Origin of the sequence: Psychrobacter immobilis (assembly GCF_904846175.1) — a bacterium.
Taxonomy (GTDB): Bacteria; Pseudomonadota; Gammaproteobacteria; order Pseudomonadales; family Moraxellaceae; genus Psychrobacter; species Psychrobacter immobilis_E.
Genome location: NZ_CAJGZM010000011.1, coordinates 1 through 57671 on the forward strand (window position 1 = coordinate 1; position 57671 = coordinate 57671).

Annotated in this window: 45 protein-coding genes and 2 tRNA genes (1 of these 47 running past the window's edge); 28 read left to right on the forward strand and 19 right to left on the reverse strand. The window is 42.9% G+C overall.

Features of this window, described 5'->3' with window-relative positions; translation table 11 throughout:
• Positions 1-610 precede the first annotated feature (610 nt).
• Together nrdG and nrdD are read left to right on the forward strand one after the other, a co-directional pair.
• Entirely contained in the window at positions 611-1069 is a 459-nt protein-coding gene (gene nrdG, locus JMW39_RS11565) for an anaerobic ribonucleoside-triphosphate reductase activating protein (RefSeq protein WP_201546615.1), read from the forward strand.
• Positions 1062-2855 (forward strand): anaerobic ribonucleoside-triphosphate reductase, encoded by a 1794-nt coding sequence (gene nrdD, locus JMW39_RS11570; RefSeq protein WP_201546616.1) that lies wholly within the window; start codon positions 1062-1064, stop codon positions 2853-2855. The genes nrdG and nrdD overlap by 8 nt, the downstream gene beginning before the upstream one ends.
• Positions 2856-3049: 194 nt before the next feature.
• Here the strand turns inward: nrdD and JMW39_RS11575 are convergent, their stop codons facing one another.
• Positions 3050-3310 carry a DUF1289 domain-containing protein gene (locus tag JMW39_RS11575; RefSeq protein WP_201546617.1) on the reverse strand — a complete coding sequence of 87 codons (261 nt, stop codon included), beginning with the start codon at positions 3308-3310 and terminating at the stop codon, positions 3050-3052.
• 199 nt (positions 3311-3509) lie between these two features.
• Between JMW39_RS11575 and JMW39_RS11580 the strand changes: the two genes are divergently transcribed.
• From JMW39_RS11580 to JMW39_RS11590, 3 genes are all read left to right on the forward strand, one after another.
• Positions 3510-4169, forward strand: coding sequence for a YqiA/YcfP family alpha/beta fold hydrolase (locus tag JMW39_RS11580; RefSeq protein WP_201546618.1), 660 nt, complete (start codon positions 3510-3512; stop codon positions 4167-4169).
• A gap of 110 nt (positions 4170-4279) precedes the next feature.
• A complete protein-coding gene (gene parE, locus JMW39_RS11585) occupies positions 4280-6166 on the forward strand; it encodes a DNA topoisomerase IV subunit B (protein ID WP_201546619.1) in 1887 nt (628 codons plus the stop codon).
• 148 nt (positions 6167-6314) lie between these two features.
• The gene (locus JMW39_RS11590) at positions 6315-7010 is read left to right on the forward strand and encodes a lysophospholipid acyltransferase family protein (protein WP_227679505.1); all 696 of its coding nucleotides are present in this window, start codon (positions 6315-6317) and stop codon (positions 7008-7010) included.
• Between the two features lie 118 nt (positions 7011-7128).
• On the opposite strand, the gene JMW39_RS11595 is transcribed toward JMW39_RS11590, so the two are convergent.
• Positions 7129-7911, reverse strand: a complete 783-nt coding sequence (locus JMW39_RS11595) for an SDR family NAD(P)-dependent oxidoreductase (protein ID WP_201546620.1) — start codon at positions 7909-7911, stop codon at positions 7129-7131.
• A 306-nt stretch (positions 7912-8217) separates the two neighbouring features.
• On the opposite strand from JMW39_RS11595, the gene JMW39_RS11600 reads away from it, so the two are divergent.
• Positions 8218-9588, forward strand: a complete 1371-nt coding sequence (locus JMW39_RS11600; RefSeq protein ID WP_201546621.1) for a hypothetical protein — start codon at positions 8218-8220, stop codon at positions 9586-9588.
• A 126-nt stretch (positions 9589-9714) separates the two neighbouring features.
• On the opposite strand, the gene JMW39_RS11605 is transcribed toward JMW39_RS11600, so the two are convergent.
• Positions 9715-11466: a mechanosensitive ion channel gene (locus tag JMW39_RS11605; RefSeq protein ID WP_201546622.1), complete on the reverse strand. Its 1752-nt coding sequence runs from the start codon at positions 11464-11466 to the stop codon at positions 9715-9717.
• Positions 11467-11882: 416 nt separating this feature from the next.
• Between JMW39_RS11605 and JMW39_RS11610 the strand changes: the two genes are divergently transcribed.
• Positions 11883-12614, forward strand: a complete 732-nt coding sequence (locus JMW39_RS11610; protein ID WP_201546623.1) for an FKBP-type peptidyl-prolyl cis-trans isomerase — start codon at positions 11883-11885, stop codon at positions 12612-12614.
• Between the two features lie 205 nt (positions 12615-12819).
• On the opposite strand, the gene argA is transcribed toward JMW39_RS11610, so the two are convergent.
• Positions 12820-14142 (reverse strand): amino-acid N-acetyltransferase, encoded by a 1323-nt coding sequence (gene argA / locus JMW39_RS11615; RefSeq protein WP_201546624.1) that lies wholly within the window; start codon positions 14140-14142, stop codon positions 12820-12822.
• Between the two features lie 455 nt (positions 14143-14597).
• Between argA and JMW39_RS11620 the strand changes: the two genes are divergently transcribed.
• The gene (locus tag JMW39_RS11620) at positions 14598-15185 is read left to right on the forward strand and encodes a hypothetical protein (protein WP_201546625.1); all 588 of its coding nucleotides are present in this window, start codon (positions 14598-14600) and stop codon (positions 15183-15185) included.
• A 163-nt stretch (positions 15186-15348) separates the two neighbouring features.
• Here the strand turns inward: JMW39_RS11620 and JMW39_RS11625 are convergent, their stop codons facing one another.
• Complete coding sequence (locus JMW39_RS11625; RefSeq protein ID WP_227679506.1) at positions 15349-16305, reverse strand: patatin-like phospholipase family protein; 957 nt, start codon at positions 16303-16305, stop codon at positions 15349-15351.
• Between the two features lie 327 nt (positions 16306-16632).
• Here JMW39_RS11625 and recG point away from each other — a divergent pair, with 327 nt between their 5' ends.
• From recG to JMW39_RS11680, 11 genes are all read left to right on the forward strand, one after another.
• Positions 16633-18954, forward strand: coding sequence for an ATP-dependent DNA helicase RecG (recG, locus tag JMW39_RS11630; protein ID WP_227679507.1), 2322 nt, complete (start codon positions 16633-16635; stop codon positions 18952-18954).
• A gap of 389 nt (positions 18955-19343) precedes the next feature.
• Positions 19344-20678 (forward strand): efflux RND transporter periplasmic adaptor subunit, encoded by a 1335-nt coding sequence (locus JMW39_RS11635; protein ID WP_201546627.1) that lies wholly within the window; start codon positions 19344-19346, stop codon positions 20676-20678.
• A complete protein-coding gene (locus JMW39_RS11640; RefSeq protein ID WP_201546628.1) occupies positions 20675-23773 on the forward strand; it encodes an efflux RND transporter permease subunit in 3099 nt (1032 codons plus the stop codon). Before JMW39_RS11635 ends, JMW39_RS11640 begins: the two co-directional genes overlap by 4 nt.
• Positions 23774-24325: 552 nt before the next feature.
• Positions 24326-25909 (forward strand): transferrin-binding protein-like solute binding protein, encoded by a 1584-nt coding sequence (locus tag JMW39_RS11645; protein WP_201546629.1) that lies wholly within the window; start codon positions 24326-24328, stop codon positions 25907-25909.
• Between the two features lie 95 nt (positions 25910-26004).
• The gene (locus JMW39_RS11650; protein ID WP_201546630.1) at positions 26005-27507 is read left to right on the forward strand and encodes a surface lipoprotein assembly modifier; all 1503 of its coding nucleotides are present in this window, start codon (positions 26005-26007) and stop codon (positions 27505-27507) included.
• A gap of 34 nt (positions 27508-27541) precedes the next feature.
• A complete protein-coding gene (locus JMW39_RS11655; RefSeq protein ID WP_201546631.1) occupies positions 27542-28816 on the forward strand; it encodes a lipoprotein-releasing ABC transporter permease subunit in 1275 nt (424 codons plus the stop codon).
• 403 nt (positions 28817-29219) lie between these two features.
• The gene (locus tag JMW39_RS11660; RefSeq protein ID WP_201546632.1) at positions 29220-30257 is read left to right on the forward strand and encodes a DUF1852 domain-containing protein; all 1038 of its coding nucleotides are present in this window, start codon (positions 29220-29222) and stop codon (positions 30255-30257) included.
• A gap of 68 nt (positions 30258-30325) precedes the next feature.
• Positions 30326-31372 carry a methionine synthase gene (locus tag JMW39_RS11665; protein WP_201546633.1) on the forward strand — a complete coding sequence of 349 codons (1047 nt, stop codon included), beginning with the start codon at positions 30326-30328 and terminating at the stop codon, positions 31370-31372.
• 87 nt (positions 31373-31459) lie between these two features.
• Complete coding sequence (locus tag JMW39_RS11670) at positions 31460-31960, forward strand: flavin reductase (protein WP_201546634.1); 501 nt, start codon at positions 31460-31462, stop codon at positions 31958-31960.
• A gap of 95 nt (positions 31961-32055) precedes the next feature.
• On the forward strand, positions 32056-32880 hold the full coding sequence (locus tag JMW39_RS11675) for a sulfite exporter TauE/SafE family protein (protein WP_201546636.1): 825 nt from the start codon (positions 32056-32058) through the stop codon (positions 32878-32880).
• A gap of 75 nt (positions 32881-32955) precedes the next feature.
• A complete protein-coding gene (locus tag JMW39_RS11680) occupies positions 32956-33432 on the forward strand; it encodes a hypothetical protein (protein ID WP_201546638.1) in 477 nt (158 codons plus the stop codon).
• Positions 33433-33625: 193 nt separating this feature from the next.
• Here the strand turns inward: JMW39_RS11680 and glmS are convergent, their stop codons facing one another.
• From glmS to hisF, 7 genes are all read right to left on the reverse strand, one after another.
• Positions 33626-35470, reverse strand: a complete 1845-nt coding sequence (glmS, locus tag JMW39_RS11685) for a glutamine--fructose-6-phosphate transaminase (isomerizing) (protein ID WP_201546640.1) — start codon at positions 35468-35470, stop codon at positions 33626-33628.
• A 225-nt stretch (positions 35471-35695) separates the two neighbouring features.
• Positions 35696-37078 (reverse strand): bifunctional UDP-N-acetylglucosamine diphosphorylase/glucosamine-1-phosphate N-acetyltransferase GlmU, encoded by a 1383-nt coding sequence (gene glmU, locus JMW39_RS11690; protein WP_201546642.1) that lies wholly within the window; start codon positions 37076-37078, stop codon positions 35696-35698.
• 221 nt (positions 37079-37299) lie between these two features.
• Positions 37300-37890, reverse strand: coding sequence for a phosphatidylglycerophosphatase A (locus JMW39_RS11695; protein ID WP_201546644.1), 591 nt, complete (start codon positions 37888-37890; stop codon positions 37300-37302).
• A gap of 3 nt (positions 37891-37893) precedes the next feature.
• Positions 37894-38934 (reverse strand): thiamine-phosphate kinase, encoded by a 1041-nt coding sequence (gene thiL / locus JMW39_RS11700; protein ID WP_201546646.1) that lies wholly within the window; start codon positions 38932-38934, stop codon positions 37894-37896.
• A 2-nt stretch (positions 38935-38936) separates the two neighbouring features.
• A complete protein-coding gene (gene nusB, locus JMW39_RS11705; protein WP_201546648.1) occupies positions 38937-40082 on the reverse strand; it encodes a transcription antitermination factor NusB in 1146 nt (381 codons plus the stop codon).
• A 286-nt stretch (positions 40083-40368) separates the two neighbouring features.
• Positions 40369-40899 carry a 6,7-dimethyl-8-ribityllumazine synthase gene (gene ribE, locus JMW39_RS11710; RefSeq protein ID WP_201546650.1) on the reverse strand — a complete coding sequence of 177 codons (531 nt, stop codon included), beginning with the start codon at positions 40897-40899 and terminating at the stop codon, positions 40369-40371.
• Positions 40900-41088: 189 nt separating this feature from the next.
• The gene (gene hisF / locus JMW39_RS11715; RefSeq protein WP_201546652.1) at positions 41089-41871 is read right to left on the reverse strand and encodes an imidazole glycerol phosphate synthase subunit HisF; all 783 of its coding nucleotides are present in this window, start codon (positions 41869-41871) and stop codon (positions 41089-41091) included.
• A gap of 181 nt (positions 41872-42052) precedes the next feature.
• Here hisF and JMW39_RS11720 point away from each other — a divergent pair, with 181 nt between their 5' ends.
• From JMW39_RS11720 to JMW39_RS11730, 3 genes are read left to right on the forward strand one after another with little or no spacing between them, the layout of a single operon-like run.
• Positions 42053-43228 carry a homoserine kinase gene (locus JMW39_RS11720; protein ID WP_201546654.1) on the forward strand — a complete coding sequence of 392 codons (1176 nt, stop codon included), beginning with the start codon at positions 42053-42055 and terminating at the stop codon, positions 43226-43228.
• A 49-nt stretch (positions 43229-43277) separates the two neighbouring features.
• Complete coding sequence (locus JMW39_RS11725; RefSeq protein WP_227679508.1) at positions 43278-43589, forward strand: putative signal transducing protein; 312 nt, start codon at positions 43278-43280, stop codon at positions 43587-43589.
• Positions 43590-44486, forward strand: a complete 897-nt coding sequence (locus JMW39_RS11730) for a class II glutamine amidotransferase (protein WP_201546656.1) — start codon at positions 43590-43592, stop codon at positions 44484-44486.
• 34 nt (positions 44487-44520) lie between these two features.
• On the opposite strand, the gene JMW39_RS11735 is transcribed toward JMW39_RS11730, so the two are convergent.
• Positions 44521-45084 (reverse strand): YchJ family protein, encoded by a 564-nt coding sequence (locus tag JMW39_RS11735; RefSeq protein WP_201546658.1) that lies wholly within the window; start codon positions 45082-45084, stop codon positions 44521-44523.
• A gap of 44 nt (positions 45085-45128) precedes the next feature.
• Complete coding sequence (locus tag JMW39_RS11740; protein WP_201546660.1) at positions 45129-45845, reverse strand: metal-dependent hydrolase; 717 nt, start codon at positions 45843-45845, stop codon at positions 45129-45131.
• Positions 45846-45959: 114 nt separating this feature from the next.
• Here JMW39_RS11740 and JMW39_RS11745 point away from each other — a divergent pair, with 114 nt between their 5' ends.
• Together JMW39_RS11745 and acnA are read left to right on the forward strand one after the other, a co-directional pair.
• Positions 45960-46973: a DUF3025 domain-containing protein gene (locus tag JMW39_RS11745; RefSeq protein ID WP_201546662.1), complete on the forward strand. Its 1014-nt coding sequence runs from the start codon at positions 45960-45962 to the stop codon at positions 46971-46973.
• A 355-nt stretch (positions 46974-47328) separates the two neighbouring features.
• On the forward strand, positions 47329-50148 hold the full coding sequence (acnA, locus tag JMW39_RS11750; protein ID WP_201546664.1) for an aconitate hydratase AcnA: 2820 nt from the start codon (positions 47329-47331) through the stop codon (positions 50146-50148).
• 113 nt (positions 50149-50261) lie between these two features.
• Here the strand turns inward: acnA and JMW39_RS11755 are convergent, their stop codons facing one another.
• Entirely contained in the window at positions 50262-50720 is a 459-nt protein-coding gene (locus JMW39_RS11755; RefSeq protein ID WP_149490755.1) for a hypothetical protein, read from the reverse strand.
• A gap of 322 nt (positions 50721-51042) precedes the next feature.
• Here JMW39_RS11755 and JMW39_RS11760 point away from each other — a divergent pair, with 322 nt between their 5' ends.
• Complete coding sequence (locus JMW39_RS11760; RefSeq protein WP_201546666.1) at positions 51043-51342, forward strand: hypothetical protein; 300 nt, start codon at positions 51043-51045, stop codon at positions 51340-51342.
• A 217-nt stretch (positions 51343-51559) separates the two neighbouring features.
• Here the strand turns inward: JMW39_RS11760 and JMW39_RS11765 are convergent.
• The 4 genes from JMW39_RS11765 to gltX form a co-directional block, all read right to left on the reverse strand.
• Positions 51560-51635, reverse strand: a tRNA-Glu gene (locus JMW39_RS11765).
• A 155-nt stretch (positions 51636-51790) separates the two neighbouring features.
• Positions 51791-51866, reverse strand: a tRNA-Ala gene (locus JMW39_RS11770).
• Positions 51867-51988: 122 nt separating this feature from the next.
• Positions 51989-52354 (reverse strand): hypothetical protein, encoded by a 366-nt coding sequence (locus JMW39_RS11775; RefSeq protein ID WP_201546668.1) that lies wholly within the window; start codon positions 52352-52354, stop codon positions 51989-51991.
• Between the two features lie 135 nt (positions 52355-52489).
• Positions 52490-54019 (reverse strand): glutamate--tRNA ligase, encoded by a 1530-nt coding sequence (gltX, locus tag JMW39_RS11780; protein WP_201546670.1) that lies wholly within the window; start codon positions 54017-54019, stop codon positions 52490-52492.
• Between the two features lie 321 nt (positions 54020-54340).
• Here gltX and rsmH point away from each other — a divergent pair, with 321 nt between their 5' ends.
• The 3 genes from rsmH to JMW39_RS11795 form a co-directional block, all read left to right on the forward strand.
• Positions 54341-55522, forward strand: coding sequence for a 16S rRNA (cytosine(1402)-N(4))-methyltransferase RsmH (gene rsmH / locus JMW39_RS11785; RefSeq protein ID WP_227679509.1), 1182 nt, complete (start codon positions 54341-54343; stop codon positions 55520-55522).
• 238 nt (positions 55523-55760) lie between these two features.
• A complete protein-coding gene (locus JMW39_RS11790; RefSeq protein ID WP_201546673.1) occupies positions 55761-56231 on the forward strand; it encodes a cell division protein FtsL in 471 nt (156 codons plus the stop codon).
• Positions 56228-57671: the 5' portion of a peptidoglycan D,D-transpeptidase FtsI family protein gene (locus JMW39_RS11795; protein ID WP_201546675.1), read on the forward strand. 680 nt of this gene lie beyond the right edge of the window; only the first 1444 of its 2124 coding nucleotides appear in the window; it begins with the start codon at positions 56228-56230; its stop codon lies beyond the right edge, outside the window. Before JMW39_RS11790 ends, JMW39_RS11795 begins: the two co-directional genes overlap by 4 nt.

The following is a 57671-nucleotide window of genomic DNA, read 5'->3' on the forward strand; positions in this document are numbered from 1 at the left end:
CTTCCCGAACTCAGAAGTGAAACATCATCGCGCCAATGGTAGTGTGGCTCCGGCCATGTGAGAGTAGGTCATCGTCAGCTCTCTATTCCTGAAAACCCCCTCTGCGAAAGCAGAGGGGGTTTTCTTTGTTCGGGGTTTTATTCCTTGAAATGAATATGGTAAATCCTTTTCAAAAGATTTTATATTGCTCTCTAAAAATAATCCTTAATTTTATAATTTCGTAGATTATATTCAGTTGTTCATGCTAATTAGCCCTGTCATATATCGCTATGATGGGGCTTTTTTTATTGGGTTATTTTAAAAAACAATAAATTATATTGTTTTTTTCTATCTAAAAAAGTTTCAAGCTCGTTACCAGTCTTTTTTACCTCTATAGAATTAGGTTTTCTCAAGCCTACCTTTAAAAATTATTTTATTCTAAGTAATTTTTCAAATTCCCCCAATCTATATTCCTTAAATCTTAGATTTTTAGTGTGTCTTTTATATCTAAATCGTTGATTTAAATGTGGTTACTAATCAGTATTTAAATTAAATATACTACATGTTGTGTTAATTATGATTTATAGATACTATATGTAGGTCTTTACGATTTGGTTTAGAGAGTGCAGTTATGTTGAATATTGTTGAATATGACATTGTTTTTCAAGAAGTACCGACAGAGGTTAGCTTAGCGTTGACCATTGCTGGCTGTCCTCTCATGTGCCGAGGTTGTATTCGTGCTGACACTTGGAAGAAAGAAAGGGGTACTCCTTTAACTGATGACTTTTTAGCCAAGCTATTGGAATGCTACAAAGGTCTCGTCAGCTGTGTGCTGTTTATGGGTGGTGAATGGCAACCGTCCGCCTTGTTGTCTGCTCTCAAGCAGGTTCGACACTCCGGATTGAAAACAGCACTGTACACAGGCTTGGATGCCATACCGTCCAGTTTGCAAACAGAGCTAACTTATCTAAAAACAGGACCATGGATTATGGAGCTTGGAGGCTTAGATACTCCAACCACTAATCAAAGGTTTATCGATTGTACTAACGGTGAAGTATTAAATCATTTGTTTTGGAGGGATTATGAGTAAGTTGAATTCAGAGCAGTTGGGCGATAAATTGTCTTTTATCAAAGATTACATGCAAGCCAATAATGCGGCAGATGGCTCCCATGTGGATGCCAATGCCAACGTGACGGTTAAGAATATCGCCACGTTAGAGAGCGAAATCATGAAAGATTACTTTATTCAGATTAATCGCAGTCAAGTACAGCAACAGATTCGCGCTTGTTTTGATAGTGATTTGGCAGATGAGTATTTGCGCCAAATTGAATCACATGAAATTTATGTGCATGACGAAACCAGCCTAAAACCTTACTGCGTCTCGGTATCGTTATATCCATTTTTGCTGGATGGACTAAAGAAATTGGGTGGCGAAGCAAGCCCGCCGCAGCACTTAGCATCGTTTTGTGGCTCATTCATTAACTTGATATTTGCCATTAGCTCGCAGTTTGCGGGAGCAGTGGCTACGGTTGAGTTTCTTGCCTATTTCGATTACTTCGCTCGTAAAGACCATGGCATTGATTATTTAACCACTCATAAATCATTTATTGAAAACTGTTTCCAGCAAGTAGTTTATTCCATTAACCAACCTGCTGCTGCTCGCGGTTATCAGAGCGTGTTTTGGAATATCTCTTTATATGATGAGCATTATTTTGATGCCATGTTTGCCAATTTTGTTTTTCCTGATGGGGATAGACCGTGCTGGGAGACGATTAAACAGCTACAGGCGTATTTCTTAACTTGGTTCAATGAAGAGCGTAAGCGTGCAATTTTAACCTTCCCAGTCGTTACCTGCGCCATGCTAACCGAAAATGGTAAATGTAAGGATGAAGAATATGCCGATATGCTGGCGACCGAACTGGCAGAAAAAAACAGTTTCTTTATCTATCAAAGTGATAATCCAGACTCTTTAGCATCTTGTTGTCGCCTACGCAATGAAATCACTGATCACAGTTTTTCTTATACTTTAGGTGCAGGCGGTGTGGCTACCGGCTCAATCAATGTCATTACTCTTAATCTAAATCGTATGATTCAAAATGGACAAGATTTGGCTGAAGAGGTACAAAAAATTCATAAGTATCAGGTCAGTTATCGTAAGCTGATGGAAGAATATCAGGCATCTGGCATGTTACCCGTCTATGATGCAGGTTTTATTCAATTGGATAAGCAGTTCTTGACGCTCGGTATTAATGGTATGGCAGAAGCCGCGGAGAGTCAGGGAATAATAGTTGGTAATAATCAGCAATATCACACTTTCGTCAATGATCTCCTAAAAACTATTTATGATGAAAATCGTAAAGCCAGCATACAGTATGGTTTGAAGTTTAATACTGAATTTGTACCGGCGGAAAACTTAGGCGTTAAAAATGCCAAATGGGACAAACGAGATGGCTATGAGGTGCAGCGTGATTGCTATAACTCCTATCTGTATCTGGTAGAGGATGAAAAAACCAATACCTTGGATAAATTTATGCTGCATGGGCGTAAGCTCACTCAGTGGCTTGATGGCGGCTCTGCATTGCATCTGAATTTGGATGAAACTCTCGATAAGCAGCAGTATCGTAAATTACTAGATATTGCCGCAACTACAGGGTGCCAATATTTTTGTATCAACGTGCGCATTACCATTTGCAATGAGTGTCAGCATATTGATAAGCGCACTCTTTATCACTGTGGGGCTTGCGGTTCAAACGATGTCGATCATGCTACGCGTATCATTGGTTATTTAAAGCGCATATCTGCTTTTAGTGAGGGTCGACGCCTAGAGCATCAATTGCGCTACTATCGCCGTGAACGCCACGTTGAAGTGGCTTAAGTTTATGAGTGAATCATTATAGGTAAGAAGCTAACAATCTAACTAAGGGCGAGATATACGCTCTTAGTTAGATCATAGTTAGATCATAGTTAGGCTTTGGCTAAGCAAACATTCTAACTATTTACAAAGTTTTGGATAAAAATCAGGCGCTTTAAGTTAAATACTTTTTAATCAAAAGTATTTAACTTAATCATTTAGAATAAAGATTCACTTTCCGCTACCTCATCAAAATCAAATCCTAATTGCTCGCCCTTACGCTGTCTCATCTGCTCGATACGCAGCTTACGTCCAGAGATTAGCCGTAATACTTCACGACGCTGTTCAGTGGTCATTTCATGCCATAATTGCCGCTCAGTGCGACTACGCAAGCAGCCAAAGCAATAGCCTTTTTTATTGCTTCGACAAACACCAATGCATGGATTGGCAATCTCGAATAGCTCAAACTGCTGATTCATGGCGACTCCATTGCTATTTTCGTTATTCCTTTAACTTATCTAATTTCTTGTTTAACGCCACTGTAAAATACTATTATGTCGCAAATAGTGAATAATAATGTGCGGTTTTATTGTTATTGTTTTTACTAAGTGGGTGCTATGCTGAGTTTTGATTATTCATATATAGCAATCATAACAAAATTAATAAGTGAGATTATACGTGAACGTTATTTATATTCATGGGTTAGATAGTGATGCCAATTCTACTAAAGGTAGATTGTTAGAGGATTATTGCCGCCAGTATCATCCTGATATCACTGTATTACGACCTGATTTGAATAAGACGCCTGATAAAGTTTTTAGTCAGATATTGTCATTAATCAAAAGTTTAGACAATAAAAATACTGAAGATAGTGAGCTTGAATCGTCAAATACGGTATTGGTCGGTAGCTCATTAGGCGGTTATTTTTCTACCTTGATTAGTAACCATATAGGTTGCCCAGCGCTGCTATTGAATCCAAGTACACAGCCGCATATTACTTTACAGCGCTTTGCTGATAATTTGGCTCTGAAAGATGATGTTAAAAAGGAGAGTTTGAGCAGTCAGATTTTTCATTCGACAGCCGGTGGTTGGGATATTACTGATACAGATTTGCAATGGTTTGCAGCGCATCAATTATCGACGATTAATTACCCTGATAAAATTTCTGTATTGATAAAACAAGGCGATGAGCTACTAAACCCTGAGCTATCTAAACAGTTTTATAAAAAGCGGGGAGTAACGGTAACTGTGCAGGCTGGCGGCGATCACAGGTTTAGTGATTTTGCTGAGCAATTACCTATAGTGATTGATCTGCTACAGAAGCTAGTACAGATTTAAATAGACGACATTATCTGACGTGAGCGACTGACTATTACCGTTACCGTCGCTATTTTTCGTTATAATGGCTTAATAGAATTAATCGCACATGAATAGTTAAGGATGCATTTGTGAGTCAATATAATGCGCAATCGTTAGAAGTTTTAGAAGGTCTTGAGCCCGTCCGTCGTCGCCCAGGTATGTACACCGACACCACGCGCCCCAACCATTTGGCGCAAGAAGTCATCGATAACTCAGTCGATGAAGCATTGGCGGGTTATGCCAAAATTATCAAGGTTCAGTTGCATAGTGATGGCTCGTTATCAGTTGAAGATGACGGCCGCGGTATGCCAACCGATGTCCATCCTGAGTTCAATCAAACTGGTATTGAGCTGATTTTAACGCGTCTGCATGCAGGTGGTAAATTTTCGACTTCGAATTATGAAGTGTCGGGCGGTTTGCATGGCGTGGGTATCTCTGTCGTCAACGCGCTATCGACGCGAGTCGAGGTAACCGTGTGGCGTGATAGTACACAGTTCGAGATGGCGTTTGAGAATGGCGCTGCAGTCACCCCTTTAACCGAAACCATCAGCTCCAATAAGCGTAAGCGTGGTACTAAAGTACACTTTTGGGCCGATAGTAGCTTTTTTGATACGCCGAAATTTAACGTTAAACAACTTAAGCACAATCTAAAAGCCAAAGCAGTGTTGGCCGCTGGTCTAACGATTGAGTTTGTCGATGATATTAATAATGAAAAAATCGTTTGGCAGTTTACCGATGGAGTGGTTGAATATCTAAATGAGCAGCTAGATGGTTTGGAGACCTTACCTGAAGTACCATTTTATTATAATCACGACGCCAAAGTGGGCGAACGTGCTGGTATTACCTTTGCACTTTCTTGGTTGCCTGATGGTGGTACGCCTGTGCAAGAAAGCTATGTCAATCTTATCCCAACGGCGCAAGGCGGTACGCACGTTAACGGCTTACGTACCGGTATTTTAGAAGCACTACGCGAGTTTTGTGATATTCATAATTTACTGCCACGTAGCGTCAAGCTGACTGCAGAAGATGTATGGGATGGCGTTAACTATATCCTATCGCTGAAGTTTTCTGAGCCGCAGTTCTCAGGTCAAACCAAAGAGCGCTTATCGAGTCGTGAAGCGGCGGGCGCAGTGCAAACGTTGGCAAAAGATGCCTTTAGCTTGTGGTTAAATCAGCATGCCGATATGGGTGCGCAGATTGCAGAGTTGGCGATTAATAAAGCAGGTCGTCGCCTAAAATCTGCCAAAAAAGTCGCGCGTAAAAAAATTACCCAAGGACCAGCGCTACCGGGTAAGTTAGCGGATTGTCGTGGGGATTTACGTGATGGCGCAGAGCTATTCTTGGTAGAAGGCGATTCCGCGGGTGGTAGTGCTAAGCAAGCGCGTGACCGTCATTATCAGGCGATATTGCCCCTACGTGGTAAGATTCTCAATACATGGGAAGTGTCGTCAGATACAGTACTGTCGAGCCAAGAGATTCATGATATTGCCATTGCTATCGGTGTCGATCCTGCATCTGACGATTTGTCTGAGCTGCGCTATGATAAGGTATGTATTTTGGCGGATGCCGACTCTGACGGTCTGCATATCGCGACACTAATCTGTGCGTTGTTCGTCAAGCATTTTCCAGCCTTAGTTGATGCCGGTCACTTGTTTGTAGCGATGCCGCCTTTATACCGTGTCGATGTTGGTAAAGAAGTGCATTATGCACTTGATGAGCCTGAGCTTCAGCATATTTTAGCCAATGTACCGGGGAATAAAAAAGCACAAATAACCCGCTTTAAAGGCTTGGGTGAGATGAGCGCAGAGCAGCTGCGAGAGACAACCATGAACCGTGATACGCGGCGTTTGGTGCAACTAGATATGGATGATATGGTGCTAACCAATAGTGTGATGGATATGCTGCTCGCTAAAAAACGCTCGGCTGATCGTAAGTCATGGCTTGAAAATAAAGGCAATTTGGCTGATATATCTTAATAAGCTAATAGAGCCGCCCGTTTACGTACATTCATTTATATAACTTTATAAACGAGTAAGCTCGTATATGATAAAAGCCTATAAAATTCAGGCTACTAGCATACGCTTAATGATATTATACGAGTATCTTTTATTATATGGTGCCGTCATGACATCAAAGTTTTTTCAGCGCTCTAAAACTGCTCATTCTGATTCTATACGCTCAAAGATACTACCGGATTTGAGTAAAAAACAACTGGGCAACTTGGTTCCGAAACGCGGAAATAAGTTTGCCCCAGTGATTGCATCCGCTATGCTAAAAGCGGCGGGTTGGCGCACGGTTGGAGAAATTCCAAATATTCCGCAGGCGGTGGTTTTGGCGCTGCCGCATACATCCAACGTTGATGGTATTTATGCGATACCAAGTTTATTTGCCCTCGATTTAAAAATCAGTATCATGGGTAAACATACACTGTTTAAAGTGCCGGTATTTGCACAGCTATTAAATTGGATAGGGGTTATTCCTATCGATCGCAGTAACAAAGGCTCGGTACTACAGGCGAGTATTGATAAATTCAAAACTGGCAAGCCGTTATTTTTGGGTTTAGCGCCAGAAGGTACGCGCCAATATACTAAAGATTGGAAATCAGGTTTTTATTATTTGGCAGTGGGTGCAGGCGTGCCGATTTTGCCAGTAGCGATGGATTATAAAACCAAAGAGATACGCTTTATGTCGCTTGTCTATCCGACGGGGAATATCGAAGCCGATTTACCAAAAATTTATGCGCAGTATCAAGGGGTGGTGCCAAGACATCCTGAGCGTTTATCTCAGCCTTTACAGGATATCAATGATTCAATTGATTGAATGTTTTAGTGTTTTTATAAAACCTTGATAAATAAAAAAGCCCCTGATAATAGAGTATCAGGGGCTTTTTTAAATCTTAAATAGAAAATATTCAGATTAGGCTACATTTTATTGTTGCTTAGAAATGTGGCTGACCGTTTGATGCGCTGACACCGCCATCAACGGGTAAATTTACCCCAGTAATCATCGAGGCATCATCACTGGCTAAAAAAGTGATGGCGGCGGCGATATCCTCTGGCGTGGCTAGACGTCCAAGTGGGCAGCGATCTAAAAACTTATCCGTTTTGCTGTCATTATCTTGAATGGCGCTGGTCATGTCAGTTTTAGTAACGCTAGGATTGACAGCATTGACGCGCACGCCGTCTGCGCCATGATCTAATGCTAAGGTACGTGTTAAATTAGTAACCCCCGCTTTAGCTGCATTATACGCCGCCATATTCCAGTCACCACCGATGCCAGACAGCGATGAGACATTAATAATATTGCCTTTAGTGGCAATCAGATGTGGCATCGCCGCCTGACAAACATAAAAAGTGCCATTTAAATTCACATCGATGGCCGACTCCCAGTCTTCAGAAGACAGCTCGGTGATTTTGCCTTGCATGGCTTTACCGGCATTGTTCACCAAAACATCAATTCTCTCAAACTTATCGATAACTCTTTTCATCATTTCTTGTACTTGGGCCTCTACACTGATGTCACAAACGACGGTCAAAAAGTTATCAGTATGAATCCACGTCCGATCCTGCGGAAAGGATTCAGCGGTTTGCTTTAAGATATCAGCAGTACGTCCGACCAAGACAACGTTAGCGCCTTCGAGAGCAAAGCGAATGGCGGTTGCACGGCCAATACCTGAGCCTGCACCAGTGACGATAACGGTTTTTTCTTTAAAGCGTTTCATGATGTTCAGTCCTTGTTATCATACGATTGTGATTATATAGAAAATGTCGTGGAGTCGTTTATGAAGTCAGTGCCCTGTGCCCTGTACTACGGCTATAGCGCCTTATATGCCAGCGCAAATGTGACGGCTTTTATGACATCATAACAACTCACTGCTATGAATGCGACTATCTATAATTGGTATAATTGCGCTTATGTTGTTTAATTGGTTACTAAAATTTTTAGCAATAATTAGTACTGTACCATGCTGCGTATTTGTCACAAGGTCTGCGATGCCATATAAATTTAATATTAAAAGGGTGAAGCTGTGTCTAATTCGTCTCCTGTGATTTTCGATAAGCCTCATCTTAGTGATGAGTTAGCCTTCTACTTGCATTCTGATGCCTTGGATATTGTGCTACCTAATGTTCAAGTGTTTGAGATTAACTACCATGCTAAATGTCATGCACGAAAATTCATCTATCAATTACCATTAGGTGAATTACAGCTGCTAAAGCTACTGGTCTATTTACCTGATGACATACCTTCTATTAATATCGAAAGCATGCGTAAAACCCTTATTAAATCAGCATTGGCATGGTATAAGAATGAACTATCTAAGCAAACCGCCAATCTAGCGCCCACGATAGAAGTATTGGTTTTCGATATTCAGTTTAAAAATGCTATTAGCGCATCAAATAATTCTGCCAATAAAGACAGTCAAGGTGGCAAATACAAGCGCTTAAAACATAGTTTTCCTGGCAGTTGTTTTATGGAAGATTTAATTATAGATATGAGTGACAGTGAGCAGCCGCTACAAATATTTGGCTGGCATGATTGGCAGTTAATACTAAGCGCGTTACATACGCCATGTGAGTTGTGGCGGTTTTTAAACTATCGTCTAGGACAGTTAAAACAAGGCGTTAGTAGCCGTGTACCAAGTGTTGAATCTGAAGAGATGAGGATTGACAATTTTTTAAACAATCCTGCGTTATTTACCCAAGCTATCGCTATAGATAACGCATTGATTAAATATGGTATGCAAGATGAGCCAAATTCAGCACTGATTATTATGGCACTTGCACAAAAAAACCAAAGTGCGACTAGCCAGATGTATCAGCAGCATATGAAGCAAGCAGCTATCTTATGGTCGCAAATTAGCAGCCAAATGCTAGAAGTCGTGAGTGAAAGCTTGAGCGCCAAAAAAGATGTGGAGCAGTTGCAAGATAATTCATTAGCAGACGTAGAAACACAGCAACAACAAGCTGATTCTTCTCATTGGCAGCAGCAAATACTCGATGAGTCCTTATTTTCGCGCCATGAGCTGATTCGTACTTTATATCTGCATCCTAAGCAAGACCAGCAATTGCACCAACAAGGCTATGTCGTCCATCAACATTCCTATGAGTCTTTAGGTCGGCATTATGTGCTGATATTTTATGGGCAGGATGCAGAAGCACAGCATAGTAAAAAGGCTATTCAACCGAACTTATCAAAAATCGCTTTGGACGTCGCCACACGCTTACCGATAGCAGAGCTGCATCACGTGATTGTACTAGGCATAGACTTTATTAATGAGGCTAATGATACCTTTATCGATATTGATTTATGGATTCAGCCAGTGGCTGCTATGAGTCAACGCGAACGCCATCTGACCAAGCAAATACAGCAGTTGCAACAGCAAAACCTGAAGCCATAGATAGGCAAGGTGAAAACTAAACATACATGTACTTTTTTATAGCTCCATAGTTATAAAAATATTGATTCACACTCATAAAAAAAGACAGCCTAGGCTGTCTTTTTTTGATTAAAACATCATCAATACTTATTTGTTATTGGTATCGTCGTATAAACCGCTACCAGGCAAGATGTTATTGTTAGCAATATCCTCATCAGTGATACTAGCGTCATTAACGTTGTTGTTCACATTGTTATTGGCAGTGTTGTCAATATCAGAGGTATTGATAGTATCCGTATTCACACGAGTCGTATCAACGATATCTGTATGAATATCAGGAGTCGACGTTGTGGCAGGCTTAACCGTTGGCGTATTCTCACGAACTGACGCCGCGAATTTATCTTGAGTTGACGTGTTAGGCGTCAAAGCAGACTTCACTTTTGCTTCATCACGCTCTCTATCCATTTTATCCTGCATCTTGCGTAGGAAACGAGCTGCTGCTTCTTGACCGCCAAGACCAAATGATAGGGCAAATGCCACCGCAACCGCACCTAGGGTTAAACCAAATGCTAAGTTAACAATAGAATCCGCAATACCCATCGCTTTAAGACCCATGGCTAGTACTAAGCCCATGATCAATACACGCACGATGTTTGCTAAGAACTGTGAACCTTGCTCCGAACGCTCAACGACACCCGCGATGATATTGGCAAGCCAAAAGCCAATAAATAGAATAACTGCGCCTAGGATGATGTTGGCACCAAAAGCGATAAACATCGTGATGATGGCTGAGATAGGCTCAAAACCTAGTAAATCAGCGGCAGCGATAGCAGCAAATAACATCGCAAAGAAGATAATCGCATAACCGACTAGGTCAGAGATTTTCTTATCGCCCATGGTCTGTTCTAAACCAACTTTCGCAGGCAGTTGATTGACTTGAGTATTTTCAAGTAGCCCTTTGATGATGTTGGCGACCATACGTACCACATAGAAGGTCACGATTAAAATCGCAGCTGCCATAAAGATATTTGGCAAAGCTTCCATGATTTTGTTGAGCATGTTGGTAGCAGGGCGGGCAATCACATCGATTTGCAGAGCATTTAAAGCAGCGATAATCGTTGGGATAATAACCACTAAAAATGCTAGTGAACCAGCAATATTAGGTAAGCTGTTTTGTTCGCTTAAGCCTGCTTTTGACGCCAGTTTTTGTACATCAAAAGTAGAAACCAAATTGGTCACAATGCCGCGTACGACTTTGGCGATGATATAACCCACCACAAAGACCACACCAGCGATGAGAATATTAGGAATAAAGCTGAAGATTTTATCAACCATATTGGTCAATGGTGCAAATAAACCATTGAGCTGTAGCTGACCAAGTACCATGGTCAATACAATCAATAAGATAAACCAGTAAACCATATCAGCAATGGTGCTGCTCAATGGTTTGACACCGGCTTTAGCACTTAAACGCTCATCCATCGATGTTTTTGCTAGAGCCGCGTTAATCGCCGTACGAACAACGGTGGCGATCACCCAGCCAATCACACCAACTGCAATCGCAGCAATGATATTAGGTATAAAGGTCAAGACTTGATTGACCATGTTAGCAAATGGGGTTGAAATAGAATTTAGATTTAGTTGACTGAGCGCGCCAGCGATGGCGATGATGAAAATAAACCAAAAAACAATTTTTGAGATAATACCCTCTAAATCGTAGCTTTTACCAGTGGAAGAACTCATCTGCTGGTTGAGATTTACCTTCGATAACACACCGCGTACAAGGGCAGCGATACCCAATGCCACGAGCCAGCCAATGATGAAAATTAGAATAGCGCCGATGATGGAACCAATAGGGCCACCAAGATAACCGTTGAACGATGTATACATTGGATTCATCCTGTCCTCCTTTAATGATCATGCATCAGCCATCAAATAATCCTTGCTATTAAATATCAGCCTAGTTATTTGTAGCAAACACATACCTAATTATTAGTATTTTTAATTGATATTATTTAAGAAGCTTTTTTTATAAGACCTTAGTCAACATTCTGTATTGATGGTTAACAAAATCTACGTTCTGTTACTTCTTACCTTAACCAATTTAGCTTAGCTGATGTAATGAGGGATTTAAAGACAGAAAGCTTAACTACTTACTATAGTTGTGTGATAAGTTGTTAATTTGACGGCAAATATTAACATAGACTGTACATTTGACCGATAATTTCAAGGGAATCGTAGCTCCTAAAACCAAGATTTGCTATGATAGAAGAATGTGACATCTTGCCACTATCCTTACAATTTGAGAGTATTCTATGAAAAAAATTACTACCTTAAGCATTAGTGCCCTTGCTAGTGCGATGTTATTAGTTACCGGCTGTAACGCCAGCAATGGTAATAAAGAAAGCGCTGCTAAAAGCGTTTCAGTGACTGAAAAAAGCCCAGCCAATGAAAAAGTCGGTTACAGCTTGGGTTATATGATGGCAGAAGGTAATAAAGAAGCGGTCGGCGATCTGAATCTTGATACCTTTGAAAAAGGCTTCCGTGATGGCTATGAAGGTAAAGAGGGTGCGTTGACGCAAGAACAAATGCAAGAAGTCTTGATGACCTATCAAAAAGAGCAAGAAGAGAAGTTTGTTAAAGATATGGAAAGTAAAGCGGGCGAAAATAAGACCAAAGGTGCTGCATTCTTAGCAGAAAATGGTAAGAAAGCTGGCGTGAAAACCACCGCTTCTGGCTTACAATATAAAGTAGTGACCCCAGGTACTGGTAAATCACCAAAAGCTACTGACGTGGTTGAAGTGAACTACGAAGGTAAATTGATTGACGGTACGGTATTTGACAGCTCTTATGAGCGCGGTGAGCCAATCGAATTCCCACTAAACCAAGTCATTGCTGGCTGGACTGAAGGTCTACAGTTGATGAAAGAGGGTGGCAAATACGAGTTCTACATCCCATCTGATATCGCTTATGGCGAAGCGGGTAACGCAGGTATCGAGCCAAACAGCACCCTTATCTTTACCGTTGAGCTATTAAAAGTAAAATAAGCCGTTATTAGATTTATAACCCTTTTAAGCCATGGTGGTTACTAAAAGGCGTTTATAAAAAATGGTTATAAAAAAGCGTGTATGAAAGATAAAAAAGCCCTCATATATTATGAGGGCTTTTTGCTGCGCGGTAATTAAGTTGCTCATTTATGAGTTGATTAATGAATAGCTAACTCATTCACTTGCAGATTATAGGTTTTTTAAATTATAAAGTCTTTTGGAAGACTTTAGAGTTACGACCGTTATTATATTTCTCACGCCGCGCTTCAGGAAGAGCGCTTGCCTCAACTTCAGCAAAACCTTGCTCGACAAACCAATGCGCGGTACGAGTAGTCAGAACAAATAACTTATGCAAACCATGGCTGCGTGCTTGCTGTTCTAAAAATGCTAGCAAGTCAGCACCGCGGCTGCCACTACGGTATTCAGGATGTACCGCCACACAAGCAACTTCTGCCGAATCTGCATCTAACGTATAAAGTGCGGCGCAGCCTAAAATCATGCCGTCACGCTCAATGACGCTATAATGATCAATCTCTTGTTCTAAGCGCTCGCGTGAGCGGCTGACCAAGATGCCTTGTTCTTCTAGCGGTGATAATAGCTCAATCAGCCCGACCACATCGTCGATATTGGCACGGCGAATCTCTTCATAAGGGTCATGGCTAATCAAAGTACCAGAACCATCACGGGTAAATAGCTCTTCGAGGAGCGCGCCATTTTTAGCATAAGAGATGATATGGGTGCGATGAACCCCTTGGCGGCAAGCATTACTGGCGCAGCTTAAGAAATAATTAATCTCACAATTTAAATCACGATCCCGTAAGAAGCGGTCGACTTCATTTGGAATCATCTCACGTAGCAAGCGGTTATCATGATTGATACCGGCTTCTTCGCCTAAGAAGATCAGCTTATCGGCGCTTAGTGCCACGGCGGCACTAAGCGCAACATCTTCAGCCAATAAGTTAAAGACTTCACCCGTTGCTGAATAACCCATTGACCCTAAAATCACGATATGGTCATGCAAAAGGTTATTTTTAATAGCCTCAACATCGATAGAACGCACTTCACCGGTCATCTGATAATCAACGCCATCACGAATACCATAAGGACGGGCGGTGACAAAGTTGCCCGAAACCGCATCGATACGCGAGCCGTACATTGGTGAGTTTGCCAAGCCCATCGATAGTTGGGCTTCGATTTGTAAACGAATAGCACCAACCGCTTGTAAAATAGACGGCATGGCGACGCGCGGAGTCACGCGGATATCTTGATGCAATGGCGAAGTAATGTCTGCGTCTTTGAGATTTTTTTCGATTTGCGGTCGCGCCCCGTGTACCAATACCAGCTTGATACCCAAGCTATGCAATAAAGCAAAGTCATGAATCAGCGTACTGAAATTGGAATGATTGACCGCCTCACCGCCAAACATAATCACGAAAGTCTTACCGCGATGGGTATTAATGTAAGGGGCAGAGTTACGGAACCAGTGAACGTATTCAGGGTTAATCTGTGGCATGGCGCTAGTAGTCATAATGGGAGCAATAGTCGTTAGAATAAGAAAAGGAGCGTGACAGCAAAAGCCTGTCGCTAATGAATTACCATAACAAAAAACGCCGTTATGAGCTATCTTTTATTTCAGCAGCGTTAAGAAGTCTTGGTAGTAAATAGATGATATACACAACCTCAACACGGGATTAGTGTACGGCTAAACGCTTTTTGTTATGCTAAGCGCTATTGCTTTAACGATAGCTTACGCAGATAATTGACAAAAATAATAATCGCTAAAGATAGTAATAGCAAAAAGTTAACATTAATAATGATGACTAAGCTAAAAAATTAAGCAATAAAATAGTTGCTTATATAGCATTGGATATTTTAAGAACGATTCAGTTTTACCAGCTTGTTTTATTAAAAGCCTTTTTTATTACGAGACTGTTTTATTAAAAGATTGTTTTATCGATACATTAACTAGGGATAATGAATGTCATGAAGAAAAGTAACCATTTTGCAAACCCGTTCAGTGCGTGGAGCGGACACCGCTTATTTCATGTTGTCGCCGGTACGCTCGTTGGCGTAATGGCAGTGACACAAGCATCAGCGATGTTGCCAACGCCAGAGCAAGCCGTTGATAATTCATTGGTATTGCAGGCGAATGCCAACCAAGGTAGTGGCTCAAATGCGCAAGCGGTCAATAGCAAAATCACCGCGTCACTGATTAGTGTCGATGCCAATGGGCAGGAATTGCTAGTACCAGTTAATGCCAATACGCGTTTGCAGTCAGGTAATGTTTTGGAATATCAAGGCTACTTTACCAATACCAATACCGATCGCGTCCGTAAAATGACGGTCACCATGAGTATTCCAGAGCAAGTAGAATTGCTACGAGCGGTGTCGCCAGATTTCCCATATGGTAGTGCCGATGGTAATACTTTTGCCCGTATGCCATTACGTGGCAAGGTTGATAATCAACTGCAAGAAATCCCATTGAAGTTTTATAAAGCGGTACGTTGGGACTTAGAAGGCGTTGGTTTGAATGATACGGTCGTGGTTAAATATCGTGCACGCGTTAAATAAGTTAATTCTTTAAATTTGCTGCATTAAAAAAGCACCACAGTTAACGCTGAGGTGCTTTTTTAGCATCAATTTTTTAAAGTATGTATAAGAATATATAGACTTGGCAGGATGGCTTTTTATACTTGCTGTTCACTTATCAATTAAGGAGCTGCTAAAGGGTTGCCTATTTACTCTGCGATTTGTCTTTCAGTGCTTTGTCTTTAATAAGTTGTTTAATGGCAGAAATTTGCGGCATAGTGGCTTGCGAGCCAGCCGTCATTAGAGCGCGGCGCTGGCTAGTATCTAGCGAGCTAATATGACCGACATCTGGGATAATGATAATATCAGCGCGATCACGCTCATGGCGCATCGATGCAGAACGACTAGTGCGTGCTTGACTGGAATTAGTGACAGTTGCAGCGGCATTTGCGACAAAGCTGCTCTCAAGAAAGCCCCAAAAACTGCTTAATGAATTGATAGTCGGCATTTTATTGTTAGCAGAACTATTAATATTAGCAGCCGTTACATCAACGGCGATAATAATATCGGCACCCAAATCACGCGCAGTATCAACCGGTACTAAGCTGACCACACCGCCATCGATATATTTTTTACCGACTTGTTCAGGAATGCGCGGGGCAATAAAAATATTGGGCACACTACAGGATGCTTGCACCGCAAGACCAGCATTACCACTACTAAAAACGGCCTTTTTTAGCGTGTGTTTTTCGGCAGCGACCGCGGCAAAGCTGATCGGAAAGTCTTCTATATTGCGCCCGCTTACTTTTTTATTAATAAAGTTTTTAAGCTTGATACCTTCGATAAAGCCTTGGTTGGATAAGGTAAAATCTGTCAATTCGCTATCAGAAGTATTTAACGCTAATTGTTCAAGCTGTTTGGCGTTATAACCACTGGCATATAAGCTGCCCACTAAGCTACCGACACTGGTGCCGACTACTAGCGTCGGCGTGATACCATTTTCTTCTAACGCCTTAATCACCCCAATATGTGCAAAGCCTTTCGCACCGCCGCCGCCTAAGACTAGGGCGACTTTTGGTTGATTGTTTATAGGCGTGACTGTCTCAGCAACTGGCGTCAGACTCTGACACGCGCTAATAAACAGTCCTAATATGCTGAGCATGCTAAATCGTAATAATAATGATAAATGACGATAGGGGTAATAGTTAGCAGGTAAAAACATAAAAAACCTTAGCAAAAATCATCATGTAAAATAAAAGGCTGCGTGGTAAGCCCATCATTAATAGCTTACTTGGAAATCAGCTAGACGCCGTATCGCTAAATAGCTTAGCATGAGCAAGTCGCTTGTCCGTTATAATCATTATCACTGAGTGTTTTATAGCAGATTCATGATTATAGCTTTTATAAGACGGCATAGACTTTAAAACCTAGACTTTAAAATAAGACAGTTAATTAGATAGTATTTACCTTTATATCATTAGGATGATTGATGCCCATATCGGTTAAGCACGCCACAGTAAATGCATCAGATGCTATGAGGTCTGAGAGGCCCGTTTCGGCGCTTGATATGCCCGTGACGGCGCTGGCGGGTGTGGGATCAAAAGTGGCCGAGCAATTAGCCCAATTGGGTATTGAACGCATTTTTGATTTACTGCTGCATCTGCCACGTGATTACGAAGACCGTAGCAGACTGCTATCGATAGCCGATGTAGCACATGGACAAGCCGCCTTAATTACCGGGCGGGTGGTGCATGTCGATATCAAGCGTAGTGGTATGACAGTGGTGGTAGATGATGATACTGGCACGATATCGCTGCGTTTTTTTAAGGTGTATCAAGGTCTTGCGCAAACGATGAGTCTTGGCACACAGCTGCAAATATTTGGCGAAGTAAAGGTTAGTCGTTACGGCAAACAGATACATCATCCTGAATATCAAATTATTAGCAGCAATGAGGCAATCGTAAATACGGGATTACAGCCGATTTATCCTAGCGTTAAAGGCTTGCATCAAAATAAGCTGCGCACCTTGATCAAACTTGCGCTGCAAACGGTTCGTGCTCAAGGTTTACCGATGACCTTGTTCACGCCAGCCGACTTTGACGTGGTCGCTGATTTGCCGTTAGCGCCTTTTGAGCCTGCTAAATTAGCGGTTGCAGAAGATGATTTTCCAGACGATATATTTTCGACCCTTGCGCGTAGTGTGCCCGACAATTCGATTAGTAATAGTGTAAATAATGAAGTTAAGTCAGAGAACGCAAGCACGACTAATAATAATGTCTACAATTTAACCATATTCGAAGCCTTGGTATTACTGCATACGCCGCCTACCTATACCGACGCGGGGCGACAATATCAGCTGCTGACGCAATTAAGTGCTCGCACCCATGCGGCTTGTCAGCGTCTCATCATTGAAGAATTAACCGCGCATCAACTTAGCCTATTATATCGCCGTCAGCAATTACATCAGTATAAAGCACCCAAATGCGCGACCCAAAGCCCGCTTGCCGATAAACTATTTGGTGCGCTACCATTTGATTTAACGGGCGCACAAAAAAGAGTCATGAAAGACATTACTGCTGATATGGCAACTTCTATTCCGATGCTTCGACTGGTACAGGGCGATGTTGGCGCAGGCAAAACCCTAGTCGCGGCAGGCGCAGCAGGCTATGCACTCGATAGCGGTTGGCAAGTAGCGGTTATGGCACCGACAGAGATTTTAGCAGAACAGCATTTGGCTAATTTTAAACAATGGTTTGAACCGCTAGGCGTCGGCGTTGGCTGGCTCGCTGGCAAGCAAACAGCAAAGCAGCGTCGAGAAGCGTTAGAGGCGGTAAGCGAGAACAGCGTGCAAGTGGTGGTTGGCACTCATGCACTATTTCAGGAGCAGGTACAGTTTGCCAAATTGGGATTGGTTATTATCGATGAGCAACACCGCTTTGGCGTTGAGCAGCGCATGGCCTTGACCAATAAGGGGGTGGCGAATAGCACGCCGCATCAGCTGATTATGACCGCAACCCCGATTCCGCGTACGCTCGCGATGAGCGTCTATGGTGATATGGATACTTCTATCATTGATGAGTTACCACCCGGACGTACACCAATTACGACGGTGACCATTGACCGTAACCGCCGTGATGAAGTTATTGAGCGTATTGCGGTTAATTGTGAGGCAGGCAGGCAGGCGTATTGGGTATGTTCATTGGTAGAGGAATCTAGCGTGCTGGATGCGCAAGCTGCTGAAGCCACTTATGAAGATTTAAATGAGCGCTTGAATATTCGCATTGGCTTAGTGCATGGCAAAATGAAATCCGCTGATAAACAAGCCATCATGCAAGAATTTAAAACTGGTAATCTTGATTTACTAATTGCCACTACAGTCATCGAAGTGGGCGTTGATGTGCCGAATGCGTCGTTAATGGTCATCGAAAATGCCGAACGTTTGGGTTTGTCGCAACTACATCAGTTGCGCGGACGTGTAGGTCGTGGTTCGACCAAAAGCTTCTGCGTACTGTTATACCAAAAGCCATTGTCGGAGACGGGCACGGAGCGCTTAAATGTGCTGCGGGAAAGTACCGATGGTTTTGTCATTGCGCAAAAAGACCTAGAGCTGCGAGGACCTGGTGAGCTGTTAGGTAAACGTCAAACCGGTAACGTCGGTTATTATTTGGCCGACCTTATCCGCGATGAGCAATTATTTGCTATTGCGCAGCGCCTAGCGAAACATCTTATCGCTGACCCAACACGTAAAGCAGACGTAAGCCAACTTATCCACCGCTGGATGCCAGAAGCCAGTCGCTATACCAATGCTTGATACTTAATGCTTGCTTGGCGACTGAGCCAATTTCCCGCTATCAAATTTCATGAAAAGCCATTATTTTTCTAAAGATAACGGCTTTTTTTATTGTTTTTATAAGCTATATAGACGATGAAAGATAATATTAGGCTATTCAAATTCATTAACGAGCTGTTCTGATTGTTTATCACTTTTATCATATTACTTTGCAAGTTTTTACGCTTATCCATGCTTAATAGATGGCAAACTTACGAAGCTAAAACACACTATATAAAAATAAGATGATGACTTAATATATGCTATCCTCAATAAATTTATAGACTATTGTAATCATAAATAGCAATTTTTTACCTATTATTTTTCTATCCTTATACCATTTCTAATTGCCTGTATTACAGAGAGTTATCATGAGCGATGTTGAAGACAACAAGCTGCCAGTTGAATCTGAGCTACCACCTTACCGCCAAGCTGATACGCGAGCGCCTAAACCATCATCAAAATTCCCGTTATGGTTATTGCCAGTATTGGCTATCGTACTTGTCGTTGGGGTGTTGGTTGGTAAATACTGGGGCGGCGATAAAGTAGCGAGTGATGAGTCACCAGCGGCTAACAGTGCGCAAAGCGCAACTGCCGACCCAAAAGATAGCAGCAACCAGCAAGCGGTACTATCAGTCGAAACAGTATCGCCAAGCCAAGATAGTATTGGTAACACGCTCAGTGCGGATGGCACCATCAACGCTAAAGATGTGGCCAATGTCAGCGCCAAAGTAAACGGCGTTGCTATCGAACGTATATTGGTCCAAGAGGGCGATCGCGTCAAAGCGGGGCAAGTACTGGCGATATTTGATACCGATGCCATGGAGCAACAAGTCTTGCAAGCTGAGGCAGATGTTGCCGAAGCAGAAGCAACCCTTGCCAATGCGACTGCCGATGCAGCTCGTGTCCTGCCGCTGATTGAGATAGATGCCATTAGTAGACAAGAAGCGGATCGCTATCGCACCTCTAAACTGCAAGCACAGGCGGCACTACAAGCGTCTAAAGCGCGCCTCAGTACCCAGCGTTTAAGTGTCAATAATGCCAATGTAGTTGCACCGGTCAGTGGTGTTATCAGTGAAAAAATGGCTGAAGTTGGCATGGTTGCTGGTGGTGAGCCATTATTTACCATTATTAAAGGTGGTGTTTTAGAGTGGCGCGCGGATATCGATCCTAAACTCCTTGGTGAAGTCAATGTCGGCACGCCAGTGCGTGTCAGCTTACCGGGTGGCGATTCTGTGATGGGGCAGGTAAGCCGTATTGCACCAACGGCCGATAATAACCGTCAAATCACTATTTATGCTAGCCTCGCTGCTAACTCAAAAGTGCGTGCTGGCATGTACCAAACGGGTGAATTTCTATTGGGTAGTACTAGTGCTCAGACCGTACCGAATAGTGCCATTGTCAGCAATGATGGCTATGATTATGTGATGCTAGTGACCAATGTCAGTAGCCAAGACGGTAAAAACATAGGACGTATCAAACAACAACGCGTGACCCTTGGCGAACGTTTTGGCGATAGTGTTGCGCTGACAGAACCACTGCCTGCAGAAAGTCGACTTGTGAAGCAGGGCGGTAGCTTCTTAAACGATGGCGACTTGGTACGTATCGTTGATGGTCTAAATACAGCCAATGATAAATCGGGCAGCCAAGCTAGTAAAACGGCAACTGCTGCAAGCACTGGCACAGCCACGCAGGCGCGCTCATGAGTTTAAATGTCTCCGCTTACTCGATTAGAAATCCTTTAGTTGCCATTCTGCTGTTTGTGTTGCTGACTTTGGGCGGCATCTACGGTTTTATGCAAATGAAGGTGCAGCAATTCCCTGATATTGACCTGCCAGCAGTGGTGGTCACGGTGACCTTGCCGGGTGCTGCGCCATCACAGCTCGAAAACGACATTGCTAAAAAGATAGAAAATAAGCTTACCAGTATTGAAGGCGTCAAGCATATTCGCACCAGCCTGCAGACGGGCGTAGCGACCATAGCCACCGAGTTTGTCTTAGAAAAAGACATTCAAGAAGCGGTTGACGATGTGCGCTCGGCGGTGGGTGAGGTACGGGGCGATTTGCCAGCCGCTGCCAATGATCCCATTATTACCAAAGTCTCAACGTCAGGTTTTCCCGTCGTTACCTACTCTGTTGCCTCTGAAAACATGAACGTCGAGGACTTATCTTGGTTCGTTGATGATACGGTTACTAAGCGTTTATCCGATATACCGGGTGTCAGTACCGTCAGCCGTATCGGTGGGCTACAGCGAGAGATTACCGTTGCCGCTGACCCTATTACATTAAGTGGTCTTAAGCTTTCTATCACTCAGTTATCCAATCAAATCACCGGTATCCAGCAAGACAGCTCTGGCGGTGAAGCAGAAGTGGGCAAAACCACACAGACTATTCGTGTGCTTGGCGCCGTTGAGCGCGCAAGCGAGCTTAATAATTTACAAATAGCCGTTCCGACAGGTGGTACGCAAGCTCTTGGGCGCATGGCGCAAATCACCGATGGCGCTGCTGACCCAAGCTCGATTGCCAAGCTTGATGGCGAAACGGTGGTGGCATTTAATATCACGCGTTCGCGCGGTGCCAGTGAAGTTGAAGTTATGGAGTTGGTTGACGCAGAGTTGGCCAAGTTGTCAGCCGATGTGGGCAGTATCGATATTGAAAAAGTCTATGATCGAGCCACGCCCATCGCTGAAGATTATCAAGCTTCCTTACGCATGCTGATAGAAGGTGGTTTACTTGCCGTAGTGGTGGTGTTCTTATTTTTACGTAATATCCGCGCCACCTTTGTGGCGGCTGTGGCGTTGCCGTTGTCAGTTATTCCTACCTTTTTAGGTATGTATTTATTTGGTTTTAGTCTTAATATTATCTCCTTATTGGCACTGTCACTGGTCATCGGCGTCTTGGTCGATGATGCGATTGTAGAAGTCGAAAATATCATCCGCCATTTGCGTATGGGTAAGACGCCTTATGAAGCCGCGATGGAAGCGGCTGATGAGATTGGTTTGGCGGTGGTCGCGACCACCTTTACCTTAATTGCGGTATTTTTACCGACTGCCTTTATGGGCGGTATCGTTGGACAGTTTTTCCGACAATTTGGTTGGACTGCAGCATTATCCATATTTGCGTCGTTAATGGTCGCGCGTCTTATCACGCCGATGATGGCTGCTTATATATTACGACCAGAAAAAAAGCACGTTGAAAAACAAAGCGCGTTGATGGATTGGTATCTTAAAGTGGTGTCATGGACGCTGCATCATCGCTGGATTACGATGGGGGCGACGTTAATATTATTTGTGGCGTCGTTGGCGTTGGTGAAATTATTACCAACCTCTTTTATTCCTGATAATGATATTGATCAGACGCGGGTTGAGATTGAGCTGACCCCTGATGTGGCGCTAGAAGATACCGAGCGTGTTGCGGCGATGGCCAGTGAGCGTATATTGGCCATGCCTGAAGTAACGCATATTTTTACCTCGGTAGGGGAAGCGCAAGCGGCAATGGAAGCCAGCTCTGGCGGTAAAGCTGAAAATATCGCAGGCTTGGATATTGTGCTTGCGCCACGAGCAGAGCGTGCCTCTAAGCAAGAGATTGAGCGCCAGATAAGTAGTATGCTCTCAGAAGTACCGGGCGCACGCTTTACCGTTGGCTTATCGAGTGGGGGTGAGACCGGTTATAATTTTTCTTTGACCAGTACTGATCCGCGCCTGCTTGAGCAGACAGCCCAGCAAATGATGGCAGAGATTCGGGCGTTACCAAGTGCGGGCGCTGTCACCAGTGATCGTAGCCTGCCGCGCCAAGAGCTGACAGTGACACCAAACAGGCTAGCAATGGCTGATAAAGGCGTGACTACGCAAGATATTGCCACTACCTTACGTGTGGCGACCGTTGGCGACTATGAGCAGCGTTTATCTAAGCTGAATCTCGATACGCGCCAAGTGCCTATCGTAGTGCGCCTGCCAGATATCGCTAAGCAAAACGTCAGTCAATTAGAAGGCTTATATGTGCCGAGTGCCTTAACTGCAGGACAAGGCGTACGAGTAGGTGAAGTGGCGTCATTAAACTTTGGTACTGGACCTGCGCAAATCAGCCGTCTAGACCGTGAGCGCGCGATTAGTATCACTGTTCAGCCTGCCAATGGTGAGCTTGGTGACTTGGTGCAAGCGGTTAAAGCCATACCTAGTATGCAACAGCTGCCAGCCTCTATTACTATTATTGACCAAGGGCAAGCAGAAAATATGGCTGAGCTATTTAGCGGCTTTGTGATTGCGATGTCGGTTGGCGTGGTCTGTATTTTAGGCGTGCTGATTTTATTGTTTGGGCGTATATTGCAGCCATTTACTATTTTGATGGCATTACCGCTTTCTATCGGTGGCGCTTTTGTGGGCTTGGTGATTACTAATAGTAGTCTATCGATGCCTTCGATGATTGGTTTTATTATGCTGATGGGTATTGCGACCAAAAACTCTATCTTATTGGTCGATTATGCATTGATTGCTCAACGTCGAGGTTTGGCGCGTTTTGATGCCATTATTGACTCTTGTCGTAAGCGTGCGCGGCCAATTATTATGACCACCATTGCGATGGGCGCGGGTATGATGCCCTTGGTCTTTGGTTGGGGCGATGCCGATCCTACCTTCCGTCGTCCAATGGCCGCCGCTGTCTTGGGCGGTTTGGTTACCTCAACCTTATTAAGCCTAGTCGTTATTCCGGTAGTTTATACTCTGATGGATGATTTATCAGGATGGTTTGGCAAATGGTTGATACCGCATGGAAAGGATAAGGAAAGTGTCGTTATTGAAAAGTAAACTATGTTGAGAAATCATAAAGCATGATGCTCAAATATAGCCAACTATCAAAATCATCAATTAGATAAGGTAAGTTACCCATTGAATATCGATATTTAAGGTGTAAAGTATTAGTTTTGTTTAAGGAGCTTTATTAAAATATTAATTAATATTCATAAAATTTCATATAATCTTGTAAAAGAGTGTTTTCAAGTTTGTATGCTTATTAATATTTGATATTTTATAAAACCTTGAATTTAAACCATAAATAAAATTAACTTTTGTAAAAATAATGCGATTGGGTCGATAAAAGTATTGAAATCCATTAAATATTGCTTTATTGTAGCGGTATCAATTTTACTGAAAATGACAATGCTATAACGTTGTAGTATCACTATTGCGCTACAGCATTTTACATTGACATAAAGCAGACGGTTTGGTAATCTGAGCGTTAAGCTGTTCGCTTCCTACATGCTGTAGTTAATAGCGAAGTATACCGTACTATCTATACATGAGTAGTTCTTACATCGATATGAGGAAATAAAGATGAAACAAAAATATCTAGCAGTAGCATTGAGTGCTGTCTTCGCAGCAACAGCATTAGCAGGTTGTGGTAGTGATGGCGATAGCTCGTATAACGCGCCTACTCCAACACCTACGCCTACGCCTACGCCTACACCTACACCTACACCTACGCCTACACCTACGCCTACACCTACGCCTACACCTACACCTACACCTACGCCTACACCTACACCAACGCCTACACCAACGCCTACTCCAGGTCAAGGTGGTGAAGATAACCCTGGTGCAGCAGCTGAAGGTAATTTAGATTTAAAAACTCAGACTACTGTAGGTGGTCAGCAATACGTTCGTGGTGCTGATGCTAATTTTGACCGCGTATTAAATCCTGCTGCCGACAACAAGAATGCTAACGCGACAGTACTGAACGGTAAAACGCTTCAGAATCAGAATCTTGATAACATCGTTATCGGTCGTGAAACCATCAACCGTGCAGATGGTACGCCTAAAGAATCGGTACGTTTTGCTGGTAAAGGCATAGATACAGTCTCTAGCCCAGATGCTTCTAATACTCTTACGTTACAAGAATATAATGTAGCAAATGGTGTTAATGTTACTGATGCCAATAATGAACTTAACGGTCTGGTCGTAATTGAAAGAGCATCTCCTACTAGCTCGTTGTTTAATGTAGAAGGTCAGGAAAATGCTTCAGCTCCATCTAACATAGCAAAATCTACAGGTTCAAATCTGAACACACGTATCTTCGGTAATAAGTATCGTGATGTTAGTAATACTGCTGCTGAAAATAGTGTTCGTTTTGTTGCGAACAAAGATGCTAGTGGCAACTATGTTATTGTTAATGATGCCACTACTCCTTTAGTTGACAAGGCTAATAAGTCATCATTTAAGACGATTAATCTTGATAACGTTCAATATGGTCGTGTCACATCTAATCTTGATAAATTAGATACAGTTTCAGATGTAGATGGTATCACTTACTATGAGTCTAAAATCTCAAGTGCCCAAGATAGACAAGCTGGTCTTAAGGGTACTGTAGATACTTATTTCTATCGTGGTACTAAAGAAACAGATATTGGTCAAATGAATGATCTTAAAGCGGCAAGTGGTAATATTGCCTATGCAGGTCATGCATTGATGTATGGTATCGACAATTCATATCATGGTCCACTAGGTGATCCAAACAGTAACGCTTTTGGTGATGGTGATAAAGCTGTTGCAGGTCAAGGTAACTACGTACAAGCCAATTTGAGTTTGGCTGATAGAAAATTAACTGGTAATATCTTCAACGTATGGGAAGTTACACCAAACGTAAACGGTGTTCTTAGTGATACAAACGTATACAAAGAAGATAAATTAGTAAAATTTGAAGGTACGGTATTTGGTAACACTGCTAAGGGTACATCTCAACTAGCTTACGGTCCTAATAAAGATTTGGGTACGTTTAAAGGCACTTTCTTCGGTAAAGATGGTGCTGAGCTTGGTGGCGCTGTTAACTCTGTAACAGACGCATATGGAGCTCCAGCTTGGGGTGGTGTGTTTGGTGCTCAGAAAGTAGTAACTCCGGAAATACCTGAAGGTCCTAAGCCTGGCGGTAACGCTAACCAAACTGAGTAATAGTTTAGTTATTATCTAGTAATGAACAAGCAGACGGCCACCTTCGAGTGGTCGTTTGCGTATTTGATGCTTAACAATTACTGATTGGAACCGTTATGAAATATTTTCGACACTCTGATATGTATAGTGCATTGGCTTTTATAGTAAGCTGTAGCGCTATGAACTTGCAAGCTGCTGAACCATCAACAGTGCCACTAGCCCCACAAGACAACTCGATTGAAACGATTAATAAGTTAATCAATCAATCGCGCCCAGATGAGTTTGAAAGACTGCCAACAGATTTGCCTTCAGATGATTCTGGCCCAAAGATGAGTAAAGAAGAAAGCAAAGCTTATTTAAAAGCTAATCCTGCTGAGTTTGAGAAATTATTAAGTAATATGCTCAGACAAGCCAATGCTGAGTCATTAGAGGAATTACTCCCAGTTTATCAACAAGTACCTAATTATGATCCTTCAGTGATAGACTGGGGTAATGCTATTATCGCTGCAAAAAAAGGTAAGTTAGATGAAGCGGTAACTATGTATCGTAAGGTCAACGCGCAGTTACCTGAAGTTCAGATTTTAAGATTTCAGTTGGCCATGGCTCTGTACTACAACCGCCAATTTGATGCTGCACAGTCGGAGTTTGAAGCATTGCGTAGTGAAGCGCCTACTGAAGATGATGTAAAAGTTATTAATAACTATCTAAATGCTATTAACGCTCAAGACCGTTGGAGTTTTAATGGTTCAGTATCGTATATGGACGATAGCAATATCACTAACTCACCAGAGCAAGGTACACAGATCGTTAGACCTGATGGCTCAGTTCTTACTTACACATCGCCTAGAGAGTCAGGAAAAGGTTTTAACTTTAATGCAAGTGGTGATAGAAAATGGTTGTATGACAACAAGATATTTACCACTGTGAACTTAAATAGCTATGGTAAATACTACTGGGATAATAAAGACTATAATGATGTCACTGCTGGTATCGGCGCTGGTATTGGCTATCAGAATGCTGTTACAGAAGTGGAGATTGGTCCATTTTATAACAAACGCTGGTATGCGCAAGGTAAGAGCGGCGATGGTGGTTTACAGAGCTATGCAGATACTACGGGCATAAAGCTTAGCGCTAATCAATGGCTTAGTCCAAAGCTACGGTATCAGGGTTTGGCACGCTACGCTAAATCAAGCTATATAGATAAATATGAATTTAATGACGGTGAAGACTGGCTGTTAGCAAATACCGCAGTTTATCTGCCAAATGGTCAGCAATTTTGGACATTTGGTGTTGATTATTCTACTCGAGATTCTGAGGATGATTCCTTAGCTTATGACCGTCCAGGTGTCAGAGTAGGTTGGGGTCAAACATGGCCAAAAGGTTATACTACAAGATTAGATCTTGGTTACGCAGAGCGTAATTATGATGGTGCAGACTTCTTTGGTATTCAACGTGAAAATAAAGAATACAGTGCGGGTATTACCGCATGGAATAGAGGTTTCTCTTTCTTGGGTCTGACACCAAGATTAAGTTGGAGCTATAATAAAGTAACCAGTAATTCACCTTTTGAAGAATATGATAAAAATGATGTTTCAGTCGAATTGACTAAAGCATTCTAATTTTATTATTCATATATATAAGAGATATTAACTTATGCGCCGTTCGCTACCCATTGTTATAGGATTGCGCTTTATTCGTTCAGAAAATGCTAATAAGTTTTTATCTTTTATCTCATCGGTATCTATGGCAGGTCTAATACTTGGCGTTGCTGCATTAATTGTGGTGACGTCAGTCTTAAATGGTTTTGAAGAAGCGCTGTCTAAAAAAATATTAGGAATGGTGCCACAGGCGGCGGTCTATTCGTCATTTCCCTTAGATGATTGGAAGCCGTTTGCGCAAGCCATAGAAAAAAACGATAGCAATGTAGTAGGGACCGCACCTTTTGTGCAGGCTCGAGGTATGTTGTCGCTGAATGGTGATGTAAATAGCACCATCATAAACGGTATAGAGCCAACTTCTCATGCTAAGGTATCTATTCTTAAACAAAGCATGGTAGCGGGTGATTTTGATAGTTTAAATGCCGGTGCTAATAACATTATCCTCGGCAAATATGTCGTCGATAAGTATGCTCTAAAGCTCGGTGATGAAGTCGGTATTATAATCTCTAAACCTTCTAATTCTACAGTCGGTATCACACCTACTTTTCATACCTATACGCTTACGGGCGTATTTCATGTCAGTCAAGAGATAGAGAAGTGGATGAGCTATATCGCCATGGATGATGCTTCTGATGCGGTAGGCTTAAATCATGGTGCGACTGGTATTCGTTTAAATTTAAAAGATGTTTTCACCTCTCAGGACTCAGCTAAGCAAGCATTAGCTAGTGCCTCTAACCAAGCTTCTACACTTCAAGGTGTTCAAAAAGACGTTAGCTTTTCTAGTGGAGAGTGGACGCAGACCCATGGCAGTTTATATACTTCTATTCGTATGCAAAAAACCATGATGTCGTTACTTCTATTTCTCATTATTTTAGTTGCAGCATTTAACGTTATTTCAACATTAGTGATGAGCGTTACAGAAAAAAGATCAGATGTGGCGATACTAAAAACTTTTGGAGCGTCATCAAGTCTTATTTCCCGAATATTTATCGTTCAGGGGACTGTTATTGGCGTATTAGGTGTGCTTATTGGTTTAGCCTTAGGTATTGTACTGTCGCTTAGCATTCCTAGTGTGTCAGCTTGGATCAATGTCACTTTTGATTTAGGGCTTTTTGATAATTATTTTGTGGAGTCATTACCTTCCAAAATTAAACTCATAGATATACTGCTTATCTTAATATCTTCTTTAGTTGTCGTTTTATTATCTACTCTATATCCGTCATACAGTGCTGCTAAAATTGAACCTGTACAAGCATTAAAAGGTGAATAATTACCTATAATATTATCTGCTTCTCCATTTAGTTAATATAGTACAGCAACATATTCAGTCTAATACCTTTGCCATTTTCTTTATCATTTGTAGTTTGAGTTCTACGTTATATGCGACTTCAATTTATGATAGTAAAATGCGAGTCAGTTGCTAAACCTGCTACATTATTCTCTTCAATCATCCAAGATTTTTCCATTCCTTTATAAATCTCATTTCCCGTAAAATAATCCACCAAAATCCCTGCTATCAAATCCTTCTCTATAATCAAATCTTAGTAACATGAATTTAACTCATCTTTAATTTAAATAGTATCATTTTTATTCATGATTGAGTTCGGGTATGATTTATCTCATACACAAATTTGGTTTTATCTCACACAATGAGATTAGGGTAGCGGATTATCATGAGTAAACAATTTACATATTCCATCTCGAGCATTCGTTTTGATGAAAATTATCATCCTGCAGATAGTACGCGTCTAACGACTAACTTTGCCAATTTGGCACGCGGTGAACATCGCGAAGAAAATCTGCATAAAACGTTAAGAATGATCAATAATCGTTTTAACGCTTTGGCGCATTGGGATAACCCAACTGCCGACCGTTATTCTGTTGAAGTTGATATTATTTCAGCAGATTTGGATATCGAAGGTCATGGACATACCTTTCCTATCATTGAAACGCTTAAAACAACGATTGTTGACCATAAAGACAACACCCGTATCGACGGTATGATTGGCAATAGTTTCTCATCTTACGTGCGCGATTATGACTTTAGCATCGTCCTATTAGAGCATTTTGACAAGAACCCCACTTTACCACCGCCAGCAGATTTTGGTGATTTGCACGGAAAACTGTTTCAGTATTTATTGAATTCAGAAGCCTATCAAGCTGAGTTTAATAAACAGCCAGTGATTTGCCTGAGTGTGTCAACCAGCAAAACTTATCATCGTACGATTAATCAGCATCCGGTATTAGGGATGGAGTATAGACAAGACGGCTGCTCTTCGAACAAGGGGTCGTTGACTGATAAGTACTTTTCCAAAATGGGTTTGACTGTGCGCTACTTTATGCCTGCCGGTAGTGTGGCGCCTTTAGCCTTTTATTTTGCCGGTGACTTGCTGAGTGATTACACCGACCTTGAGCTCATCAGTGCAATAAGCACCATGGAAACTTTCCAAAAGATTTATCGTCCTGAAATTTATAATGCCAACTCGACGGCAGGTCAGGTATATCAACCCAGCTTAAAGTATCAGGATTATTCCCTAACGCAAATCGTCTATGACCGCGAAGAGCGTAGCCAAATGGCGGTCAAGCAAGGCAAGTTTACGGAAGCAAAATTTATTCAGCCTTACCAAGCTATTCTTGAAGAATGGGCGGCAAGCTATGATGTGAATGAGCGCGCGCTGGAAGAATGTGCAGATAAAGAATACGCCGCCTAAATACATTCAATTTAGATATTCTCAATCTAGCCGAAATTAGAATACGAATAAATAAGAAGATAAATCCTATGACAATATTATTACCGACACAAAAATTATTACCAACATCAACCGCGGGCAGTTTGCCAAAACCTTCATGGCTCGCTGAACCTGAAAAGATTTGGTCGCCTTGGGCTTTAGAAGGCGAGCAACTCCTTGAAGCCAAACAAGATGCGCTACGGGTGTCATTACAAGAGCAACTACAGGCAGGGATTGATATCGTCAGTGATGGTGAGCAAACGCGCCAGCATTTTGTGACCACCTTTATTGAACATCTCGATGGTGTCGATTTCGAAAAGCGTGAAACGGTCAAAATTCGTAATCGCTATGAGGCCAGTGTGCCGTCAGTCGTTGGTGCGGTGAGCCGTCAAAGACCTGTGTTTGTTGACGATGCCAAATTTTTACGCTCGCAAACTGATCAGCCAATCAAATGGGCGTTGCCCGGTCCGATGACGATGATTGATACTTTATATGATGGTCATTATAAAAGCCGTGAAAAATTGGCGTGGGAATTTGCTAAAATCCTCAATCAAGAAGCGAAAGACTTAGAAGCGGCTGGTGTCGATATTATCCAATTCGATGAGCCTGCTTTTAATGTGTTCTTCGATGACGTCAACGATTGGGGTATTGCCACTTTAGAGCGTGCTATCGAAGGTTTAAAGTGTGAGACAGCGGTACATATTTGCTACGGCTATGGCATCAAAGCTAATACCGATTGGAAGAAAACCTTAGGTACAGAGTGGCGTCAATATGAACAAGCCTTTCCAAAATTGCAGCAGTCACATATCGATATTGTCTCACTGGAATGTCAAAACTCGCATGTGCCGATGGATTTGATTGAGTTAATCCGCGGTAAAAAGGTGATGGTTGGCGCTATTGATGTGGCAACCAATAGCGTTGAAACCCCAGAAGAAGTGGCAGATACGTTACGCAAAGCACTGCAGTTTGTGGATGCGGATAAGCTTTACCCTTCGACTAACTGCGGCATGGCACCGTTATCCCGCCAAGTTGCGCGCGGCAAATTGCATGCTTTGAGCGCGGGCGCAGAAATCGTACGCAAAGAGCTAAGCGTTTAGCATTTCTTAACAAATGCTAGGTTGTTTAAAGCTATGAGTGACCTCAGTTATCAATGTACTTAAAGATTAAAATTTAGGAGTTAAGTCATGATTGAAGCAACTGATTTTAGAGAGGGCATGTCTCTATTACCGACGGCGGTCAATGTGATCACCACAAAAGGCAACTCTGGTTGTCATGGGTTTACAGCCTCGGCGGTATGTAGCGTGACTGACACACCGCCAACCTTGCTTGTCTGTATGAATCAGACCTCTCGCTCACACGCCCATTTTCTTGAAAATAAAACGTTAAGTGTCAATGTGTTAGGCACCCAGCATGAGTCTATATCTAATGCCTTTGCCTCCAAGCTATGCTCAGAAGAGCGGTTTGAGCATGGCGCTTGGACGACATTAGCCACAGGTGCGCCTATTTTAGAAGATGCATTGGTCAGTTTCGATTGTGAGATTGAAGACATTCAACAAGTGGGTACACATAGTATCTTTATGTGCCGAGTTGTTGCTATCAAACAAAGTGAGGGCGATGAAAGTTTGGTATATTTTAATCGCTCATACCATCAAGTAGGTCAAGTCGCTCAAATAGAAATCGCTTAAATTAGTGCTTAAGTCAGTTTTTAAGTCGGCCCTTGAATCAATAAGCATTTCACTCACATCACCCTTCAATCCTTTAACCGAGAAGTAACTATCCTGTGGAAATACTCATTTTCTTAATAATAGGCGCGCTAGCAGGATTTGCTGCGGGGCTGTTTGGCGTGGGTGGTGGCACCATCATCGTACCGCTGTTATTTATCGTCTTTACCCAAATGGATTACAGTCCTGACAGCATCATGCATTTAGCGTTAGGGACTTCACTAGCGACTATCATTGTCACCTCTATCAGCTCGCTGATGGCGCACAATAAAAAAGGCGCGGTTATGTGGCCAGTCTTTAAAAATCTGGCACCAGGTTTAGCGATTGGTTGCTTTTTTGGGGCAGGAATTGCGGGACAGATATCTGGATTGTATCTTCAGCTGATTGTTGGAGTATTTTTGCTGTGGGTCGCTTATAAGATGTTTTTTGGTGGCAAAAAGCAGGTTACTAATGAGGCCAGTGGAGTTAACCATGCCAATACAGCCCTGCCGTCAAAACCTAAGCAACTAGCAGCAGGCGGGGTCATTGGTATCGCTTCTGCTATCTTCGGTATTGGCGGTGGCAGCTTAACCGTCCCTTATCTCACGCGTTATGGCGTGGTTATGCAAAAAGCAGTTGGTACGTCAGCGGCATGTGGCTTGCCGATCGCCATTGCCGGTGCGTTAGGGTTTATGCTTTTTGGGATGCAGCAGCAAGTCGATGTGCCAAATACTATTGGCTTTGTCCATGTTTATGCCTTTTTAGGCATTAGCATTATGAGTTTTTTCACTGCTAAGTTAGGCGCAAAAGTCGCTCATATATTATCGCCAGAACTATTAAAGAAATGCTTTGCGGTGTTATTAACGGTGGTTGGGTGCTATTTTCTTTATAAAGGGCTGGTTTAGATATTCATATTTGTATAATAGGGCGTGTTCTCTTTAGAATGAGGACACGCCCTAATCATATTATTTTGGATAATTATGTTTGATAAACTTAAAGCATTGGCTGTACTTTCAGCTTTTCTAATACTTATCGCCTGTTCGAATGACAACTCTAATTTAGCTCCTGATGAAAGCGTTACTAAGGCTAGCAATCACGAGCGTGATGTACAGGAGATGTATCGTAATATCGATATGTTGACAAGAGAGTTGCCAAGCGTACTTGATGAAGTCACCACTTTAGAAAAGATTGATTTTGATGGAACAACGGTCACTTTCGGTTATAGGCTGAAGGTATCTGGTTATAATGCATCTGAAAGAAAAGAGATTGAAACGGTAATGCGCAATGAACATACTGAGTTAGCCTGTGCAGAGGCAGAGGTTATTCAAGGGATAAATATGGGATTTGATTATCAGTATAGCTATTACGATTTAGATGATATTAAAGTGGGTAGTTTTGATGTCACAAAAGACATTTGCGACAACCTAAATAAGGCTGAGTCTGAAATAGGAACATAATCAATTCCGGTTTGCTTTGCTGCTCAATATAATACTTATACAGACATATATCCAAGTTAATGAAATTTTCCATGTTCATTACACAAAAAATCCTTTGCTATCTAGTTAATACTAGACAGCAAAGGATTCAGTATTATACAATACTATAATAAGTAATTTATGATTAAAAATCCTATAAAATCAAATACTTAATCTACTCAACCGTAACTGATTTTGCGAGGTTACGTGGCTGATCGACATCTGTACCGCGCATAACCGCTACGTGGTATGACAGCAGTTGTACTGGCACACTATAGACGATAGGAGCAAGCGTCTCGCAAACCTCAGGTACATAGACCACGTGCATTCTATCTTCTGCGACCATCTTGCTTTCTTCACTGGCGAATACAAAAAGCTCACCGTGACGCGCATGTACCTCTTGCATGTTGGCTTTTAGCTTATCAAACATACTGTCTTTCGGTGCTAGCACCACGATAGGCATATCTTTATCAACCAATGCCAATGGGCCATGCTTTAGCTCACCTGCGGCATAGCCTTCTGCGTGAATATAAGAGATTTCTTTTAGCTTTAGCGCGCCTTCTAGAGCAATAGGGAACTGTAAACCGCGACCTAAGAACAAGCAGCTTTTCTTATATTCAAAGTGCTCACTCATGGCTTTGATAGGCGCATCAAGGTTTAAGCTTGCATGTAGTTGACCGGGTAATTGTTGTAATTGACCCAGCAGAATGGTCAAGTTTTCGCCAGTCATACGCTCTTGAAGGACACCCACTTTTAACACCAGTAGCATCAAAGCCGCAAGCTGAGTCGTAAAGGCTTTGGTAGAAGCAACACCAATCTCAGGGCCCGCAAGCGTTGGTAAAAAAATGTCTGTCTCACGGACCAGTGACGATGTCGGTACATTACATAAGGCCAAGCTGACTAGCCCTGTTGGCGCTTGCTTTTGGGTATCACGAAGCGCGGATAAGGTATCCGCTGTTTCGCCAGATTGCGAAATACAAATGACCAATGTGTTGTCGACGACGACCGGATTGCGGTAGCGGAACTCACTAGCAACTTCAACGGAACAAGGCACACGAATTAGGCTCTCAAACCAATATTTTGCCACCAAACCTGAGTGATAACTGGTACCACAAGCGATGACTTGGACGTGCTTAATGCCTTTTAATTGCGCTTCATGACGTTGTAAAAAGTCGTCGCGTAATTTAAAAGTTGTACCGTTATCAACTGCCATCTCAACAGTTCTTCTGACAGCATCTGGCTGCTCATAGATTTCTTTAAGCATATAATGCTTAAACTCACCTTTATCGGCATTATGCTGGGTCGCGTCAATTTCATGTATCTGACGTTTTACTTCAACGCCATCGGCATAAACGGTAATACTGTCGCGAGTCATTCTGGCAATATCGCCTTCTTCTAGATACATAAAGCGATTGGTGACCGGTAATAGGGCTAATTGATCAGAGGCAATAAAGTTCTCGCCAATCCCAACACCGATGACCAAAGGAGAACCTAAGCGGACGGTAATAAGTTCATCTGGGCAATCGATATGCAAAATACCAAGGGCAAAAGCGCCATGTAATAAAGGAATAACCGCACGAACGGCTTCTAATAAATCAGGCGTGCTTTTGTAGATATCATTTATTAAATGGGCGACAACTTCGGTATCGGTTTGCGAGGTAAACTCGTAGCCTTTGGCAATCAGATCTTCTTTTAATTCGGCATAGTTCTCAACGATACCGTTGTGGACGACAGCGATTTTACCTGATATGTGCGGGTGGGCGTTACGCTGAGCAGGTTCGCCATGCGTTGCCCAACGTGTATGAGCAATACCGATATGACCATCGAAAAATTCAGGATTCGTTGCAACGGCATCGACCAGCGCTTGCACTTTACCTACTTGACGCTCGCGATGCAGCTCACCATCACGAATGACAACCAAACCAGCGGAATCATAACCACGGTACTCTAGGCGCTTAAGACCTTCAAGTAAGATATTAGCGATATTACGCTCAGCTACTGCTCCAACGATTCCACACATAACTATTCCTTAAATTCGATGTTTCATGTTTTGATTGTTCAATGCTTAAATGTGATGATGTTAAGTTATTAAATAATAGAACTTTATATTAGGTCAGTGCGAGGATTTTGCACTCACAATCCTGACGCTATAAATATAAGGAAGCAGCATCACAAAGATTGTCATGCTGCTTATTATTGTTTAAATTAAATAGTGTTTAAATGAACAGTTTTCAACGTATTTTGACTATTTTGACTTTTTAGTCGGACGCTGAAAGTCATCTTTCTGGGTTTGACGAGCGCGACCAAAAGCTAATGCTTTATTATCAACATTTTTGGTAATCACGGAGCCTGCAGCAACCGTAGCCATATCACCAATGGTTACTGGCGCGACCAAACTAGAATTAGAGCCAATAAACGCATTATCTTCGATAATGGTTTGCGATTTGTTTACGCCATCGTAATTACAGGTAATGACACCAGCGCCAATATTGACGTCGGTACCGATCGTTGCATCGCCGACGTAGCTTAGGTGATTAACCTTGCTGCCATGACCGATAGTCGATTTTTTAATTTCAACAAAATTACCAACTTTGCTGTTGTCAGCCAAAACTGTTTCAGGACGCAAATGGGCAAAAGGACCAACATCGACACCTGCACCAATCTCAGCACGATCAATCACGCAATAAGGTTTGATATGACAGGCATTACCAATACGGGCATTTTTAATCACACAGCCCGCTTCGATATAAACGTTATCGCCTAAGACGCAATCGCCCTCAAATACCACTCCCACATCAACAAACACATCTTGACCGGCAGTTAAGGTACCACGAATATCAACACGACTTGGGTCGGCAAACTGCACACCGGCTTCTTGCAGGTCTGCAACCAATTTTCCTTGCCACGTGCGCTCTAAGCTAGCAAGCTGTTGGCGGTTATTGACGCCTTCAATCTCAAAGGTATGCTCAGGCTCAATCGCAACGATATTAATGCCTTCAGCGACAGCCATTTTAACAATATCAGTCAGGTAGTATTCTTGCTGCGCATTATTATTAGACAGCTTTGGCAGATATTTATGCAACAACGCATTATCAACGCAATAAATACCGCTATTAATCTCTTGAATTTTTTGCTCATCGGCGCTGGCATCTTTTTGCTCGACGATCGCTTCGATATTGCCATCTTTATCACGCTTGATACGACCGAGACCAAAAGGGTTTTCAACCGTCAGGGTCAACATCGACATACCGTCAGTATTCGCAGACTTCAAAGCCGTTAACGTCTGGCAGCTGACCAATGGTACATCACCATAAAGAATCAGACTTTGACCTTCTTTTGGTAAATCGGACAGCGTCACTTTTACCGCATGTCCTGTCCCTAACTGCTCAGTCTGGGCGACCCAAGTAATAGGTACGTGCGCATATTGCTCACTAATGTCTGCTTGGACTTGCTCGCCGCCAAAACCATGAACAATAATAGTGTCATCAACGGTCAATTGATGACAGGTATCAAGCACATGACCCAATAGTGACTTGCCAGCCAGTGTCTGTAGCACTTTTGGCTTGGCTGACTGCATACGTGTGCCTTTGCCAGCCGCGAGGATAATTACCGAAAGAGGAGATGTCATAATAGCCTACAAATGTAACAAAATATAAGATTGAATTATAGCGTAAATCATCATTTAACCAAAATGCTATGTCGTGACATCTTTGTAATCTTAATATTGTTTTATCCAGCTAGCACCAAAAATTCTAGCGCATAAAATTTGGGAGACGATAAAAGATGTTAAGAAATAAAAGATGTGAAAGCATAAAGGTAGTCTAACTAAAAATTAGATAATGATGATTGTTAATCAGCAAGGGTAAAAATAAAAGTATAAACAATCACCCAAACTGCGGCTGCCATCACACCAGCGATAATGTCATCGAGCATAATACCCAGACCGCCCGCGACTTTTTTATCCGCCCAGCCAATCGGTGGCGGCTTAATAATGTCAAAAAAGCGGAATAATATAAAGGCGATAATGATTGCTACGATAGTAGGTATTTGGGCGATATTTTGCCAAAAATTGCCGTTAGCGATACCCATATAAGATAGCGGAAGTAATGTAAGCCACATACCTGCCCATTCATCCCAAACAATGTGCGGATTATCATGACCACCCATCAGATCTGAGGTACGACCGCATATCGAATTACCAAGCAAACAAGCTAAAATGGTAATAATCAAAAACGGTACAAAGCCTAAACTTAATAAAGGTATCGCAACGATTAAACCGCCAACCGTGCCCCAAGTGCCGGGTGCACGGCGGGGCAGACCACTGCCTAAACCAATACCAAGCCAATAAATTAAACGGTCAAGCGCACTGGCATTGGCGGGGAGAGGCGGGCAATCATTGGCTTTACGGATGTCAGGCTTAATAAGGTCGTGATCAATCATGGGTTAACCTGCAAAATGTTGGTAACCCGTCAGATTGGGCCAAGTAGAAAAGGGAGCGGGATGAGTGGGTATGACCGGCTTCCCTTGATAAAAAAGCTCTGGTCGTAAATGCTTAGCACCATCTGTGTCGTTTACAGCTATTACTTCACCAATACAGGTAACAGGTGTGTTGCTACTATTCTCAATCGGTGGCGTGATATGCGCAGGCAAGGTAAAAGCCAGCTCATAATCATCACCGCCAGCCAACTGAAATAATAAGCGCTCAGTTAACTCAGCGTTTGCCAATGCTTTGCTGGTAGGTAGCTGATCGAGATGAATGCGCATACCAACCTTACTTTGCTGGCAGATATGCCCAAGGTCTTGATACAAACCATCAGAGATATCTATCATAGAAGTTGCACCAACTTTCGCTAATACGGCACCTAAGGCAATACGCGGGGTAGGCATATGCAGCCGGTGCGCCAGCTCAATACCGACAGCATTATCAGGATGTTGTAGCGCATAAGCGGCATCGCCAAGCGACCCTGAGACATAGACTTTATCACCAACTTTCGCCCCTGAGCGGTACACAGCTGGCGTGTTTGCATCAAGCAGTCCTTGCGCGCTGACGCTGAGTATTAAGTTATCACTGCGCGTGGTATCACCGCCAATAAGCGTCACACCGAATAGCTGGCAGGCATGAAATAAACCTTTGGAAAATTCGGTCAGCCATGGCTCATTTGCCAAACGCTCAGGTAAGGCTAATGCCAATAAAATACTATGCGGGGTGGCGCCCATCGCGGCAATATCTGAGACATTTACCGCAACGGCTTTATAGCCGATAGCAAATGCGAGCTTATTAACTTCTTCCCAATCAGCATTAAAGTGTCGACCTTGAACGAGGGTGTCAATACAGCTGACCAAGCGCGCGCCTGCAGGCAAGCTCATTACCGCTGCATCATCACCAATGCCTTTTTCGACATTGCCTTTATCGACAATGCTAGACGATGACGGCGCAGCTTGCATTTGGAAAAATATACGCTCGATCAGCTCAAACTCGTTCATGATTAGTCTTTACTTTTTGCATCAGTATCATCTGACACAATGTTATCTAAGTTTTCTGACATAGTATCGTCTAGCTCAGTATTATCTAACGAGCTGCTATCTGCGGCAGCATCTTCTTGGTCAGTACTAACAATATTAGAATCATGTAGCGCAATATCGGCGGCGCTATTGTTCTCGTTGCTAGCATCATTGCTATCTGCACTACTATCTAAGTTACTGTCTTCATCTATCTCAGTATTAGAAGCAGTATTTTCTTCGACAAGCTGTTCATTGACGATAGAGTCGGCAGCAACGACATCTTTTGCCGCTTCGTTTTGCTTACCTATCTTATAATCAATGATATTTGCTAATGCTTTACTCGCGCTATTGCGTTTAACACTAGCATTATTGGCACTGATACGTGGTTTGTTTGAGCCAGTTACCGTGCTGTCGATACCAGATTCAGTGACAGTTGCATTAGCTTCTTCAACATTAGTAGATTGAGCTTCAGCCTGCTTAGTCTTAGATTGAGTCGCCGCTTTTTGTGACGTGCGTAGATTGGCTTTGCTATCTGCTTCTACTTCAAGCACACGCAATTCAACCGCCATTTTATCAAGGACGGCATTAATCAATTTATGCGCATCTGTAGCGCCAAAATGATTATTCAGCTTCATCGCCTCATCAAGCACCACTTTATACGGAATTTCTAAGCGGTTTTGTAGCTCATACGCGCCAATTAATAAAATAGCGTGCTCGACGGTATCAAGCTTATCGATTTCACGATCAAGATGCTGACTGATTAGCACATCGAGAGCGTCAATCTGCTCTGGAATATCGCGCATCATTTCATGATAATAGCCGATATGTACAGTATGCATGGCATTGGTCGCACGGGTACGGGCAGCGATATCATGTGGGGCATTGGCTTTCCAGCCAAGCTTGCCATCGATATCAAAACGGCGGTCGGTGACCAGCCATTCGTATAAACCTTGCATCGCAAAGCGACGAGCCTTGCGCACAGCAGTGTGGCTGGTCTTATAAGTAGTCTCACTCATATCGAAGGTTTGATCGCCCGCACTACTGCTTGCGATACGCGTCGCTTCAGCTTGTCCATCAGTGAGTTGTGCGGTTTGCGCAGCGCTAATAGCGCGCTTGAGTTGGTCAGTCATAAGGGGTTTGTACCTAGGTTTTAAGATAATAAGTTTAAAAATAAGATGTTAAATAGTAATCGGCTGACAGCTATGACAGTCGAGTGTTAAATCGACGCTTGCTAGCGCCGTTTACATTTTTTTTGGAGCACTATTCTTTGTAGCATTGTTCTGTACAGAATTGACGCTGAGGCTGTTTATAACAAAGATAGCTTATGAAAAGCCACAGCGCCCATTCAACTGCTTAAATAATAAAAATACTTTATGAAATGACGGTTTGATTAAGTATCATTATGCAGCATTGTTATTAAGCATCGTCGCTACTATCATAGTCATCATTAATATCTAACTGTGATAATACCGCAATCATCTCTAGTACCACCATCGCCGCTTCTGAGCCTTTATTACCGGCTTTCGTACCAGAGCGCTCAATCGCTTGCTCGATGCTGTCAGTGGTCAATACACCATTGGCAACAGGAATATTATAATCGATAGCAACACTGCTTAAACCTTTGGCAGATTCGCTAGCCACAAAGTCAAAATGCGGCGTGCTACCACGAATAATCGCGCCTAACGCAATGATGGCGTCAAAGCGATCAGACTCAGCAGCGCGCTGAGCGACCAATGGCAACTCAAAGGCACCAGGAACACGAATCACGGTAATGTTGCTACCCAAAACGCCATGACGCAGTAGCGCATCGATTGCGCCATCTACCAATGATTCAACGACAAAACCGTTAAAACGACCAACGACGATACCGATACGCGCGTCTTCATTTTGATGTAAGTTACCATCGATATGGGTCACATCATTGCGCTGCTGTTGTAAATTCGACATAAAAATATCCTTTGCTGAATGGGCTTTTAATATAAAAGTATAAAAATATAGGAATCTAAATATAACGCTGGGTTCAAATAATCTATTTAAGCGATTAATTATCCGTTAAATGAACGAAAATCAAATGATAATAAGTAGTTAGCGCTATGATAACATTTTTTACCGTTGCATTTGTATTTTACAAAGGCGTTATAAGCGCATTGCTATGCCTTGTGCTGCCATATATTCTTTGGCTTCTTGCACCGTATACTCACCGAAGTGAAAAATACTGGCAGCGAGCACGGCATCGACGCCGCCTTCTAATACCCCTTCGGCTAAATGTTGTAAATTGCCGACGCCGCCTGATGCGATAACCGGCACATTCACACGGTTAGTAATTTGCTTCATGAGTGCCAAATCATAGCCTTTTTTGGTGCCGTCACCATCCATTGAGGTGACCAATAATTCGCCAGCGCCAAGCGCCGCCATTTTACTTGCCCAAGCAACCGCATCAATACCCGTTGGCTTACGACCACCGTGGGTAAAAATCTCCCAACGCGGCATAATAACGCCATCGACCGTCATATCTTCAACGCGCTTAGCATCGATAGCCACGACGATACATTGATTACCAAATTTCTGCGCCGCTTCACCGACAAACTCAGGGGTAAATACCGCTGCTGAATTAATCGCTACTTTATCCGCACCTGCATTGAGTAAGTTGCGGATATCCGCAATCTTACGCACACCGCCGCCGACTGTAAGCGGAACAAATACCGTTTCTGCCATACGCTCAACGGTATGATAGGTGGTATCACGCTCATCATTGGTTGCGGTAATGTCTAAAAAAGTAATCTCATCGGCACCTTGTTCATTGTAGCGCTTAGCGACTTCAACAGGGTCGCCTGCGTCTTTAATATCGACAAATTGTACGCCTTTGACCACACGGCCATTATCAACGTCCAAACAAGGAATGATACGCTTTGCTAACATAGGGACTTTCGCCTTATAATCAATTCATTCTATAAGCGCTAGTCTAGCAAAATCACCGCCATATCAGGCAGATTTTCGCAAGATTATTATGCTGTTAACCAAAGTTTGCTCATGAGCGGTACAATCACTGCCATTACCGTACCTATTTACCTTTTCATTCTATTGCTATAAGTGAGATGTCATGTCCGTCTATACCCAGTTAACCGATGACCAGTTTGCCGATTTTTGCCAGCGTTTTGGGGTGTCATTCGCGCGTGCCATTCCGATTACCCAAGGTATCAAAAACTCTAACTGGTTTATTCAGACGACGGATGATGTGGATGGCGCGCACTCTTATGTATTTACCTTGTTTGAAGAACGTCCACCAGAAGATATCGAAAAGATGGCGGTTATTTTAAATCAATTAGACGGTAAATTACCGGTCGCAGCGCCGTTATCATTGGTTGATAGCGCAGAGAAATGCTACGTTATCCACTATGAGAATAAAGCGATTACGCTAGTACCCTGTTTGGCTGGCTCGCATCCACAGCAGACCACGCAAGCGATGTGTCATGAAATCGGTGCCGCTTTAGCCATGCTGCATGAAACGTTGCAAGCTTTACAGCCTGCAGAAGCATATGGTGTTCCATTATACCCATGGAGCGATGTACGCGACCGTGAAAGGCAGTTTATGCCAGCTGACGAAGCCAAATTGATGAGCGATATTTGGCGCGCTTACTCAGATTTGCCGCTTGCAACTTTGCCAAAAGGCTTATGTCATTTAGACATGTTCGCTGATAATACCTTATGGAACTTATCGTTAAATAATAGCCAAAAAGGCGAAGAGCGCTTAACGGGATTGCTAGACTTTACCGAAGTCAGCGTTGAGCATTATGTGATGGATATTGCTATTACCATTAATGATTTTTGTACGACGTGGGGCGATGCTGAGCAGGGCGAAACCGTCAATTTTGATCGCAGTAAAATGGCGGCTTTTTTGCAAGGCTATGAGTCGAAACGCGCGCTTGGTGAAGATGAAAAACGCGCCTTACCAGTGATGCTCGCAAAAGCGGCGGTGATTTTTTGGCTATTACGTTTAAACGTTATTCATTATAACCGTACCGAAGGGCGGACTGGCGATAACATTATGGTCAAAAATCCTGACTTGATGAAGCGTCTAGCCGCTTACCATTGGTCACATGTTGAAAAAGCGCAAAATACGGTATTTGTGCTGTTAGATAATCAATCAGCGGCGCAAAAAAATACTCAGCTAATCGGTGTTTTTAGCAGTATGGCCCAAGCTGAGCAGGCGCGTGACAAATTAAGTAATAGCAGTGATTTTGCTATTAAAGAATATAAGCTCGATCAATTGGCATAGATTGTTATTGTTCGATCATTCCTGTATCAAAACCATAAAGGCGAATCCCATGACCGATCAAGTTGATAACTGGCACAAACTGGCGCGCTACGATACCAATATGCAAGGTGAGCTGCACGCTAATCTGCTGCGTAATAACGGCATTACGGTGTCTCTGCAACCGCTGAGCGTGATGCCGGGTATGAATTCTGGGATTGTGCTATGGGTACAGGATACTGATTTGGCGCATGCGCAGCGTATTTTGGCAAATATCGACACCGATGGGGCAACGCCTTATGAGATATTTGATGAAGTGTCAGAAGCTACTCTAAACCCTACTTTAAATTCTGCAAAAGACGACAATAACGGCGGTGAAGTATAAATGTGTCAACTCTTAGGAATGAACTGTAATACCCCAACGGATATTGGTTTTAGCTTTGCAGGGTTTCGGCGTCGCGGCGGCATGACCGACAGCCATGAAGATGGCTTTGGTATTGCGTTCTTTGAGCGTAGCGAATGCGATTCGGGTAATGCTTCGACTGGCCTGCGTCTGTTTCATGATAATAAACCAAGCCACTTATCACCCGTTGCTGATTTGGTCAATAACTATCCGATTAAAGCCATGAACGTCATTGCCCATATTCGTAAAGCCACCCAAGGGCAGAATTGCTTGGCGAATACTCATCCTTTCGTTCGTGAAGTCTGGGGCGAGCAGTGGGTATTTGCCCATAACGGGCAGATGAATAGCGAATTTATCAAACGCTGTCAGCGCCTGCAAGACAATGGTAATGCCTCACATTGTCAGCCAGTCGGCAATACTGATTCTGAAATGGCATTTTGCTATTTGGTAAATCGTCTAAAAAGTAGCTTTAAAACCCGCCCTGATGACCAAACACTGTTCAACTTTTTGACCACTCAATGTCGTTATTTATCCGCCAATGGTTTGTTTAATTGCTTAATATCAAATGGTCAATGGCAATTGGCTTATGCTGGTAGCTTACTGTTTTATCTCACGCGAAAAGCACCATTTGGTGAAGCGAAATTAGCAGATGATGATTTGGCGATTAACTTTAGCGATGTGACCACAGACACCGATAAAGTTACGATTCTAGTGACTGTGCCACTCACTGAAAATGAAAAATGGCAACAGTTAGCCGTCAATGAATGCTTGATATTCCAAGATGGCGATGTCATTTATAAAGACAGCCCAAGCCAGCGCAAGTTTTTGACCATTGAAGAAGGCATCGCGGTAGCAAGAGCTGTTGGAGCGAGTGTTTAGGATCGAGCAATAATTAATATTGCTTAAATATCAGTTAGATATAAGCACCACAACAGCGCTTAAACTTCTCACCCGAACCACAAATACACGGCTGTTTCTGTGTGACAGACATAGAAACGGTCGGATCCAAAAAGTACCAACTCGCATCATTATCAGCTTTGTTTTTCGTTTTTACAAAAGCAGATAATTCATGATGCGCCTGTTGTTTTTGTTCTTTGCCATCAGGCATATTAAAATAGGCTTTAAACTCAACCTGCGCATGACGTTTGCCTAGCTTTGGTGTATGCGCTATGATCTCTAGTCCCGCCCAATCTGTCTCTTTTGCCCAACTCTCAATAGACTTTATGTCTAGCAAGTTTTGCTGCGCCGGCAAGGTGGTTTTGACGATGTACTCTGGCTTGACCAAGACAAAGGCGCTATAACGCGAACGCATAAGACGCTCAGCAGAGTCTGGCTTTGCGCCATCATCTTTATCAGCTTCGTTATTTAAAAGCCCGTCATGATAAGGCTGACAGCAATCTTGATAAAGTAGCGGCGAGCTAATGTCATCCGATGACGGATTGATTTGGCAAGGGCAGATTGGTAGGGAAATTGGCATTATTTACTCAAGTTATTATTTGTTTTTTAGTAGCGTTACAAATTTTATTGCAGCCAATTTTTGATCATTTCTGGCCATAGGCCTATTTTAAGCTGAGCCCAAGGTGCTGGGTCACGCAGCTGCTCCCAAAACCCATCAAACGGTGGCGCAAAATATACCAAAAGTACAAGGATGACGTACAGTAGCAGATACCACAATTTGTCTTTATGTTGATAGAACTTCATGGCGGTACCCGATGAGCGCTTCATTTTCATACCCATCAAGTTGACGCTATATAACTCATCCAATGCCAAATGCACCATCGCGCCGCCGAATAAAAACAAGCCGTAGAACCAGCTTGCAGTCAGCGATAAATGCAAAATATCATAGCTTAAATAGGTCATTCCAAGACCCAGTATCGCCATATAGGGTACGGAATGAATGACACCGCGATGGACGGTCATGTTGGTAAAAATAGAGAATACGACATAACGCATAAAGCCGTATCCTGCCAGCCATAACGCTATCAGTGCCAGCAAACTCAGCTCACTACGCCAATGCATCACGAGACCAAAGGCAAAAATAAATGAGGTAATGTTAAACCCAAGCTTAATCGGCGTTGAGTTATCAGAATCCAAATCAGGCAGCAGCCCACCGATGGTACCGAGCGCCACGCACATTAAAAACCCGGAATCATCAATCAGTCCCGCTTTGTATACAGTCAAACTCATCGTACCACTGACCATGAATGCGACATTTAAGTGGGTGTTAAAATTAGCCATAAAAACTCATCAATAAATAGCGCGCGAAAACGTCATTTCGAGCGGCTCGTCTAGCCGTAAAAAAGCGCTCCATGATACCATAGACACGCCAGTCGTCTAATAGAGATAGTCAATATGACCACCACTGATTTACCTGCTAAGCCTTATCAAACTGCATCTTTTGATGCTTCTACCAATAACCCGTCTGCATGTAATAGCACGCTTGACGACAGCTTTGCTGCTATTGATTGGCAAGCACCGTGGCTCTGTCACTTAAACCAGTTAGGCTATATTAGTAAAAACATCATTCAATTAAGTGGCTTAAATAATGAGTCTGCTCAGACAGACAAAATAGAACATACGCCTGATATTATCGCCAAGGTTTTAAATACAGCATTGCAGCAACAGGCTAACGACCTACAACAGTCACTACCGCAAACAAAACCTGCGCTCAATAATCAAGCTAAAACCTTACGATTTGTCTCACAAGATGCGCTACCAGAAGGCGAGGCGTACGAGAGCTTTATCGGTACGACCGGTAATATTCCGACGCGTGATAATTTGCATGATTTATTTAACGGCAGTATTTGGCTAACCTTTCCCAAAACTAAAGCGCTGCTCAATTACTATCATATGCTTGAAATCGAGCAGCAAGGCATTGGAAGCAGTCGCGGGCGCGTTCGCGATACCATTACGGTGTTTGATGAAAATGGTGCAATATTGGTGACAGCAGAGCCTAGTATCGGTGAAGCGCTGATTAATTTTGATTGGCAGGCAAGTTTGGTTGCACCGCGTGACAAATGGGATAACTCCAAGCAATCGAATAACCAGTCTCAAGCGGCGGTTTATATTTTTGGGCATGCACTGCTAGAAAAGCTACTACAACCGCGCAAAGCATTATGCGCTCATAGTATCGTTATTCATGTCGTGCAAGACTTTTTTGCCTTATCGTTATCTGAGCGTATCGGTCATTTGGATCAGAAAGTAACTGACTATATGGAGGCGTTATTATCGCAACCGAATGTGACACCGCGCAAACTATCTCCATTACCTATTTTGGGTGTGCCACACTTTTGGGCAGAGAATGCCAATCCTAGCTTTTATGAGGATAGGCAAGTCTTTCGTAGCGGTCGTCGCCGTCAAAAGTAAAAGACAAGTAAATACTTTGCTGATCGAGTGCTAAAGCATTGTTACGTTTACGATTGTGCCACGATTTGACTACGTCTAGACGTTAACAAAGCACGGGTTATTTGTTATGGTAAAAGGGCGATACTGTTAAACGCTAGAGAGATGCTTATATCTTTTGTTAATGCCGCTCTTACTAATATAACAACATAGCTGGCTATTTCTATTAGCTACTATTATCAGCTACTAAGCTCTAGCCATTAAACCTAATGACATTCATTTAATAAAAATTTAATTACCCGCTATTTAGCCACCAATTATCTGCATAAATTTATAACGATTTATGTCAAGGATCTATAACAACGATAAGGAAGCTACCATGAGTGATATTTTTAATGTAAAAGACACCATTTCGGTCGCGGGCAAGGAACATGCCTATTACAGTTTACCGAAGCTGACTGAAACTTTCGAGCACATCAGCAAACTGCCATTTTGTATGAAAATCGTCTTAGAAAACCTATTACGTAATGAAGACGACGGTCAATCTGTCGGTAAAAACCATATTGAGGCGGTTGCCAATTGGGACGCGAGTGCAGAAGCGTCAAAAGAAATCGCCTTTATGCCCGCCCGCGTCGTCTTGCAAGATTTTACTGGCGTGCCGTCAGTGGTCGACTTAGCCGCCATGCGTGATGCGGTGGTGAAGCTTGGTGGCAGAGCGGATCAAATTAACCCTTTTATCCCGAGTGAGTTGGTCGTTGACCACTCTGTGCAAGTTGACGCCTATGGTCGCGAAGATGCACTAGATTTAAACGAAAAGATTGAATTTAAACGTAACAATGAGCGTTATGAGTTTTTGCATTGGGGTAAGAATGCCTTTAAAAACTTCGTTGTTGTTCCACCAGCGACCGGTATTGTGCATCAGGTTAACTTAGAGTACTTGGCGCGCGTGGTGATGGCTGCTGAGGTCGATAATGGTGATGGGGTCGAGCTGACCGCTTATCCTGACACGGTATTTGGTACTGACAGTCATACCACCATGATTAATGGTATTGGTGTCCTTGGTTGGGGTGTCGGCGGTATTGAAGCGGAAGCGGCGATGCTCAATCAACCATCATCGATGCTGATTCCACAAGTCGTTGGTTTTGAGCTAAAGGGCAAGCTCACCGAAGGCGTTACCGCCACAGATTTGGTATTACGCGTGGTTGAGATGTTACGTGCGCATGGCGTGGTTGGTAAGTTCGTCGAGTTTTATGGCGAAGGTCTACACAGTATGCCGCTTGCTGATCGAGCCACCATTGCCAATATGGCACCCGAGTATGGCGCAACCTGCGGTATTTTCCCGATTGACCAAATGGCGATTGATTATCTGCGTCTGTCAGGTCGAGAAGAGAGCCAGATTGAGCTGGTCGAAAAATACGCTAAGGCACAGGGTCTATGGCACGATGCTGATACCCCTATAGCAACTTATTCAAGTAAGTTGGAATTGGACTTGTCATCCGTTCAACCCGCACTGGCTGGTCCAAACTTGCCACAACAGCGTATCAATCTATCTGATATGCACGAAAAATTTGGTGAAACCCTGAAAGTGATGACCAAAGACCGTAAGAAGGAAATTGAAGCTAAGGTTCGCTTTGATGAAGAAGGCGGTAAGCAAGAGCAAGCCAAATCTTTGGCGGCGAAACCCAAGCCTTTCTGCGCTGAAGGCAGTACTTACTGCACGGTTAAAATTGAAGATGAAGAGTATCGATTGCGTGATGGCTCTGTCGTTATTGCGGCCATTACTTCTTGTACCAATACTTCAAACCCCGCTGTAATGATTGGCGCAGGTTTAGTAGCTAAAAAAGCCGCGGCAAAAGGTCTTACGGCTAAACCTTGGGTTAAGACCTCTCTTGCTCCAGGCTCGAAAGTGGTGACTGATTACCTTGAAAAAGCCAAATTGATGGATGAGCTCGAGAAAGTGGGTTTTTACTTAGTTGGCTATGGTTGCACCACTTGTATCGGTAACTCAGGTCCGCTGTTAGAGGCAATTGAAGGCGCTATCGAAGAAGGCGACTTGGTTGCCGCTGCCGTACTGTCAGGCAACCGTAACTTTGAAGGTCGCATTCACTCGCATGTTAAGGCCAGCTACTTGGCGTCGCCTCCGTTAGTGGTTGCTTATGCGCTGGCAGGTACGGTCGATATTGACTTGACCACCCATCCGCTAGGGCAAGACCAAGAAGGCAAAGATGTTTACCTTAAAGATATCTGGCCGACGTCAGATGAGATTAATGAGCTGATTGCCAATAATATCGACGCTGATATGTTCCGTAAAAACTACGGTGAAGTGTTTGACGGTAGTGCAGCATGGAACGCCATTAGCTCAGCTGATAGCCAGTTGTATCCATGGAGCGAAGCGTCTACTTATATCAAAAACCCTCCATTCTTTGATGGTATGACCATGGAGCCAGAAGGTATTCCTGATATCGAAGGGGCGCGTATCTTGGGTTTATTTGGTGATTCAATCACCACTGACCATATTTCACCCGCCGGTAATATCGATCCAGACTCGCCAGCAGGTAAATACTTACAAGAGCGTGGCGTGTTACAAGCCGACTTCAACAGCTATGGCTCACGCCGTGGTAATGACGCGGTCATGACGCGCGGTACCTTTGCCAATATCCGTATCAAAAACACCATGATGGGCGGCAAAGAAGGCGGTTATACCTATTACTTCAACGGTGATAGCGCCACGCTACAAGACGGCGAAGAAATGGCCATCTATGATGCGGCAATGAAGTATAAAGAAGACAAGCGTCCGCTCGTAGTCCTTGGTGGAGCAGAATATGGCTCTGGCTCTAGTCGTGACTGGGCAGCGAAGGGTACGATTTTGCTTGGCGTAAAAGCGGTATTGACCAGCTCGTTTGAACGTATTCACCGCTCAAACCTAGTTGGTATGGGGGTGTTGCCACTGACTTTTAAAGCAGGCGAAAATGCTGCCACTTATAATCTAGATGGTTCTGAGGTGCTTAGCATTACAGGTCTAGATAATGGTGAGAGCAAGACCGCAAAAGTCACAGCCACACGTGCAGATGGTTCGTCTGAGAGCTTTGATGTCAACGTCATGCTACAGACGCCAAAAGAGCGCGAATACGTCCGTCACGGCGGTGTACTGCACTATGTACTACGTCAATTGGCAGCTGAGAGTAAAAAAGCTGCGTAATGGTTAGTTATATTTAGAATAAAAAAAGCCCAGTCCCAGTTAAAGTAGGGGATTGGGCTTTTTTATTATCTAGGAAAACAGAAAGCAAGTATCTGAAATTTTATTTTCATTGGTTATCTAAAGTTCTCATTCCAGCTCTCCTTAAATATTGTATTTAAGAATTTTTCTTTATCAATGCTGCCGTCAGTGTTCAAGCAAGTCTTATCGACGAAAAGATAATTCGTCCAGCTAATATCAGGAGATAGTGAATTAATTTCATTTACGATATCAACTTCGCTAATTTCAGAAAAATCTCTAATAACGAGTTTTTGTGCTAGCTCTAAAATGCGCCTCTTTGTTTTATACTCATTAGAATTTGGATACTCAGTAATTTTGTCAAAAAATCCCTCATAATTTATACTTAAGTCTTCGTTTACATACGTCTCACTCCAGAATATGTAATCACTCCAAAAAGGGTCGGGAGACAGTTTATTTAGTTCAATATTTATTTCTATTTGCCTAGATTCTGAGCAGGTTGCGTTAATTAACTCTTCCAGTAATAAAGTAAATTTTTTCTTGGTGTCATCGTTCATTATTATTTCCTGTATCATTTATTTCAATTTTTTTAACCCTTCTCACATACCCGTAAATAACTATTATGATAAATCAACAAGCAACCTACTAAATGTCTATCAAAGCGTTTATGATAAGAGTAAGAGAGAGTGATAATAGCTTAAACTTACCTCAAAAATAATAATATTAGAAGCTATAAAACCATGAGACATGACTTACCTTTACTCTTTATAAGAAATTGATCAAACCAAAATATTTTATACAAAATGCATAATGGGTCATAGGCGTTTTTGCTACGATAGCAAAAACGTATCAAGTATTTATTGATAAAAGGAAGTTGAGATGAAACGATTGATTGGTATATTCGCCCTATCTATTTTTACTATCACAGCTGGGATGGGGGCGGCGCATGCAGAGCAGGTTTGTAAAGTAACCGATCCTACAGGCACGCCATTAAATATTCGTGATAAACCGAATGGTAAGATTATCAATAAACTACGCAACGATCGTGAAGTTTATATCACAGAAACTACTTACGATAATAAAGACCGTCCGTGGGTGTATCTAGAAGGGTACTATCAAGGAGAATACAGACAATGGGGTTGGGCGATTAGAGAGTTTGTTTCTTGTTATGATCGTTAGTATGAAAACTAACAGCTGCTCTCAATATATTTGCTCTGAGCTTTTAATAAAGCCAGTCCATTTCACATCAGAATGTTCAAATAATGATTAACAGTAGCTTTAAGAAACGACAGACATAAAAAATCCCAGTCACCGTATGATGACTGGGATTTTTTATTGTTCGCTTATTAGTCTAACCTGATGCTAAGAAAAAGTGCTAATAAGTGACGCCAAATAGTGGCGTCCCCAGGGGGATTCGAACCCCCGTTACCGCCGTGAAAGGGCGGTGTCCTAGGCCTCTAGACGATGGGGACGCATAGAGTGTTATAACCAAATGGCTACAACGGTACTTCACAATATCAGAGAGCTTATCTATTAATAGAGCAAGCTGTGCCTAGGTGCTGATATCGTCCTACTAGCGAGTATTTATGTTAAAGTTTCAGTGAACTGAGCTTTGCAATAAATAGTATGGTGGAGCTAAACGGAGTCGAACCGTTGACCCCTTGCATGCCATGCAAGTGCTCTACCAACTGAGCTATAGCCCCTCGCTAAGAGTGTGCGTATTTTATGTAAGAGCGGCAGTCTTGTCAACCGCTATTTTCAAAATAATCGATAAATATGCGAAAAAAAGCGTTTAAAGCGGATTTAGCTACTTAATAAGCGTAAATTAACGTGGATTTTGCTGACTAGCAATCTCTTTAATAGCTTTATCGGTAAAGAATTCTTCTTCAGTACCATCTGAAAAAATAATGGCAGCACATTCTGTGGGGACATATTGTCCACCTTTTTGTTGTACTGTGCTGACACCTTTAAAGCCAACGATATCAGAATTTCCTAATTTATCTAAATTATGATTGGTATAATTACAATAAGAGCTGTATATCCACTTTAGGTCTTCAAAGTCTTGACCGGTCGTGAGGGTTAGCTTGGCATCGTATAGCTCTTTTACGATTGCATCATAGTATCTTTGTGCTTCTTTGAACGTATTAAAGACATAATCTTTGCTTTCTATCGTGACGGTCTTGGCGCTCATTTTTATTTCCAATTGAGAGTTTAAATAAATAATATTCGTATGCTAGTGCTGAGATTAACGTAGAGAGGGGTCAGTAATAGTCTGACCCCTTTTCATTATTTACTAATCCTGTTTCTAATTAATAAAAGTTAAGGATTATTCAGCTACCAAAAAATCTGGCAACTCTGCTGCTTGTTTCTCTAGCTTTTTAAGCTTCTTTTTGCCTAAACCGCCCAATACGTCAACGGCATGACGCAAGCGTGTCAGTGTCATATCAGCGCCGATAATCGCCATAGAGTTCATAACTGGCGTCGATGAGGTGCTACCAGCGATGGCGATAAAGAATGGCGCCATAAAGTCACGCATCTTAATATCAAGATGGGCGGCAAGACCTTTTAAAGTGGCGTAGATATTTTCTTCTGACCACGTTGGCAAGACTTCTAGCTGCCAAAGTGATAGTTGAAGCATCTCTATGATTTGCTCAGACGTGAGTGATTTATGGGTAAAGCTCTCAGCATTGATATCAGGTAGGTTCTGGAAATAGAAGCCACCCCAATTAACTGCATCAGACAATAGCTCGATACGAGGCTGAATCGCCGCTGCAATAGCCGTTAATTTATCGCTGTTACTTGCCCAGTCTAAGATTTTATTCTTTAACTCTTCAGGAGTAAGCGCCCGTAGCCATTCGGCATTAAGCCAATTAAGCTTTTCGATATCGAAAATAGGGCCGCCAAGTGACACACGCTGAATATCAAAGCTGGCAATCATTTCTTCTAAGGTAAATTGCTCAGCGTCATTAGGCATTGAGTAGCCCATACGACCGAGGTAGTTTAGCAATGCTTCAGGTAGTACGCCAGCATCACGATAGTAGGTAATCGACGTTGGATTTTTACGTTTCGACAGCTTTGATTTATCTGGGTTACGCAGTAATGGCATGTGGCAAAGAACGGGCATCTCCCAACCAAAATACTCATAAAGCAGCTGATGCTTCGGTGCAGAGTTTAGCCACTCTTCACCGCGCATGACGTGACTGATGTCCATCAAATGATCGTCAACGACGTTGGCGAGATGATATGTTGGCATGCCGTCAGTTTTTAGCAGCACTTGCATATCGATTTGCGTCCAAGGAATCTCAACCGTGCCGCGCAGCATGTCCTGTACCTGACAGACACCTTCGGTTGGCACGCGCATACGAATCACGTGCGGTTTACCTTCAGCGACCAATTGCTCGGTTTTCTCAAGGGCTAAATGGGCACAGCGACCGTCATAGCGTGGCGTTTCGCCATTGGCCATTTGCTCAGCACGCATGGCATCTAGCTCTTCACTAGTACAGAAGCAACGAAACGCATGATCATTTTCTATGAGTTGCTCAGCGTGTTTTTTATAAATCTCACTACGCTCGCTCTGACGATAAGGCGCGTGCGGACCGCCAATGTCTGGACCTTCCGCCCAATCGAGACCAACCCAACGCAGCGCATCCAAAATCATTTTTTCGGATTGCTCGGTTGAGCGCGTTTGATCAGTGTCTTCGATACGTAAAATAAACTCGCCGCCGTGGGCTTTAGCAAAAGCCAAATTAAATAGGGCGATATAAGCCGTGCCTACATGAGGAAAGCCAGTAGGCGAAGGGGCAATACGGGTACGGACAGGACGCGTGCTGTTAGTTAAAGTCGATGATTGCATCATAAAAATCTCAAAATAGGGTAGTTAATGAATATGGCAGTGAAAAATGGCAAAAAAATAGCAATTAAAAATGCTAATAATAAATGTGAATGACAACTTTGAACAAAAAATACGGATGAAACAATAGGCGTCAATGTAGAAAAATAGCGTAAAATATAGCGCTAGTATAACAGAGAGATGGGATATTTTTAACGAAAAGCCTGTCTAGCGCTTGACTACCCGTGTATCCTTGCGATAATAATGTTAGACAAGTCATAACTTGTTTATTTTCATCTGATTTTTTACTATTACTGACCAAAATGGTCGTCATTTACTGAGTTGTTTGTGTCAATATCGAATAATAAGCCAAAAAGTAAGCAAGATCTTAAAACAACCTCTTCGTCAGCCACTGATAATGCTAAGTCAGCGCGAGACTTGTCTGCGATGGAAAATGACTTTATTGCAGAGAGTGACTCTGCTAATTCACCTGCTCAAGAGTCTGTAACTGCTGCAACAGAACAAACCACTTCTGATGAATTGAGCTTTGTCCATGATGCGGTGCTGTTACAAGAAACGGTCGCTGCAGTGTTGGGTGTTAAATCTTTGCCTAAGCAAACGGACGACGAAGCAAAAAATAGCTTACAAATAAGCGGCATTTACGTCGATGCAACCTTTGGCCGTGGCGGCCATAGCCGCCTGCTATTAAGCCAGCTTGCCGATGATGCAACCTTGATTGTGTTTGATAAAGACCCAACGGCGATTAGCGTTGCTCATGAATTGGCAAATACCGATAGCCGCGTAAAAGTGGTGCATGACAGCTTTGCGACCTTGACTGATAGTCTAGCGGCAATGGGTATCATGCAAGTTGATGGTTTGATGGCAGATTTGGGTATCTCGTCGCCACAGATTGATGACGGCAGTCGCGGTTTTAGCTTTATGCGTGATGGTGCAGTCGATATGCGCATGGATACCAGTCGCGGGCAGTCAGTTGCCCAGTGGCTTGAGACGGTCGATGATGAAACCTTGGCCAACGTGCTCTATGAGTTTGGCGAAGAGCGTCACAGTCGCCGTATTGCTCGTGCTATCAAGCAGATGGAAAGTTATACCTCCACGCTTGAGCTGGCAGAGGCTATAAAAGTTGCACATCCCAATTGGCAGCGTGGCAAGCATCCGGCGACCCAGAGTTTTCAAGCCATGCGAATTTTTATCAATAATGAGCTTGGCGATGTTGATAACTTTTTAGAACAAAGTATTCCTATTTTAAAGTCAGGTGGGCAGTTGGCAGTCATTAGTTTTCATTCCTTAGAAGATCGCCGCATCAAGCAGTTTTTGCAGCGTCATAGTAAAGGGCAGTATCCAGAAGATGAAAACTTACCGATGCCGCCGAAGCGCCCACGTTACTTTAGTAAGCCTAAACGCGTCGGTCCTAGCAAGGCAGAAATCAGCCAAAACCCACGCTCACGTAGCGCGTGGTTGCGCATGGCCACCCGTACCGATACGGATTATGTAACAGATGAAAACTCATAAACTAAGACATAAAGACTGCTATTAAGTTATGTGGTTAAAATATGACTGAATGTTTTAATGATTACGCGGCTGTTAAAAAGCTGTAAACATTCTCTGCTAGGCTCAACAGTTACTTTTTGCTTGGTTTTATTTCTATTTATATTTGTTTTTATTGATGGTGCTGATGGCTCATGAGGGTGTGATCACTCGCAAATGGTTAGCGCTTTTTATATTTGAAGTTCACTTTTTTGAGATCGTCATGGCAATATCTGACAAACCTGTCAACCGTCGCACCGCAATGCCTGCTAATACTGATGTTGGCGAATTATTCGTGCGCCGATTAAATGTGGTCAGTATTTATGTGGCCATATTATTAATATTGGCGGCAGCAATTATCTGGAGCGGCATCAAAACTGCCGAGGGCGTGCAGCAATATCATCAGGATTATAAAACCTTGCAAGACATGAAAAAACAAGAGCGCAAGCTGCAGGTAGAACATCAGCGTTTGCTTATCGAGCAGCAAACCTTTAGTGCCACCCCGCAAATTGCCAGTCGCGCCGTCGCCGAATTGGGTATGTTTTCGCCCACCCTTAAAGACAAACTAATTATTCAACCGGGTGCGGCAGTTGCAGTAGCGCCAGTCGTCGAAGCTGATGGCTCAGATGCAGCAGCTGTCAATGAAACAGATTTTTTTGAAGCGGATGCTGACGTAGCGGAGGCAGGACGATGACTGATAAAAAATCCAATGCCAATAGTGCTAAAGATACTGCTAAGAATAACAGCAAAAAACCTGCCAGTGGCAAAGTCACTAGTGGTAAAGTGACTAAGCCACTACGCCGTGCCAGTGCTGCCAAGTCTGGGCAAACCAGCAGCAAACCTGACAATAAAGCGGCCGATAATCGTAAAGCCAAGCTGTTTAGCCGCCTAAAAAAGAACGAAGAGCAGGGTGCTTATACCAGTGTTAAAACCCAAAAAAGTAAAAGATCTTTTTTGGGTAAAGCCTCTGGAGCATCTTCTCGCGGCGGTGTCGAGCAGGATAAAAACCGCTTTCGTACGATTTGGGGACTGGCGCTGCTGATTTTAGTAGGGCTTATCGGTCGTGCTTATTATTTACAGGTGGCGAATGCTCAGTTTTACCAAGATAAAGGTAACGAGCTGATTACCAGCGTGCGTACGCAAAAATCCTATCGCGGTATGATTACCGATCGCAATGATTTGCCATTAGCCGTTAGTGCGCCATTAGCGACCGTGTCGTTTAGCCCGCATGATTATGCACGCGAATATTACGAGCTTAAGCGTATTATCCTCACCAATCCTGATAGTCCAAAGCTGGTTGCGCGTATGCAAAAGCGCTTAGATAATATGGATTTGACCACGCTTGCTGCTGCTGCCAATATTTCGGTAGATGAGCTGAAACGAGTGACTGCTATCGACCCTAGTGTCGATGTGACAGATGAGGAAGCGGTGAAAGCGGCGTTGCCATCGGGTGCAGGCTCGCATTATCTGCCGCTACTCAATAAAGTCACGCCTGAAATTGCTCAAAGTGTTAGCTCGCTTGACTTTCCGGGTGTTAATGAGAAAAACTTTTTCCAGCGCTACTATCCACAGCCGCAACCGAACTCGCAACTTTTAGGTTTTATGGGACAAAACGCCAATGACCCTGAAGGCGGTTATGAAGGGCGTGCCGGTATCGAACGTCAGTACGAAACCGAGCTGGCCGGTGAAGATGGTAAGGTATTGGTACTAAAAGATGCTAAGCAAAATAGCTTAAAAGAAATCAAGCAAGTTAAGCCAGAAGTACCGGGTAAAGATGTCGCGTTAACGATTGATTCACGCTTACAGTATCTGCTTTATAAAGAGCTTGAAAAAGCCGGTCGCTTACAAAAAGCGCGCTGGTCAACAGGCATGATTGTCGATGTGCAAACAGGTGAAGTGCTCGCCTTGTCGACGTGGCCGTCATTTAACTCTAATAATCTTAATGAGATGACCGGTGAAAACCAGCGTAACCGTGCGCTGCTTGACGTCTTTGAGCCCGGCTCAGTCATGAAACCATTTACCGTTGCCGCTGCTTTAGATTCAGGTAAATATACGGCGACATCATTGATCGATACCAATCCTGGCTCTATTCGTGTCCGTGGCTATACAATTCGTGACCATAATAATTTGGGTC

What these genes read in the sequence shown, in the direction of transcription:
- hisF (WP_201546652.1), bottom strand. Translation starts at nt 41,871, where the DNA reads ATGTTAGCAAAGCGTATCATTCCTTGTTTGGACGTTGATAATGGCCGT.
- nrdD (WP_201546616.1), top strand. Translation starts at nt 1,062, where the DNA reads ATGAGTAAGTTGAATTCAGAGCAGTTGGGCGATAAATTGTCTTTTATC.
- acnA (WP_201546664.1), top strand. Translation starts at nt 47,329, where the DNA reads ATGAGTGATATTTTTAATGTAAAAGACACCATTTCGGTCGCGGGCAAG.
- JMW39_RS11620 (WP_201546625.1), top strand. Translation starts at nt 14,598, where the DNA reads ATGAAGAAAAGTAACCATTTTGCAAACCCGTTCAGTGCGTGGAGCGGA.
- JMW39_RS11625 (WP_227679506.1), bottom strand. Translation starts at nt 16,305, where the DNA reads ATGCTCAGCATATTAGGACTGTTTATTAGCGCGTGTCAGAGTCTGACG.
- JMW39_RS11790 (WP_201546673.1), top strand. Translation starts at nt 55,761, where the DNA reads ATGGCAATATCTGACAAACCTGTCAACCGTCGCACCGCAATGCCTGCT.
- JMW39_RS11655 (WP_201546631.1), top strand. Translation starts at nt 27,542, where the DNA reads ATGCGCCGTTCGCTACCCATTGTTATAGGATTGCGCTTTATTCGTTCA.
- JMW39_RS11755 (WP_149490755.1), bottom strand. Translation starts at nt 50,720, where the DNA reads ATGAACGATGACACCAAGAAAAAATTTACTTTATTACTGGAAGAGTTA.
- JMW39_RS11660 (WP_201546632.1), top strand. Translation starts at nt 29,220, where the DNA reads ATGAGTAAACAATTTACATATTCCATCTCGAGCATTCGTTTTGATGAA.
- recG (WP_227679507.1), top strand. Translation starts at nt 16,633, where the DNA reads ATGCCCATATCGGTTAAGCACGCCACAGTAAATGCATCAGATGCTATG.
- JMW39_RS11720 (WP_201546654.1), top strand. Translation starts at nt 42,053, where the DNA reads ATGTCCGTCTATACCCAGTTAACCGATGACCAGTTTGCCGATTTTTGC.
- JMW39_RS11680 (WP_201546638.1), top strand. Translation starts at nt 32,956, where the DNA reads ATGTTTGATAAACTTAAAGCATTGGCTGTACTTTCAGCTTTTCTAATA.
- JMW39_RS11610 (WP_201546623.1), top strand. Translation starts at nt 11,883, where the DNA reads ATGAAAAAAATTACTACCTTAAGCATTAGTGCCCTTGCTAGTGCGATG.
- glmU (WP_201546642.1), bottom strand. Translation starts at nt 37,078, where the DNA reads ATGACATCTCCTCTTTCGGTAATTATCCTCGCGGCTGGCAAAGGCACA.
- JMW39_RS11725 (WP_227679508.1), top strand. Translation starts at nt 43,278, where the DNA reads ATGACCGATCAAGTTGATAACTGGCACAAACTGGCGCGCTACGATACC.
- nrdG (WP_201546615.1), top strand. Translation starts at nt 611, where the DNA reads ATGTTGAATATTGTTGAATATGACATTGTTTTTCAAGAAGTACCGACA.
- thiL (WP_201546646.1), bottom strand. Translation starts at nt 38,934, where the DNA reads ATGAACGAGTTTGAGCTGATCGAGCGTATATTTTTCCAAATGCAAGCT.
- ribE (WP_201546650.1), bottom strand. Translation starts at nt 40,899, where the DNA reads ATGTCGAATTTACAACAGCAGCGCAATGATGTGACCCATATCGATGGT.
- JMW39_RS11590 (WP_227679505.1), top strand. Translation starts at nt 6,315, where the DNA reads ATGACATCAAAGTTTTTTCAGCGCTCTAAAACTGCTCATTCTGATTCT.
- JMW39_RS11670 (WP_201546634.1), top strand. Translation starts at nt 31,460, where the DNA reads ATGATTGAAGCAACTGATTTTAGAGAGGGCATGTCTCTATTACCGACG.
- JMW39_RS11665 (WP_201546633.1), top strand. Translation starts at nt 30,326, where the DNA reads ATGACAATATTATTACCGACACAAAAATTATTACCAACATCAACCGCG.
- gltX (WP_201546670.1), bottom strand. Translation starts at nt 54,019, where the DNA reads ATGATGCAATCATCGACTTTAACTAACAGCACGCGTCCTGTCCGTACC.
- JMW39_RS11745 (WP_201546662.1), top strand. Translation starts at nt 45,960, where the DNA reads ATGACCACCACTGATTTACCTGCTAAGCCTTATCAAACTGCATCTTTT.
- JMW39_RS11605 (WP_201546622.1), bottom strand. Translation starts at nt 11,466, where the DNA reads ATGAATCCAATGTATACATCGTTCAACGGTTATCTTGGTGGCCCTATT.
- JMW39_RS11650 (WP_201546630.1), top strand. Translation starts at nt 26,005, where the DNA reads ATGAAATATTTTCGACACTCTGATATGTATAGTGCATTGGCTTTTATA.
- JMW39_RS11635 (WP_201546627.1), top strand. Translation starts at nt 19,344, where the DNA reads ATGAGCGATGTTGAAGACAACAAGCTGCCAGTTGAATCTGAGCTACCA.
- JMW39_RS11640 (WP_201546628.1), top strand. Translation starts at nt 20,675, where the DNA reads ATGAGTTTAAATGTCTCCGCTTACTCGATTAGAAATCCTTTAGTTGCC.
- JMW39_RS11740 (WP_201546660.1), bottom strand. Translation starts at nt 45,845, where the DNA reads ATGGCTAATTTTAACACCCACTTAAATGTCGCATTCATGGTCAGTGGT.
- JMW39_RS11595 (WP_201546620.1), bottom strand. Translation starts at nt 7,911, where the DNA reads ATGAAACGCTTTAAAGAAAAAACCGTTATCGTCACTGGTGCAGGCTCA.
- JMW39_RS11775 (WP_201546668.1), bottom strand. Translation starts at nt 52,354, where the DNA reads ATGAGCGCCAAGACCGTCACGATAGAAAGCAAAGATTATGTCTTTAAT.
- JMW39_RS11735 (WP_201546658.1), bottom strand. Translation starts at nt 45,084, where the DNA reads ATGCCAATTTCCCTACCAATCTGCCCTTGCCAAATCAATCCGTCATCG.
- JMW39_RS11695 (WP_201546644.1), bottom strand. Translation starts at nt 37,890, where the DNA reads ATGATTGATCACGACCTTATTAAGCCTGACATCCGTAAAGCCAATGAT.
- JMW39_RS11575 (WP_201546617.1), bottom strand. Translation starts at nt 3,310, where the DNA reads ATGAATCAGCAGTTTGAGCTATTCGAGATTGCCAATCCATGCATTGGT.
- JMW39_RS11730 (WP_201546656.1), top strand. Translation starts at nt 43,590, where the DNA reads ATGTGTCAACTCTTAGGAATGAACTGTAATACCCCAACGGATATTGGT.
- argA (WP_201546624.1), bottom strand. Translation starts at nt 14,142, where the DNA reads ATGACTACTAGCGCCATGCCACAGATTAACCCTGAATACGTTCACTGG.
- nusB (WP_201546648.1), bottom strand. Translation starts at nt 40,082, where the DNA reads ATGACTGACCAACTCAAGCGCGCTATTAGCGCTGCGCAAACCGCACAA.
- JMW39_RS11760 (WP_201546666.1), top strand. Translation starts at nt 51,043, where the DNA reads ATGAAACGATTGATTGGTATATTCGCCCTATCTATTTTTACTATCACA.
- glmS (WP_201546640.1), bottom strand. Translation starts at nt 35,470, where the DNA reads ATGTGTGGAATCGTTGGAGCAGTAGCTGAGCGTAATATCGCTAATATC.